Annotated in this window: 53 protein-coding genes, 1 tRNA gene and 1 riboswitch (2 of these 55 running past the window's edge); of the genes, 25 read left to right on the forward strand and 29 right to left on the reverse strand. The window is 70.2% G+C overall.

All coding sequences use genetic code 11. The features are described from left to right. A protein-coding gene (locus tag ABZ928_RS11875) for an MFS transporter (protein WP_361517200.1) crosses the window boundary here: on the forward strand, positions 1-199 show its 3' portion. It extends 1,034 nt beyond the left edge of the window; only the last 199 of its 1,233 coding nucleotides appear in the window; its start codon lies off the left edge, out of view; its stop codon occupies positions 197-199. Positions 200-267: 68 nt separating this feature from the next. On the opposite strand, the gene ABZ928_RS11880 is transcribed toward ABZ928_RS11875, so the two are convergent. Next, positions 268-1,131, reverse strand: coding sequence for a GNAT family N-acetyltransferase (locus tag ABZ928_RS11880; RefSeq protein WP_361517202.1), 864 nt, complete (start codon positions 1,129-1,131; stop codon positions 268-270). Positions 1,132-1,291: 160 nt separating this feature from the next. On the opposite strand from ABZ928_RS11880, the gene ABZ928_RS11885 reads away from it, so the two are divergent. Together ABZ928_RS11885 and ABZ928_RS11890 are read left to right on the forward strand one after the other, a co-directional pair. Continuing rightward, positions 1,292-1,924: an HAD-IB family phosphatase gene (locus tag ABZ928_RS11885; protein WP_361517657.1), complete on the forward strand. Its 633-nt coding sequence runs from the start codon at positions 1,292-1,294 to the stop codon at positions 1,922-1,924. 350 nt (positions 1,925-2,274) lie between these two features. Next, on the forward strand, positions 2,275-3,705 hold the full coding sequence (locus tag ABZ928_RS11890) for a globin domain-containing protein (protein ID WP_361517204.1): 1,431 nt from the start codon (positions 2,275-2,277) through the stop codon (positions 3,703-3,705). 32 nt (positions 3,706-3,737) lie between these two features. On the opposite strand, the gene ABZ928_RS11895 is transcribed toward ABZ928_RS11890, so the two are convergent. The 5 genes from ABZ928_RS11895 to ABZ928_RS11915 form a co-directional block, all read right to left on the reverse strand. Then, complete coding sequence (locus ABZ928_RS11895) at positions 3,738-4,220, reverse strand: NUDIX hydrolase (RefSeq protein WP_289921053.1); 483 nt, start codon at positions 4,218-4,220, stop codon at positions 3,738-3,740. An 88-nt stretch (positions 4,221-4,308) separates the two neighbouring features. Continuing rightward, positions 4,309-5,214, reverse strand: a complete 906-nt coding sequence (locus ABZ928_RS11900) for a LysR family transcriptional regulator (protein ID WP_361517206.1) — start codon at positions 5,212-5,214, stop codon at positions 4,309-4,311. Positions 5,215-5,442: 228 nt separating this feature from the next. Then, the gene (locus ABZ928_RS11905) at positions 5,443-6,582 is read right to left on the reverse strand and encodes a cystathionine gamma-lyase (RefSeq protein ID WP_361517208.1); all 1,140 of its coding nucleotides are present in this window, start codon (positions 6,580-6,582) and stop codon (positions 5,443-5,445) included. Beyond that, a complete protein-coding gene (locus ABZ928_RS11910; protein WP_361517210.1) occupies positions 6,579-7,121 on the reverse strand; it encodes a low molecular weight protein-tyrosine-phosphatase in 543 nt (180 codons plus the stop codon). Before ABZ928_RS11910 ends, ABZ928_RS11905 begins: the two co-directional genes overlap by 4 nt. 7 nt (positions 7,122-7,128) lie before the next feature. Then, a complete protein-coding gene (locus tag ABZ928_RS11915) occupies positions 7,129-7,506 on the reverse strand; it encodes a phage holin family protein (protein ID WP_361517212.1) in 378 nt (125 codons plus the stop codon). A gap of 60 nt (positions 7,507-7,566) precedes the next feature. Here ABZ928_RS11915 and ABZ928_RS11920 point away from each other — a divergent pair, with 60 nt between their 5' ends. From ABZ928_RS11920 to ABZ928_RS11935, 4 genes are all read left to right on the forward strand, one after another. Then, entirely contained in the window at positions 7,567-7,884 is a 318-nt protein-coding gene (locus ABZ928_RS11920; RefSeq protein WP_361517214.1) for a cupin domain-containing protein, read from the forward strand. Positions 7,885-8,065: 181 nt separating this feature from the next. Then, complete coding sequence (locus tag ABZ928_RS11925; RefSeq protein WP_190071059.1) at positions 8,066-8,278, forward strand: DUF5326 family protein; 213 nt, start codon at positions 8,066-8,068, stop codon at positions 8,276-8,278. Positions 8,279-8,840: 562 nt separating this feature from the next. After that, positions 8,841-9,575, forward strand: a complete 735-nt coding sequence (locus tag ABZ928_RS11930; RefSeq protein ID WP_361517659.1) for an IclR family transcriptional regulator C-terminal domain-containing protein — start codon at positions 8,841-8,843, stop codon at positions 9,573-9,575. A 99-nt stretch (positions 9,576-9,674) separates the two neighbouring features. Continuing rightward, positions 9,675-10,112, forward strand: a complete 438-nt coding sequence (locus tag ABZ928_RS11935; protein WP_361517216.1) for an SsgA family sporulation/cell division regulator — start codon at positions 9,675-9,677, stop codon at positions 10,110-10,112. A gap of 223 nt (positions 10,113-10,335) precedes the next feature. On the opposite strand, the gene ABZ928_RS11940 is transcribed toward ABZ928_RS11935, so the two are convergent. Further along, positions 10,336-12,060, reverse strand: a complete 1,725-nt coding sequence (locus ABZ928_RS11940) for a YibE/F family protein (RefSeq protein WP_361517217.1) — start codon at positions 12,058-12,060, stop codon at positions 10,336-10,338. 71 nt (positions 12,061-12,131) lie between these two features. Next, positions 12,132-12,321, forward strand: a riboswitch (TPP riboswitch). On the opposite strand from ABZ928_RS11940, the gene thiC reads away from it, so the two are divergent. Then, positions 12,314-14,119: a phosphomethylpyrimidine synthase ThiC gene (gene thiC / locus ABZ928_RS11945; protein ID WP_361517218.1), complete on the forward strand. Its 1,806-nt coding sequence runs from the start codon at positions 12,314-12,316 to the stop codon at positions 14,117-14,119. Its footprint overlaps the riboswitch before it by 8 nt. A gap of 53 nt (positions 14,120-14,172) precedes the next feature. Here the strand turns inward: thiC and ABZ928_RS11950 are convergent, their stop codons facing one another. Beyond that, positions 14,173-15,114, reverse strand: coding sequence for an NADP-dependent oxidoreductase (locus ABZ928_RS11950; RefSeq protein WP_361517220.1), 942 nt, complete (start codon positions 15,112-15,114; stop codon positions 14,173-14,175). A 131-nt stretch (positions 15,115-15,245) separates the two neighbouring features. Here ABZ928_RS11950 and ABZ928_RS11955 point away from each other — a divergent pair, with 131 nt between their 5' ends. Continuing rightward, on the forward strand, positions 15,246-15,662 hold the full coding sequence (locus tag ABZ928_RS11955; protein WP_361517222.1) for a helix-turn-helix domain-containing protein: 417 nt from the start codon (positions 15,246-15,248) through the stop codon (positions 15,660-15,662). Between the two features lie 173 nt (positions 15,663-15,835). Here ABZ928_RS11955 and ABZ928_RS11960 read toward each other — a convergent pair whose 3' ends face one another. From ABZ928_RS11960 to ABZ928_RS11970, 3 genes are all read right to left on the reverse strand, one after another. Beyond that, positions 15,836-16,702 carry a hypothetical protein gene (locus tag ABZ928_RS11960; RefSeq protein ID WP_361517224.1) on the reverse strand — a complete coding sequence of 289 codons (867 nt, stop codon included), beginning with the start codon at positions 16,700-16,702 and terminating at the stop codon, positions 15,836-15,838. A 193-nt stretch (positions 16,703-16,895) separates the two neighbouring features. Next, the gene (locus ABZ928_RS11965) at positions 16,896-17,972 is read right to left on the reverse strand and encodes a metallophosphoesterase (protein WP_361517226.1); all 1,077 of its coding nucleotides are present in this window, start codon (positions 17,970-17,972) and stop codon (positions 16,896-16,898) included. Positions 17,973-18,174: 202 nt separating this feature from the next. Then, positions 18,175-19,287: a LacI family DNA-binding transcriptional regulator gene (locus ABZ928_RS11970; protein ID WP_361517228.1), complete on the reverse strand. Its 1,113-nt coding sequence runs from the start codon at positions 19,285-19,287 to the stop codon at positions 18,175-18,177. A gap of 400 nt (positions 19,288-19,687) precedes the next feature. Between ABZ928_RS11970 and hisC the strand changes: the two genes are divergently transcribed. The 6 genes from hisC (at position 19,688) to ABZ928_RS12000 (ending at position 30,194) form a co-directional block, all read left to right on the forward strand. Then, positions 19,688-20,767, forward strand: a complete 1,080-nt coding sequence (gene hisC / locus ABZ928_RS11975; protein ID WP_361517230.1) for a histidinol-phosphate transaminase — start codon at positions 19,688-19,690, stop codon at positions 20,765-20,767. 361 nt (positions 20,768-21,128) lie between these two features. Next, complete coding sequence (locus tag ABZ928_RS11980; protein ID WP_361517232.1) at positions 21,129-22,643, forward strand: cytochrome ubiquinol oxidase subunit I; 1,515 nt, start codon at positions 21,129-21,131, stop codon at positions 22,641-22,643. An 18-nt stretch (positions 22,644-22,661) separates the two neighbouring features. After that, positions 22,662-23,669: a cytochrome d ubiquinol oxidase subunit II gene (cydB, locus tag ABZ928_RS11985; protein ID WP_361517234.1), complete on the forward strand. Its 1,008-nt coding sequence runs from the start codon at positions 22,662-22,664 to the stop codon at positions 23,667-23,669. Positions 23,670-23,681: 12 nt separating this feature from the next. Then, positions 23,682-27,185 carry a thiol reductant ABC exporter subunit CydD gene (gene cydD, locus ABZ928_RS11990; RefSeq protein ID WP_361517236.1) on the forward strand — a complete coding sequence of 1,168 codons (3,504 nt, stop codon included), beginning with the start codon at positions 23,682-23,684 and terminating at the stop codon, positions 27,183-27,185. Positions 27,186-27,295: 110 nt separating this feature from the next. Continuing rightward, positions 27,296-28,978 carry a GAF domain-containing protein gene (locus tag ABZ928_RS11995; protein ID WP_361517238.1) on the forward strand — a complete coding sequence of 561 codons (1,683 nt, stop codon included), beginning with the start codon at positions 27,296-27,298 and terminating at the stop codon, positions 28,976-28,978. 160 nt (positions 28,979-29,138) lie between these two features. Further along, complete coding sequence (locus ABZ928_RS12000) at positions 29,139-30,194, forward strand: M23 family metallopeptidase (RefSeq protein WP_361517240.1); 1,056 nt, start codon at positions 29,139-29,141, stop codon at positions 30,192-30,194. Here the strand turns inward: ABZ928_RS12000 and ABZ928_RS12005 are convergent. The 7 genes from ABZ928_RS12005 to ABZ928_RS12035 form a co-directional block, all read right to left on the reverse strand. Beyond that, positions 30,191-31,075, reverse strand: coding sequence for a Cof-type HAD-IIB family hydrolase (locus ABZ928_RS12005; protein ID WP_361517242.1), 885 nt, complete (start codon positions 31,073-31,075; stop codon positions 30,191-30,193). The genes ABZ928_RS12000 and ABZ928_RS12005 overlap by 4 nt on opposite strands. 76 nt (positions 31,076-31,151) lie before the next feature. Continuing rightward, positions 31,152-32,063, reverse strand: coding sequence for an LLM class flavin-dependent oxidoreductase (locus ABZ928_RS12010; protein ID WP_361517243.1), 912 nt, complete (start codon positions 32,061-32,063; stop codon positions 31,152-31,154). A gap of 51 nt (positions 32,064-32,114) precedes the next feature. After that, entirely contained in the window at positions 32,115-32,570 is a 456-nt protein-coding gene (locus tag ABZ928_RS12015) for a hypothetical protein (protein ID WP_361517246.1), read from the reverse strand. Between the two features lie 25 nt (positions 32,571-32,595). After that, positions 32,596-33,144, reverse strand: a complete 549-nt coding sequence (locus ABZ928_RS12020; protein WP_361517247.1) for an RNA 2'-phosphotransferase — start codon at positions 33,142-33,144, stop codon at positions 32,596-32,598. Between the two features lie 122 nt (positions 33,145-33,266). Next, positions 33,267-34,205 carry a MerR family transcriptional regulator gene (locus ABZ928_RS12025; protein ID WP_361517249.1) on the reverse strand — a complete coding sequence of 313 codons (939 nt, stop codon included), beginning with the start codon at positions 34,203-34,205 and terminating at the stop codon, positions 33,267-33,269. Between the two features lie 40 nt (positions 34,206-34,245). Continuing rightward, the gene (locus tag ABZ928_RS12030) at positions 34,246-36,000 is read right to left on the reverse strand and encodes an SDR family oxidoreductase (RefSeq protein WP_361517250.1); all 1,755 of its coding nucleotides are present in this window, start codon (positions 35,998-36,000) and stop codon (positions 34,246-34,248) included. A 5-nt stretch (positions 36,001-36,005) separates the two neighbouring features. Further along, the gene (locus tag ABZ928_RS12035; RefSeq protein ID WP_361517252.1) at positions 36,006-36,848 is read right to left on the reverse strand and encodes a M24 family metallopeptidase; all 843 of its coding nucleotides are present in this window, start codon (positions 36,846-36,848) and stop codon (positions 36,006-36,008) included. 241 nt (positions 36,849-37,089) lie between these two features. Here ABZ928_RS12035 and ABZ928_RS12040 point away from each other — a divergent pair, with 241 nt between their 5' ends. The 7 genes from ABZ928_RS12040 to ABZ928_RS12070 all read left to right on the forward strand — a co-directional run bounded on the left by ABZ928_RS12040 (position 37,090) and on the right by ABZ928_RS12070 (position 41,712). Further along, positions 37,090-38,067: an ABC transporter ATP-binding protein gene (locus ABZ928_RS12040; protein WP_361517660.1), complete on the forward strand. Its 978-nt coding sequence runs from the start codon at positions 37,090-37,092 to the stop codon at positions 38,065-38,067. Next, entirely contained in the window at positions 38,057-38,965 is a 909-nt protein-coding gene (locus ABZ928_RS12045; protein WP_361517254.1) for an ABC transporter permease, read from the forward strand. Before ABZ928_RS12040 ends, ABZ928_RS12045 begins: the two co-directional genes overlap by 11 nt. Continuing rightward, entirely contained in the window at positions 38,962-39,873 is a 912-nt protein-coding gene (locus tag ABZ928_RS12050) for an ABC transporter ATP-binding protein (RefSeq protein ID WP_361517255.1), read from the forward strand. The genes ABZ928_RS12045 and ABZ928_RS12050 overlap by 4 nt, the downstream gene beginning before the upstream one ends. Before the next feature lie 10 nt (positions 39,874-39,883). Continuing rightward, positions 39,884-40,603: an ABC transporter permease gene (locus ABZ928_RS12055; RefSeq protein WP_361517257.1), complete on the forward strand. Its 720-nt coding sequence runs from the start codon at positions 39,884-39,886 to the stop codon at positions 40,601-40,603. A gap of 80 nt (positions 40,604-40,683) precedes the next feature. After that, entirely contained in the window at positions 40,684-40,917 is a 234-nt protein-coding gene (locus tag ABZ928_RS12060; RefSeq protein WP_361517258.1) for a hypothetical protein, read from the forward strand. Between the two features lie 280 nt (positions 40,918-41,197). Then, positions 41,198-41,285, forward strand: a tRNA-Ser gene (locus ABZ928_RS12065). 34 nt (positions 41,286-41,319) lie between these two features. Further along, on the forward strand, positions 41,320-41,712 hold the full coding sequence (locus ABZ928_RS12070; protein WP_361517260.1) for a hypothetical protein: 393 nt from the start codon (positions 41,320-41,322) through the stop codon (positions 41,710-41,712). Positions 41,713-41,729: 17 nt separating this feature from the next. Here ABZ928_RS12070 and ABZ928_RS12075 read toward each other — a convergent pair whose 3' ends face one another. From ABZ928_RS12075 to ABZ928_RS12115, 9 genes are all read right to left on the reverse strand, one after another. Then, entirely contained in the window at positions 41,730-42,554 is an 825-nt protein-coding gene (locus ABZ928_RS12075) for an HAD family hydrolase (protein ID WP_361517262.1), read from the reverse strand. Beyond that, on the reverse strand, positions 42,551-43,828 hold the full coding sequence (gene serS, locus ABZ928_RS12080) for a serine--tRNA ligase (RefSeq protein WP_361517264.1): 1,278 nt from the start codon (positions 43,826-43,828) through the stop codon (positions 42,551-42,553). The genes ABZ928_RS12075 and serS overlap by 4 nt, the downstream gene beginning before the upstream one ends. 562 nt (positions 43,829-44,390) lie before the next feature. After that, positions 44,391-45,323, reverse strand: a complete 933-nt coding sequence (gene pheA, locus ABZ928_RS12085) for a prephenate dehydratase (RefSeq protein ID WP_361517266.1) — start codon at positions 45,321-45,323, stop codon at positions 44,391-44,393. Between the two features lie 131 nt (positions 45,324-45,454). Then, the gene (gene efeB, locus ABZ928_RS12090; protein WP_361517268.1) at positions 45,455-46,768 is read right to left on the reverse strand and encodes an iron uptake transporter deferrochelatase/peroxidase subunit; all 1,314 of its coding nucleotides are present in this window, start codon (positions 46,766-46,768) and stop codon (positions 45,455-45,457) included. Between the two features lie 6 nt (positions 46,769-46,774). Continuing rightward, positions 46,775-48,682 (reverse strand): copper resistance protein CopC, encoded by a 1,908-nt coding sequence (locus ABZ928_RS12095; protein ID WP_361517270.1) that lies wholly within the window; start codon positions 48,680-48,682, stop codon positions 46,775-46,777. A 13-nt stretch (positions 48,683-48,695) separates the two neighbouring features. Continuing rightward, complete coding sequence (locus ABZ928_RS12100; RefSeq protein WP_361517272.1) at positions 48,696-49,154, reverse strand: copper chaperone PCu(A)C; 459 nt, start codon at positions 49,152-49,154, stop codon at positions 48,696-48,698. Further along, entirely contained in the window at positions 49,151-49,804 is a 654-nt protein-coding gene (locus tag ABZ928_RS12105) for an SCO family protein (RefSeq protein ID WP_361517274.1), read from the reverse strand. Before ABZ928_RS12105 ends, ABZ928_RS12100 begins: the two co-directional genes overlap by 4 nt. 79 nt (positions 49,805-49,883) lie before the next feature. Then, positions 49,884-50,642, reverse strand: coding sequence for a YcnI family protein (locus ABZ928_RS12110; RefSeq protein ID WP_361517276.1), 759 nt, complete (start codon positions 50,640-50,642; stop codon positions 49,884-49,886). Positions 50,643-50,834: 192 nt separating this feature from the next. Further along, positions 50,835-51,686: a hypothetical protein gene (locus tag ABZ928_RS12115; protein WP_361517278.1), complete on the reverse strand. Its 852-nt coding sequence runs from the start codon at positions 51,684-51,686 to the stop codon at positions 50,835-50,837. A 232-nt stretch (positions 51,687-51,918) separates the two neighbouring features. On the opposite strand from ABZ928_RS12115, the gene ABZ928_RS12120 reads away from it, so the two are divergent. The 3 genes from ABZ928_RS12120 to ABZ928_RS12130 all read left to right on the forward strand — a co-directional run bounded on the left by ABZ928_RS12120 (position 51,919) and on the right by ABZ928_RS12130 (position 54,359). After that, positions 51,919-52,368 carry an ATP-binding protein gene (locus ABZ928_RS12120; protein WP_361517280.1) on the forward strand — a complete coding sequence of 150 codons (450 nt, stop codon included), beginning with the start codon at positions 51,919-51,921 and terminating at the stop codon, positions 52,366-52,368. Positions 52,369-52,453: 85 nt separating this feature from the next. After that, positions 52,454-53,779, forward strand: coding sequence for a cupin domain-containing protein (locus ABZ928_RS12125; RefSeq protein WP_361517282.1), 1,326 nt, complete (start codon positions 52,454-52,456; stop codon positions 53,777-53,779). A gap of 19 nt (positions 53,780-53,798) precedes the next feature. Then, complete coding sequence (locus ABZ928_RS12130) at positions 53,799-54,359, forward strand: GNAT family protein (protein ID WP_361517283.1); 561 nt, start codon at positions 53,799-53,801, stop codon at positions 54,357-54,359. Here the strand turns inward: ABZ928_RS12130 and ABZ928_RS12135 are convergent. Both ABZ928_RS12135 and ABZ928_RS12140 read right to left on the reverse strand, forming a co-directional pair. Next, positions 54,292-55,626, reverse strand: coding sequence for an MFS transporter (locus ABZ928_RS12135; RefSeq protein ID WP_361517285.1), 1,335 nt, complete (start codon positions 55,624-55,626; stop codon positions 54,292-54,294). The genes ABZ928_RS12130 and ABZ928_RS12135 overlap by 68 nt on opposite strands. Positions 55,627-55,645: 19 nt before the next feature. After that, positions 55,646-56,354, reverse strand: partial view of a TfuA-like protein gene (locus tag ABZ928_RS12140; protein WP_361517286.1) — the 3' portion only. It continues 65 nt past the right edge of the window; the window shows 709 of its 774 coding nt (coding positions 66-774); its start codon lies beyond the right edge, outside the window — the gene reads right to left on this strand; its stop codon occupies positions 55,646-55,648.

Here is a 56,354-nt window from a genome sequence, read left to right on the forward strand (position 1 = left end):
CGTCATCGGCGCCGGGTTCGGCTACACCGCCCCCAACTGGGTGGGCGCCGTACTGGCCGCGGCCGCCCTGGGGCTCGCTGTGGTCTCGACAGCCCTGGAACGCCGCCACAGCTCTCCCAGCGCCCTCGTCGCGGGAGCAGCGCCGGCCGAGCAGAAGGCCGACCACGAGGCTGAGCACAGGGCCGCTGTGAGTCACTGAGCTGCCGTGCGCCACTGAGCCGCCGCGCGGGACGACGCCGGGCCCGGAAAGGGCCCGGCGCAGTCGGTTCAGGCCGCCACCGTCACCGGGGCGAACCGCCGGCTCCAGTCCCCGGGGAGCTCCGAGATCCCGTACGTCATCACGTCGTTGAAGACGAGCGACTCAAGGCCGTGCTCCTTCAGCCACGTCCGCAGCTCCTCGTGCCGTACGTCGATGTCCGTGCGCAGCGCGCGATCGGTGCGGGCGGCGAGGGAGGCGACGAGCGCCTTCGCGGTCTCCGTGTCCCGGGCCACGAGCGGGCCCACGACGTGGGTGTCCATGTTGGGCCACGCGGCGGAGTACCCGATGATCCGGCCGTCCGCCTCGGCGACCCGCAGCTGGTCGGCGAAGGCGGGCAGGCGCGTGACGATGTGGGTGCGGTCGGCGCCGAAGACCTCCTCGTCGAGCCGGAGGATGGCGGTGAGGTCCTCGGCGGTGGCCGCACGTGTGGCGACGGAGGGCTCGTATCCGGCGGCCGTGAAATGGCCCCGTACCATTTCCGCCCGGCCGGTGACCTTGAAGCCGAGTTCCTCGTAGAGCGGTCGGCCGTACGGCGTCGCATGGAGGGCCAGCGGGGTGGTGCCCATCTCCGCGATCACGTGCCGCATCAGCCGGCGGCCGATGCCTTGGCGGGCGTGGCGTTCGGCGACCAGCACCATGCCGATGGCCGCCAGATCGGGGCGGTCCCGCGGCCCGTACGCGGTGACCACGCAGGCGGTGACGAGGCCGCCGTCCGGGTCGTCGATGCCGTATCCCCTCGCGGAGGTGAGGAGGAAGCCCCACTTGTGCTCCTCGCTTGGCCACCCCCGGTCCTCGGACAAGTCGGCGCAGGCGGTGAGATCGCGGAGCGTCAGTCGGCGGATGGGGAGATCGGCGAGGGAAGGTGTCGACACGCAGGTCAGGCTGTCTGACGGGTGCCCCCGGCGTCCACCCGTTTCCTGCGAGAGGTGCGAGGTTTTGGCCATATCGTGGCCGACCGCACAGTGCTTCGACAGGCGGCGCATGTTTCACGTGAAACATGCGCCCATGGCAGACAAGTTAGCCTCGGGCATCATGGCGCGACTTCATCTCTTCGACCTTGACGGCACGTTGCTGTACGGCACTTCCTCGCCTGTGGAGATATCCCGGCAATTGGGGCTGGAAGCCGAGGCCGTGGCGCTGGATCAGGCGATCTCGGCGGGGCTGATCGAGCCGCCCGAGTATGCGGCGCGGGTGCGTGAACTCTGGGCGGAGCTCACCGAGGCCCATGTGGCGGCCGCTTTCGAAGGCGCTCCATGGCTGGCCCGCATTCGCGAGGTCTGGAAGGAGATCCGGGCGAACGGGGACTACTGTGCCGTCGTCTCGCTCTCGCCCTCCTTCTTCGTCGAGCGACTCACCACCTGGGGTGCGCACGCGGCCCACGGATCGCGATTTCCCGCCGTGCCCTTCACCGAACCCGTGGACCCTGCCGGAGTGCTCAACGCCGCGGCGAAGGTCCTTGTCGCCGACCGGCTGTGCGAGGAGTTCGGGGTGACCCGGGCGGACTGTATTGCCTATGGAGACTCGTCCTCGGACAGGGACCTCTTCGGTGCGGTACCGGTCTCCGTCGCGGTCAATGCGGACAGCCATCTCGCCGGCCTCGCGACACATGCCTACACGGGCAGAGATCTGTGGGATGCCTATGAATTGGTGCGTGGCGCCCGGTAATTGAAGGAATTGTTGGTTCGCCCCCTCGCCCATTCATGGAGGCCGGAGGGGGGACTTGTGCGCGCGGTGGCGACCGGTAGGGTCGACTCCGGTTGGGCGGAGCAGCCTAACGGGACGGAGAGATCGAAGACCCGCATTTTCGGTTATGCGGCCGAGGTGTCCACGCGCGGTGGGATGCTGCGGTGAGAGCGCTGCGGCCAATGTCACACTCTCGCCTTACTTGTCCGTATGGAGCGCGAATACGGGTTGAATATGGCCGTATTGGCCGTGGCCATGAACGGGGAAAGCAAGCCGTCTGCGGGGGAAAGCAGGCACATTCCGACCGAGGAAGTGCGCAGACCGACCGAAAGATGTTCGAGGCGAGGCACACCATGGACGCTCCGACCACGGCGTCGGCCGACAACGGCACTACCGGCGGCGGGAGCGGCTGGTTCACGCCGCACACGCAGCCGACCACCCCGCCCGGCGGCGAGCAGGAGACCGCTGAGGGAACCCGCCTCGCGGGGCTGCGCCCGGTCGGCAGGACCACTCCGGATGCCGAGCCGGACCCCTCGGGACAGCCGGCCCCCGCCTGGTCCGGGACGCCGAACCCCGCCCCGGCGGAGCCCTCGTCCCCCGAACACCGGGTGCCCCCGCAGCGTGCGGCCCCTTCGCAGGCCCAGGAGGCCTCCCCGGACGCGATCCTCATCCGCCGGACCATGGCGGAGGTCGCCCCCGTGGCCGACAAGGTCACCTCGTACTTCTACGCGCTTCTCTTCGTGCGCCACCCGGACCTGCGGCCGATGTTTCCCGCCGCGATGGACACCCAGCGGGACCGGCTGCTCAAGGCGCTGCTCACCGCCGCCGAGCACGTCGACAACACCCCCGTCCTCGTCGACTATCTGCAGAACCTGGGCCGCGGTCACCGCAAGTACGGGACGCGCGCCGAGCACTACCCGGCCGTCGGGGAGTGCCTCATCGGGGCCCTGAGCAAGTACGCCGAGACGATCTGGACCCGGGAGCTGGAAGCGGCCTGGGTCCGCGCCTACACGACGATCTCGCAGGTGATGATCGACGCGGCCGCCTCGGACGAACTGCGCGCCCCGGCCTGGTGGTACGCGGAGGTCGTCTCGCACGACCTCAGGACCCCGGACGTCGCCATCGTCACCGTCCGCCCGGACCAGCCCTATCCCTTCCTGGCGGGCCAGTACACGAGCCTGGAGACCCCTTGGTGGCCGCGGATCTGGCGGCACTACTCCTTCGCCTCGGCGCCCCGCTCGGACGGCCTGCTGTCGTTCCATGTGAAGGCCGTCCCGGCGGGCTGGGTCTCCAACGCCCTGGTACACCGCGCCCGCCCCGGAGACATCCTCAGGCTCGGCCCGCCGGGCGGTTCGATGACCGTGGACCACACCACCGACAACGGCCTGCTCTGCCTGGGCGGCGGCACCGGCATCGCACCCATCAAGGCCCTGGTGGAGGACGTGGCCGAACACGGCGAACGGCGCCCGGTCGAGGTCTTCTACGGGGCCCGCACGGACCACGACCTGTACGACATCGACACGATGCTCAGACTCCAGCAGACCCACCCGTGGCTCTCGGTCCGCGCGGTCATAGACCAGCAGGCCCGCGTCCAGCTCCCCGACGCCATCCGCCGGTACGGCCCCTGGAACGAGTACGACGCCTTCGTCTCGGGCCCGCCCGGAATGATCCGCAGCGGTGTGCACGCCCTGCGGGACATAGGTATCCCCTCGGAGCGCATACGCCACGACTCGGTGGAGGAACTCGTCGTCGTCGGGCCCTGACCGCCGCCCAGGTCCGAAACCCAGGCGAGCCCTCAGCCCAGATCCGGCGCGTGCATCGCCCGTACGCCCTCGATGTTCCCGTCGAGATAGTGCCGCAGCGACAGCGGTACGAGGTGGACGGAAGCGATCCCGACGCGAGTGAACGGCACCCGCACGATCTCGTACTCGCCGATGGGTTCGTCGACCTCGGGGCCGTGCCGCAGCGAGGTGTCCATCGACTCCAGGTGGCAGACGAAGAAGTGCTGGACCTTCACCCCGGTCGCGCCGCCGTCCTCGCCGATGTGCTCGACGGTGTCGACGAAGCAGGGCACCACATCGGTGATCTTGGCGCCGAGTTCCTCGTACACCTCGCGGTGCAGGGCGTCGACGACGGTCGTGTCGGTCGGCTCGACCCCGCCACCGGGGGTGAGCCAGTAGGGATCCATGCCGGGCTTGGTGCGCTTGATCAGGATCAGGTCATCGCCGTCCAGAAGAACGGCACGGGCGGTGCGCTTGACCACGGGTCGGACGGTCATGGGGGAAATGTGGCCCGGTTGGTTCCACGTGAAACATCGCAAGCCGTCATCGGCCGAGCGCACTCGGTGATCGACGGAAAGTCGCAGGTCAGCACCAGTCCGAAGCCGTCCGCAGCAGCCATTCGTGGGCCCGCGCGATATGCGGCATCGCCAAGGTGCCGGTACGGACCACCAGGAAGTACGTCCGCAACGGCGGCACCGCCGGATGGTGAAGGGCGACGACCTCACCGCGTTCCAGGGCGGGCGCGGCCAGATAGCTGGGCAGTACCGCGAGCCCGGCGCCCGCCGCCGCGCAGGCCAGCACCGCGCGCAGGTCCGGAACGATGACCGTGCCCGGGGTGGCAGGGCGGGAGTCGAAGACGGAAGCCCAGTAGCGGGAGACGAACGGCAGTGACTCATGCACCTCGACCACCGGAAGGTTCTCCAGGGCGGGCGCTCCCTTGCGGCGCAGCGTCCCGGAGTTGATCTGCCGCGCCCAGTGCGGGGAGGCGACCAGGACGTGGACTTCGTCGCAGAGCGTCGTCGCCGTGAGGAGAGCACCGCGCGGACGGGCCGTACTGATGGCCAGATCGTGATGTCCGGCGGCCAGTCCTTCCAGGGTCTCCTCGGCGTTTCCGAAGGAGGCGCGCAGCGCGAAGCCCTGGCCGTCCTCGCCGGTCAGCTCGGTGAGCGCGGGCAGCGCCCGTTCCGCGGTGAACTCGGGGGGCCCGGCGAGGTGGAGGGTTCGTAAAGAGGAGTCCTCGTCGAGCCCGCTCTCGGTGATCTCCACCAGGGCGTCGAGATGCGGCGCGGCCTTGTGGGCGAGCTCGTCGCCGATGGTCGTGGGCGTCACCCCGCGGGCCTGCCGCAGGAACAGCGGGCGGCCCAACTGCCGCTCCAGCGTACGGATCTGCGAGGTCACGGCCGGCTGCGAGAGGCCCAGCAACGCGGCGGCGCGGGTGAAGGAGCCGGCCCGGTGCACGGTCACGAAGGTCCGCAACAAGGCCAGATCCATGCCACGCCCTCCCCTCCGGTGTCCTGCTCCGGCCCCCCGGCCGCGCCCAACTATAAATATGTCGATAGGTCGCTGTCGCTACTGTGATTGGACACTGACACAGAGTCAACTAGCCTTGGTCGCGCGGTTCTTCGCGCGCGGAACCGAGGACGGTCCGAGCCACGAGGGGGGAGGCTCGGACCGTCCGTTGTGCGTAGCCGGGCACCGACAGGGGCGTAGAAGAAGAGGTCAGTCCGCCGACTCGGCCAGCGCACGCAGCACATCGGCCACCAGGTCCTCAGGGTCCTCGGCGCCGACGGAGAAGCGGATGAAGCCGTCCGGCACCGCGTCCCCGCCCCAGCGCCCGCGCCGCTCGGCAGTGGAACGCACCCCGCCGAAGCTGGTCGCGTCGTCCACGAGCCGCAGCGCGTCGAGGAAACGGTCGGCACGCGCGCGCGTGGGCAGCGCGAAGGAGACCACGCACCCATAGCGCCGCATCTGCTGCGAGGCGACCTTGTACGAGGGATCCTCGGGCAGCCCCGGGTACCGCAGCCCCGTCACCTCCGGCCGGCCCCGCAGGGCCTCGGCGAGCACCAGCGCGGTCGCGTTCTGCCGGTCCACGCGCAGCTGGAGCGTGGCGATCGAACGGTGCGCGAGCCAGGCCTCCATGGGCCCCGCGATCGCTCCGACGATCTTGCGCCACCGCCGTACCGCGGTCATCGCCTCTCCGTCACGGCCGACGACGTACCCCAGGAGGACGTCTCCGTGCCCCGTGAGCTGCTTGGTGCCGCTGGCCACGGAGAAGTCGGCGCCGAGCTCCAGCGGGCGCTGTCCGAGCGGTGTGGCGAGGGTGTTGTCGACCGCGACGAGGGCACCACGCGCGTGTGCCGCCTCGACGAGCCGCCGGATGTCACACACGTCGAGTCCGGGGTTCGACGGCGTCTCGATCCACAGCAGCTTCGCGCCGTCCAGCACCTCCAGCTGGGCGTCGCCGCCGGTGGGCGCGGTCCGCACCTCGATGCCGTACGCCTCCAGCTGCGCACGGACCAGGGGCAGCACCTGGTAGCCGTCGCTGGGCAGGACGACCGTGTCCCCGGCGCGCAGCTGGGAGAAGAGCACCGCGGAGATGGCGGCCATGCCGGAGGGGAACACGAGCGTCTGGACGCCGTCCTCGCCGGGCGCCTCCAGCTCGCCGATGGCCTGCTCCAGAAGCGTCCAGGTCGGGTTCTCGTCACGGCCGTAGGTGTACGGGCCGCCCACCTCGCCCGGCAGATGGAAGTGGGCGGCGAACACCGGGCCGGGCAGGGTGGGCTCGTTCCTGACCGGCTCGGGCAGTCCGGCCCGTACCGCGCGCGTGCCGTCCCCGGTGTTCTCCGTCGTATCGCTCATGACACGCGTCCCTTCACGTCCTCGCGTACCGCGGCGAGGAGGCCCTCGCTCGCTGCCTCCACCATCTCAAGGCACTCCTCGAAGCCGTCCATGCCCCCGTAGTACGGGTCCGGTACGTCGAGGTCGTCCCCGGAGAATTCAGAAGGGGCGTGCGAAGCACTCGTTGAGGGGCGGTGGTCGGGCGACGGGCGGGCGTAGGAGCGCAGCAGCCGTACCTTCGCCGCGTCCTCCGGAGTCGGCGCGAGGCGGCGCAGGGCCTTGAGGTGGCCGTGGTCGAGGGCGACGACGAGGTCCAGGCGGGCGAACCACGACGACTGGAACCGACGGGCCGTGTGGGCGCCGTCGTAGCCGTGCTCCTCCAGGACCGACACCGTGCGCGGGTCGGCGCCGTCGCCCTCGTGCCAGCCGCCCGTGCCGGCGCTGTCGACCTCGACCGTGCCGCCGAGCCCGGCTTCCTCCACGCGCGCGCGGAAGACGGACTCGGCCATCGGCGAGCGGCAGATGTTGCCGGTGCAGACGAAGCAGACGCGGTACGTCATGAGGGGCTCAGTCCCCGTCGGGCAGGACGACGTTGAGCGCCCAGGACACGATCGAGATGATCAGACCGCCGACCACGGCGGTCCAGAAGCCCTCCACATGGAAGCTCAGGTCGAACTTGTCGGCCAGCCACGAGGTCAGCAGCAGCATCAGCGCGTTGACGACCAGCGTGAACAGACCGAGCGTCAGGATGAGCAGCGGGAGGCTGAAAAGCTTCACGATCGGCTTGACCAGGAAGTTCACCACGCCGAAGATCAGCGCGACCAGGATCAGGGTGCCGACCTTCTTGCCCGTGCTGTCACCGGTCAGGGTGATCTTGTCGAGCAGCCAGACGGCGACCGCCAGGGCGCCCGCGTTGGCGATCGTCTTGACTACGAAATTCTTCATGTGTCTGATCGTGGCAGAAGAGATCAGCCATGAGCAGTGGGACAAGAGCGGACGAGGGTGATGAAGGCATTCCGGCTGGATGAACTGGAGGCGGAGCGCGCCGCCAACGATGGCGCCTACCTGCAGTTTCTGCGGGAACGGAACATGTCCGTCGGCCTGTACGCGCTCGACGCGGGCGAGCATGATCCACAGAAGCCGCACAATCAGGACGAGGTCTACTTCGTTGTGAGCGGGCGCGCCGCGATCACCGTCGGCATGGAGACCACCCAGGTCGCGCGCGGCAGTGTGGTCTACGTACCGGCCGGTGTCGCCCACAAGTTCCACCACATCAGCGAGGACCTGCGGGTCATGGTGGTGTTCTCTCCGCCCGAGAGCTGAGCCGCGACCCCGGGATTCCCTAGGGGATCAGTCAGGGGAGGACAAGGGGTGCGAGGCCCCCGCAGGGGCCCCTTCCCGTCCTAGCATCGAGTGCAGGACATCAGAAGGATCCGGCATCACGAGCCCGGGTCTTCGACCGGACCCGGCACGAGCGACGGGCGGAGAGGTAAGGACGAGAGCAATGGGAGAGATCTTCGCGGGACTGCCCTGGTGGGTGAAGTGGATCGCGGTCCCGGTCATCGCCCTGGTCGTGTTCGGCGGGCTGATAGCCAGCGTCGTCGGCTTCGTCATCGGACTGCTCTTCAAGCTGCTGGTCTTCGTGGCCCTGGTCGGTGGACTGATCTACGTGGTGCGGAAGTTCATGTCGAGCTCCTCCTCGCGCAGCGACTGGTGAGGTGCCGCGCGGGACACCGGTGATCGGTAACACCGGTGATCGGTAACAGGAATCACCGGTTCCCTCGGGCGAGGGAAGTTTTCGGTACAGGCCGAGTGCGAGCGGTGGCGGACGGTTACAGTCCGGAATTCGACGCGGGGACGATCCCCCGTGAGCGGCGCACACCCCTCCCGTGTCCCCCCGCACGGGCGGCCCCCTCGCGCTTCGGGAGTGACCCTTGGCCACGGTTGACACCGCACCCGCAGAACGCCTCGCGGCCCCCGCCCCGGTCCGGGCCGCCGTCCCGTCACCGGAGCCCCGCCTCCGGCCGCCGGAGCAGCCCGCCTCCGGGAGCCGGCCCCGGCCGGGAGCACCCGCCGCACCGGGACGGGCCCCGACACCGACAGCACGACGGGCACCGACGCCCGTGCCCGCGCCAGGGCAGGCGCCGACACCCGCACCCGCCCCAGGACGGGCGCCGACACCCTCACCCGCACCCGCCCCAGGACGGGCCCCCGCACCGACATCGGCACCCGCTCCCACACCGGCCGCCTCCGCGGAGCCACCGCACTCCACGACCCTCATCGGCTCCGTCCAGCGCGCGATGCGCCTGCTGGAGTCCGTCGCCGAGCACGAACACGGCGCCCCCGCCAAGCAACTGGCCCGCGAGACCGGCCTCGCCCTGCCCACCGCCTACCACCTGCTGCGCACCCTGGTGCACGAGGGCTATCTGCGCCGGGACAAGGGCCTGTTCTTCCTCGGTGAGGCGGCCGAGCGGCTGAGCAGCAGCGGAGCGCAGCAGAAACGTCGCAGCACGATCGCCGGGACACTGGCCCAATGGCGCGACGCCCTCGGCGTGCCCGTGTACTACGCGATCTACCGCGACGGCGACGTCCAGGTCGTCTGCGTCTCCGACACCCCGGGCAACCCGGCGGTCGAGGAATGGGCCGACTTCCGCGAGACCGCCCACGCGCACGCCATCGGCCAGTGCCTGCTCTCCCAGCTGGACGAGGACGCCCGCCGCGACCACCTAGACCGCTACCCCGTGCAGGCCATCACCCCGTACACGGTGCGTGACCCTCACACCCTGCTGCGGCGCCTGGACCGGACGGGGCGCATGGAAGCGGTCTGCGAACGGCAGGAGTACGCGCTGGGCACGGTGTGCGCGGCGATCCCCATCACCGTGGGCACCACCGCCGCCACGATGGCCATCTCCCTGCCCGCCCACCAGGCCGACCGGCTGCCGGAGGCCACCCGTCAGCTGCAGAGCGAGGTCGGACGGCTGCTGGGGTCGCTCGCGATCTCTATCAGTATCTGAAAACTCACTCCTTGTGATCTCTCGTGTACTTTCAGCAAACTTCCACCACAGTCAAAGGGATCATTCCCGGCCAGTCGACGGCAGATGACGGGGTAGAAGATGGGCGAGTCCGTACAGGCAGAGGTCATGATGAGCTTTCTCGTCTCCGAGGAGCTCTCCTTCCGTATCCCCGTGGAGCTGCGCTACGAGACCGGTGATCCCTACGCCGTGCGGCTCACCTTCCACCTGCCCGGTGACGCGCCGGTGACCTGGGCGTTCGGTCGTGAGCTGCTGATCGACGGCGTGGGGCGGCCCTGCGGGGACGGCGATGTGCGGATCTCACCCGCCGAGGCCGACACTCTGGGCGAGGTTCTGATCCGTCTTCAGGTCGGCACCGACCAGGCGCTGTTCCGCTCCTCGACGGCGCCGCTCATCGCCTTCCTCGACCGCACCGACAAACTGGTGCCGCTGGGCCAGGAGGGCGCGCTCGCCGACTTCGACGCCCACCTCGACGAGGCGCTGGACCGGATCCTGGCGGAGGAACAGAGCGCGGGCTGAAGCGTTACGGCACCGAGGGGGGCGTAACGCTTCAGCGTGGGCGTGGGGGGCGTTGCAGGAACGCTTCTCCTGGGCGAGGGCCCGGGCGCCGCGAACGAGGGCGCCGGGCCTTGAGGCTTACGGCCTGAGGGCCGCCGTACGCCGTGCTGTGGCCGTACGCCGTGCTGTGGGCCTTACGCCCTGCTGTGGCCGTTCCGGTGGCCGTTCCTGTTGGCCGCAGGCGTCAGCGCTTGCGGCGGCGCCCCCGTCCGCCTCGTGCCGCGGCCGGCTGGCTGCCCGCCGACATGGACTGCACGCCGACCGGTGACGGCCGGTCACCCGCGGCCTGGGAGTCCGGACTTCCGGGCTTGTCGGCCGAGACCACCAGGGCCGCCAGCGCGGTCGTGACCGGCACGGACGCGACCAGGCCGATCGAGCCCACCAGCGTGCGCACGATCTCCTCGGCGACCAACTCGCTGTTGGCGACCGTGCCCACGCTGGACTGCGCGATCGAGAAGAGCAGCAGCAGCGGCAGCGCGGCGCCCGCGTAGGCGAGGACGAGCGTGTTGACGACGGACGCGATGTGGTCGCGGCCGATCCGGATGCCGGCGCGATACAGCCCCCGCCAGCCCATCGTCGGGTTGGCCTCGTGCAGCTCCCAGACCGCCGACGTCTGGGTGACCGTCACGTCGTCGAGGACACCGAGGGAGCCGATGATGACGCCGGCGAGCAGCAGACCGCTCATGTCGATCGACGGGTACAGGCCGTGGATCAGGCCGGTGTTGTCGTCGGTGTTGCCGGTGAGCGCGGCCCAGCCGATGAACAGTGAGCCGAGGACGCCGATCAGCAGCAGCGAGATCAGCGTGCCGAGGACGGCGACCGATGTTCTCGCCGACAGCCCATGGCACAGATACAGGGCGATCAGCATGATGGCGCTCGCCCCGACCACGGCCACGACCAGCGGATTCGAGCCCTGAAGGATCGCGGGCAGGATGAAGAAGTTGAGGATCAGGAAGCTGATGGCCAGCGCGACCAGCGCCATGACGCCCCGCAACCGCCCGACGACCACGACGGCGAGTGCGAAGATCCCGGCGAGCAGGGCCATGGGGAGCCTGCGGTTGACGTCGGTGACCGAGTACTGCAGGTCCTTCGGTGCGGAGGGCTCGTAGGCGACCACGACCTTCTCGCCCTCGTGCAACTGCCGGGACTGGTCCGGCTGCACGATCTCGGTGAACGTACGGCCCTTGTCCTTGCCGGTGTCGACGCGGATCGTCGCCTTCTTGCAGTCGCCGTCGGCCTGTTGCTGGGCGGAGGAGCCCTCGGCGGTGGAGGTGTCGCCGGTCGGGGTCTCGCCCGAGGCGTTCACCGACTTGCAGCTCACGCTCACGACCTTGGTGACCGTGGCCTGCTGGGTCTGCCGGTCGAAGCCGACGCCGGTGCGCTGATGGCCCGGCGCACCGCCGGGCCACAGCACGGCGAGCCCGACGATCACGGCGACGCCGAAGGGGATGAGGATCGCGGCGATGACCTTGCGCAGATGCTTGGAGACGGGGGCCGCCGGGCCGTGGCTGTGACTGTGGGAGTGACCGTGTCCACCGCCGCCGCTATCGCCCCTGCCGCCTGTGCCTCCACCGCCGCCGCCGGATTCTGACCCGTGTCCATGCCCGTGCCCGTGTTCCTGCCCGTGCCCGTGATCGTGACCATCACCGGCGTTGTGCCCATGGCCGTCACCAGAGCCGTGCCCCTGCTGGAACCGGCCGCCGGGCCCGGGCTCCTGCCCGAACCCACCACCGGCCCCGCCTCCGGCCTCACCACCGGCCCCGTACGCGGGCCATTCCCCGGAGTCGTAGGAGTCGTACCCGGACCCCTGGCCGCTGTCCGGTCTGGGGCCGTGGCCGGGCCCGTTTCCGGAGCCGGGCCTGCGCGGCGGCTCGGGCGGCGGGTACGGGGGCTGATGTCTCGTGGTCACCGACCGATCATCGCAAGAACGGCAGGGGCCCTCTGTTCACCGCGCCCGAATTGACGCTAGCGTGGGGGCACCTTTGTACACGCGGGAGCTCGGAGCACCGGGCTGAGAGGGCGCTGACCTCCGTCCCAGCGATGTTTCACGTGGAACGTCATCGGAAGCGAGTGACGTTCCCCACGAAACGTCGGCAGACGGAAACCGCTGCGTCGACCGCCGAACCTGTTACCGGGTAATGCCGGCGTAGGGAGTAGGTCTCATGACCATCAAGGACGCGCGCACGCCTGCCTCCAGCCAGGACGAACAGCCCATTGAGGGCGAAAAGTCCGCGGAGAGCGGGAAGTCCATCGGCTGGCACAAGGCGTACGTCGAGGGCTCGCGCCCCGATCTGCGGGTGCCGGTCCGCCAGGTGCACCTCACCAACGGGCAGTCGGTCACGCTGTACGACACATCGGGCCCGTACACCGATCCCTCGGTCGACACCGACGTCCGCCGGGGGCTGGCCCCGCTGCGGGAGAACTGGATCATCACCCGCGGTGACACCGAGGAGTACGCGGGCCGTCCCGTCCGTCCCGAGGACGACGGCATCAAGCACACCTCGCCGCGCGGCGGGAATCTGCGCAACCTCGACGCGGTTTTCCCGGGACGGCCCCGGCTGCCGCGTCGTGGCCGCACGGGGCAGGCGGTCACGCAACTCGCGTACGCGCGCCGGGGGGAGATCACGCCGGAGATGGAGTACGTGGCCATCCGGGAGAACGTCTCTCCCGAGGTCGTCCGGGAGGAGATCGCGGCCGGCCGCGCGGTGCTCCCGGCCAACGTCAACCACCCGGAGATCGAGCCGATGATCATCGGCAAGCGGTTCCTGGTGAAGGTCAACGCCAACATCGGCAACTCCGCGGTCACCTCCTCCATCGAGGAGGAGGTCGAGAAGATGACCTGGGCGACCCGCTGGGGAGCCGACACGGTCATGGACCTCTCCACCGGCCGCAACATCCACACCACCCGCGAGTGGGTGCTGCGCAACTCCCCCGTCCCCATCGGCACGGTGCCGCTCTACCAGGCCCTGGAGAAGGTCGACGGCAGGGCCGAGGAGCTGACCTGGGAGATCTACAAGGACACGGTCATCGAGCAGGCCGAGCAGGGCGTGGACTACATGACGGTCCACGCGGGCGTGCGTCTGCCGTACGTCCCGCTGACGGCGAACCGCAAGACGGGGATCGTCTCGCGCGGCGGCTCGATCATGGCGGCGTGGTGCCTGGCGCACCACAAGGAGAGCTTCCTCTACGAGAACTTCGAGGAGCTGTGCGAGATCCTCGCCGCGTACGACGTGACGTACTCGCTCGGCGACGGCCTTCGGCCCGGCTCGATCGCGGACGCCAACGACGAGGCGCAGTTCGCGGAGTTGAGGACGCTCGGGGAACTCAACACGATCGCCAAGCGTTTCAACGTACAGACCATGATCGAGGGCCCGGGGCATGTCCCGATGCACAAGATCAAGGAGAACATCGACCTTCAGCAGGAGATCTGCGAGGAGGCTCCGTTCTATACGCTCGGCCCGCTGACCACGGACGTCGCCCCGGCGTACGACCACATCACCTCGGGCATAGGCGCCGCGATGATCGCGTGGTGGGGCACTGCGATGCTCTGCTACGTCACGCCCAAGGAGCACTTGGGCCTGCCCAACCGTGACGACGTGAAGACCGGCGTCATCACCTACAAGATCGCGGCCCATGCGGCGGACCTCGCCAAGGGACACCCTGGCGCACAGGACTGGGACGACGCCCTGTCGGACGCCCGCTTCGAGTTCCGCTGGGAGGACCAGTTCAACCTGGCCCTCGACCCCGACACGGCCCGGGAGTTCCACGACGAGACGCTTCCGGCGGAGCCGGCGAAGACGGCCCACTTCTGCTCGATGTGCGGGCCGAAGTTCTGCTCGATGAAGATCTCTCAAGACATCCGCCGCCGACACGGCGGAACCCAGGACGAGATCGAAGAGGGCATGGCGCTCAAGTCGAAGGAGTTCGCGGCGAGCGGCAACAGGGTGTACCTGCCGATCGCGGACTGATCGGCGTGACGGGGTGGGGCCCGGCGTCTGTGTGGAACCCGGGCCCCTCCCCGTCAAGGCATGAGGACGATCTTGCCGTTGGTGCGCTTCTCCTCGATCGTGCGGTGGGCCGCGGCCGCTTCGGCGAGGGGGAAGGTGTGCTGGACCGTGATCTGGAGGCGGCCGGTTTCGATGCGGTCGGTGATCTGGTCGAGTACCGCTCCGGAGGGCTCGGCTGTGACCCAGACGTAGCGCAGGCCGCGGGCGGTGGCCTGTTGTTCGTCCGTGCCCGGGTCGATCGACGCGCCGATGAGGAGGCCGTCAGGGCGGAGGACGTCGAGGGAGCGGGGGCCGTAGGCGCCGCCGACCAGGTCCAGGACCACGTCCACGGGTGGCACGGCGGTCCGGAAGTCGGTGGTGGTGTAGTCGACCAGTTCGTCGGCGCCCAGCTCGCGCAGGAAGGCGTGGTTGGCCGCCCGCGCGGTGCCGATGACGTACGCGCCCAACTCCTTGGCCAGTTGGACCGCGACGTGCCCGACACCGCCCGCCGCCGCGTGGATCAGCACGCGGTCGCCGGGGCGGACCCGTGCCAGTACGGTCAGCGCCTGCCAGGCGGTGAACGCGACCAGGGGGACGGCCGCCGCGTGGGCGAGGTCGAGGTTCTTGGGCGCGAGGGCCAGCGCCTCGGCGGGTGCGGTGGTGAAGTCGGCGTACGCCCCGTGCCGGGTGACCGCCAGCATGCCGTACACCCGGTCGCCCGGCGCGAACCGGGTCACGCCCTCGCCGACCCGCTCGACGACGCCGGCGACGTCGTTGCCCGGGGTCCACGGCAGCGTGACCAGCTCCGGCACCCGGCCGGAACGGAGCACGGTGTCACCGGGGTTGACCCCGGCCCCGGCGACCCGCAGCAGGACCTCCCCGGGACCGGGCTGCGGCACATCGGTCTCGGTGTAGGTGAGCACCTCCGGACCGCCGAACGCGGACTGGACGACGGCATGCATACGGCGGGCGGACATCAGGACTCCTCGTCGGCAAGGCGGGCTGCCCGCTGTCCGAGAAGGAGGGGCGGCGGCGCTCGGTGTTCCCCATGCTCCGTCCGGGCAATACCCCGGCGGAAGAAGGCACTTGTCTGATATCGAGGTTCCTCGTGGATACCGGCTTTGACCTGAGAGAACACGGTGGCGTGGCGGCCTTCCTGCGGGACTGCCCCACCCGTGCCGTGCTGGACGTGATCGCCAGCAAGTGGACGATGCTGGTCCTGGTGGCGCTGGAGGACGGCCGGCCCATGCGCTTCGCCGAACTGCGGCGACGGCTGGACGGTGTGACGCAGAAGGTGCTGACCCAGACCCTGCGCACGCTGGAGCGCGAGGGCCTGCTGACCCGCACCGTGTATCCGACGGTGCCGCCGCGCGTGGACTACCAGTTGAGCAGGTTGGGGCAGGAGGTGGGCGGGCTCGTGCAGAGCATCACCGACTGGTCGCAGGCGAACAGCGCAGCCATCCAGGCGGCCCGTGAGGAGTTCGACGAGCGCGCCGACTGCGGGCCCCCTGACTCCGCCGCCTAGGACGGAAGGCCCGTTGTCAGTGGCGGACGCTACGGTTTTCCCAGTGATCCCGCCGCGTGGGCCTGTTCGGCCCGGGAAGCCATGCGGGCAGGCGTACTCGAGCCGTCCGCCGGGCATCGGCTTGCGCTCCCCCGAGGGCGGGTCTCCCCGCGGCGAGGGGCGCAAGCCGGGGGTTACTCCGGCTGGTGTTCCGGGCCTCCGAAGTCCGGGCTGGTGTAGTCCGGGCTCGTGAAGCTCGGCCGGGGGCCGGCGGAGCCGTCGTCCGGGCTGCTGAAGCCCGGGCGGCCGTAGCCGAGGTTCGGCATACGGCTGGTCGGCGCGGGCGGTGCCGTGCGGTGCAGGGCGGCGGCGGTGCCCGGGTCGGCCAGGGCGTCCTGGAGGAAGGGCAGGATGCCCCGCTCCAGGAGTGCCTCGCGCCAGGCTTCCCTGGCCCGGGCCACCTCGCCGCTCAGCTCGGCGTACGGCCCGGTGTCCAGCGAGGGCCGGTTGCGCAGTGCCGTGAGCAGCAGGCCGACCGCGGCGACCAGGATCGCGACCGCGGTCACCGCGCCGAACACCCAGCCGGTGGTCAGCAAGGTCTGGGCGAATGCCTGTTCGGGGTCGAGCATCTTCAGGATGTAACCCACGAGCAGGAAGATCGCCGCGGCGGTTCCGGCGAGGACGGGAGCCAGGACCGCGACGACGGCGACGGCGCCCGCGCCGGTGGTCTCGGCGACCTCTCCCATGGTGGCGGCGAGCCCCGCCGCGCCCGAGCCGGACTCCTCGGAGCCGGTCTCACGGACGGACGTCGGGGTGGACGGCGCCGGCTGGCGCAGTTCCTCGCGGACCTTCACGTAGTGCTGGTACTCGGTCGCCGCGGCCGCCGTGATGATCGCGGTGGCGTTGAGCGCCATGGTGCGCAGCTGTTCGGGATTGAGCCGCTGTCCCACAGCGGCCAGTTCCGGGCGGTGTGGGGCGGAGCGCAGCGCCTCATCGAGGATCCGCTCGTATTCCTGGCGGTCCTCGCTCAGCAGGTGCTGCGGAACGCTGTTCATGTGCATCCCCCGATGCTCCGTAGGGCTTGGGGCTCGCATGACTGTGAGCCGTCGGGCAGAAACGGAGGGGAGCCTGCTACGGATAAGCCGATGGTAGAGCGGCTACGGCACGCCGTGACAGGGGGTTTCCAGAAATTGGGCCCTGGCCTGCGCCGTCTTCGCTCAGTCCGTCATGGGGGATCGTCTGCCCTGTGAACGTTCAGATATCCAGGGGAAGTTGCTGGACCAGCAGCTTTCCGGCCATGGTCACCCCGCCGTCCATCGCGATGGCCAGGCCTTCGGCGTAGATGTGCGGTCCCTCGACCAGCGGACCGGAGTTGTCCTCGCCGTCCTCGGAGCCGACCTCGCCCAGCAGATACGGGATCGGGCTGTGACCGTGAACGATCCGGGTGCCGCCGTACGTATCGAGCAGGGAGCGCACATGGTCGGCGCCGCCCTCGTCGCGGAAGGAGAAGCGCTTGGTGAACTTGCGGAACAGATCCCACACCTCGTCCGCGTCGTTGCGCGTGAGCGTCTCGCGGACGGTGTCGTTGACCGCCTCGATCGAGTCGCCGTAGTCGAGGTAGGCGGTGGTGTCGGAGTGGACGAGCAGATGTCCGTCGACCTGCTCCATGGCGTCGAGCCGGGCCATCCACTGGAGGTGGTGGTCCTGGAGCCGGTCCATGTCGGTCTTCTGTCCGCCGTTGAGCAGCCAGGCGGCCTGGAAGGTGGCGGTGCCCGCGCCGGAGTTGACGGGGGTGTCGCCGAACCGCTTGGCGCCGAGCAGCAGCAGCTCGTGGTTGCCCATGAGGGCCTTGCAGTAGCCGCCCGCTGCGGCCGCCTCGGCGGACAGCCGCATCACGAGGTCGATGACGCCGATGCCGTCGGGGCCGCGGTCGGTGAAGTCGCCGAGGAACCACAGCCGGGCGGTGCCCGCGCACCAGTTGCCCGCGGAGTCGATGAGGCCCTGCTCCTGGAGGGCGGCCACCAGTTCGTCGAGATAGCCGTGCACATCACCCACGACGAACAGCGCGCCCGGCCCGTCGACGGAGACCGGCTGCGGGAGGGCCGCGGCATCGACGGTCACCTGAAGCGTGTCACCCCGGTTGACGACCGGAAGGTTCCGCTCCGTGGGGGTGTACCCCTCCGGGAAGTCCGCCTCGTGCGCCGGTACGACGTCGCCGGGATGCGTGCTGTGGCCGTACGGGCCGGTCTCATGGACGTACGCGGGCACCCGGAAGTCGCGCAACGTCGCCGTCCGCTCCGCCTCGGGTCCCTGACCGGCCCCCTGAGTCATCAGACCCCTCCACCATCACGCCGCATCTGCACCGCTTCGGACTGCCTGGTCGCAGCGGCCCGCGGTGTCGTGGGCCCATCATAGGAATGCGGATCGCGCCATGTGATGACCCAGGGGTGGTGAATCAGCGCAAGACTCCTGTTCACCGCGGCTTTCGCCCCGATTGGGCAGGGCTTCGGCCTTCTGCTGACGGGCCCCTGTGCTACTTCTCCTCGGGCGACCGGGGCGGGCTGACGGTGGTTCGCGGCGGACGGCGCTGGGACGAGGTGCGCACGATCAGCTCCGTCGGTATCACCTGCTCGACCGGTTGGTCCGATTCGACCCCCTCGATGGCGTCGATGAGCAACTGCACCACGGCCGTGCCGATGCGCCGGGGCTTCAGGGAGAGCGTGGTGATGGGCGGCTCGGTGCTGGCGTACACGGTGGACTCGCTGCAACAGACCAGAAGCAGGTCGTCCGGTACGCGCAGCCCGTAGCGGCGGGCGGCGGCGAGCAGGTCGGTGCCGTTGGGGTCGAAGAGCCCGTAGACCGCGTCGGGCCGGTCGGGGCGGGCCAGCAGCCGGTCGGCGGCGACGGCCCCCGCGCACGGATCGTGCGCCGGGTAGGCCTCGTACACCGGATCCTGGCCCACCCGCTCGCACCAGCGCAGGTATGCGGTGGTCGACAGATGGGTGTAGGTGTCCGTCGACGTCCCCGTCAGCAGGCCGATCCGGCGGGCGCCGGCGTCGGCCAGATGGTCGAGGATGCCGAGTACGGCGGCCTCGTGGTCGTTGTCGACCCACGCGGTGACCGGCAGCGAGCCGGCCGGGCGGCCGTCGGAGACCACCGGCAGCCCCTGGCGGACCAGTTCGCTGACGACCGGGTCCTGGTCGGACGGGTCGATCACCACGGTCCCGTCCAGGGCGACGTTCGACCACACGTCGTGGCGCGAGGTCGCCGGCAGGATGACCAGCGCGTAGCCCCGGGCCAGCGCGGCCGAGGTGGCGGCTCTGGCCATCTCGGCGAAGTACGCGAACTCGGTGAAGGTGAAAGGTTCATCCCCGTACGTCGTCACGGTCAGGCCGATCAGGCCCGACTTGCCGGTACGGAGGGTTCGGGCCGCGGCCGACGGGCGATAGCCCAGCCGGTCGGCGACCTCGCGGACATGGCGTCGGGTGGCGTCCGGGAGCCGGCCCTTGCCGTTGAGGGCATCCGAGACGGTCGTGATGGAGACTCCGGCGGCGGCGGCGACGTCTCTGATGCCCGCACGACCCGGCCGGCTGCCTCGACGTGAGGTTTCCGCGCGGCTCACCTGGTGCTTCCCTGCTGCTGTCATGGCGAGCCGATAGTAGGGCTCATGCGGTGGGGTAGGGCGGACGCATATGCACGCGTTGACAGGCACGTTTCTGCATGGTCATAACCCGTCAATACCCTTTGAATGAAAGGGAGTTGAACGATCCAATGGCACTAGCTGACTTGTCGGCACGCATGGGCCTGCCAAGTCCCCGATGTTTCGAAGAGGTCTCAACTCACCTTGACGAGGGATGCGCGCCACGGCGCGAGCCACCGGCGCATAGATATATCCGAGTGCGCCCTGCGATTCGTCTGCCTTCGTACGGTGATGCCCCTGATGCCAGTGGGGCTGATGGGGTTTGCGTCCCACCTGTACGCAGCGGCGCCGAATCCTCATAAGGTGAGGAGCATTCGATGCGGTGGTGGTCACGAGGAGGACTGCGGTGAGCGAGACGAGCCCCAAGCTGCGCGCCGAGCTGGAGGGTATCCCCACCTACAAGCCGGGCAAGCCCGCGGCGGCCGGCGGCCCGGTCGCCTACAAGCTGTCCTCCAACGAGAACCCCTATCCGCCGCTGCCGGGCGTGATGGAGAGCGTCACGGCCGCCGCCTCGTCGTTCAACCGCTACCCGGACATGGCCTGCACGGGCCTGATGAACGAGCTGTCGGACCGCTTCGGCGTCCCGCTGACCCATCTGGCCACCGGCACCGGCTCGGTCGGTGTCGCGCAGCAGCTGCTCCAGGCGACCTCCGGACCCGGTGACGAGGTCATCTACGCCTGGCGGTCCTTCGAGGCGTACCCGATCATCACGCAGATCAGCGGGGCGACCTCGGTGAAGGTGCCGCTGACGCCGGGCGATGTGCACGACCTGGACGCGATGGCCGACGCGATCACCGACCGGACGCGCCTGATCTTCGTGTGCAACCCCAACAACCCCACGGGCACGGTCGTGCGGCGGGCCGAGCTGGAGCGCTTCCTCGACCGGGTGCCGAGTGACGTACTCGTGGTGCTGGACGAGGCGTACCGGGAGTTCATCAGGGACAACGAGGTGCCGGACGGGGTGGAGCTGTACCGGGACCGGCCGAACGTCTGCGTCCTGCGGACCTTCTCCAAGGCGTACGGCCTCGCCGGGCTCCGGGTCGGCTTCGCCATCGCGCATGAGCCGGTGGCGGCGGCGCTGCGCAAGACCGCGGTGCCGTTCGGGGTGAGCCAGCTCGCGCAGGACGCGGCGATCGCCTCGCTGCGCGCCGAGGACGAACTGATCGGCCGGGTCGGCTCGTTGGTGTGTGAGCGCAACCGCGTGGTCGAGGGGCTGCGGGCTCAGGGCTGGACGGTGCCCGAGAGCCAGGCCAACTTCGTGTGGCTGCGGCTGGGGGAGCGCACGGCCGACTTCGCTGAGGCCTGCGAGCAGCACGGTGTGGTGGTCCGGCCGTTCCCCGGCGAGGGTGTGCGGGTGACGGTCGGGGAGACCGAGGCGAACGACATCTTCCTGAAGGTGGCGGAAGGGTTCCGCAAGGAGCTCTAAGCGGACCCGGTGAAGTCGGCTGCGGTACGGCAGCGCCGCTAAGGGGCGCGGGGAACTGCGCGACCAGCCACGACGGCGCCGCAGACGAACGCCGACACGTCGCCGCACATCCAGCGGAGCGCTTAGCTGATCGCCGCCAGGGGGTCGGTCGGGCCGGTCGGGCCGAAGAAGTGCCGACCGGCCCCCTGGAAACACCCCCAGGGCCCAAGAGGGACCCCCCTTCGAGTCTCGATAATCAGTGCGTCATAATTGCTTGTGAATGTGAACGCGTTCACAAGCGTGTCCCGGTTGCTCCAATGATGTGTGTGACATAAGGGGCAAACTGCCGCTGTACCACGGCGACCTAAGGAGACCTGACGACGTGGACCTGGCTCTTGCGCCGGAGACACTGGCGCGCTGGCAGTTCGGCATCACCACCGTCTACCACTTCCTCTTCGTCCCCCTGACGATCTCTCTGGCGGCTCTCACGGCCGGCTTGCAGACGGCTTGGGTGCGTACGGAGAAGGAGAAGTACCTCAGGGCCACGAAGTTCTGGGGCAAGCTCTTCCTGATCAACATCGCGATGGGTGTGGTCACCGGCATCGTGCAGGAGTTCCAGTTCGGCATGAACTGGTCCGACTACTCACGCTTCGTCGGCGACATCTTCGGCGCCCCGCTCGCCTTCGAGGCCCTCATCGCCTTCTTCTTCGAGTCCACCTTCATCGGCCTGTGGATCTTCGGCTGGGACAAACTGCCCAAGAAGATCCATCTGGCCTGCATCTGGATGGTCTCGATCGGCACGATCCTGTCGGCGTACTTCATCCTCGCGGCCAACTCGTGGATGCAGCACCCGGTCGGCTACAAGATCAACGAGGCGAAGGGCCGGGCCGAACTCACCGACTTCTGGCACGTCCTGACCCAGAACACCGCACTCGCGCAGGCCTTCCACACCCTGTCCGCGGCGTTCCTCACCGGTGGCGCCTTCATGGTCGGCATCTCCGCGTTCCACCTGATGCGCAAGAAGCACATCAGCGACATGAAGACCTCGCTGCGCCTCGGCCTGGTCACCGTCATCGTCGGCGGCCTGCTCACCGCGATCAGCGGCGACACCCTCGGCAAGATCATGTTCGAGCAGCAGCCGATGAAGATGGCCGCCGCCGAGGCCCTGTGGGACGGCCAGGAGTCGGCGCCCTTCTCGGTCTTCGCCTACGGCGATGTCGACGCCGGCCACAACAAGGTCGCCATAGAGATTCCGGGACTGCTGTCCTTCCTGGCCAACGACGACTTCAACTCGTACGTCCCGGGCATCAACGACGTCAACAAGTCCGAGCAGGAGAAGTTCGGACCGGGCGACTACCGGCCCAACATCCCCGTCGCCTACTGGGGCTTCCGCTGGATGATCGGCTTCGGCATGGCGTCCCTCGCCATCGGCGTGCTCGGACTCTGGCTGACCCGCAAGAAGTTCCTGCTGCCGCAGCATCTGCGGGTGGGCGACGACGAGGTGCCGCATCTCGTGCTGCTGCCCAAGGGCAAGAAGGCCCTCGGCCCTAAGCTCACCACGTGGTACTGGCGCATCGCCGTCCTCACCATGGGCTTCCCGCTGATCGCCAACTCCTGGGGCTGGATCTTCACCGAGATGGGCCGCCAGCCGTGGGTCGTCTACGGCGTCCTCCAGACGCGTGACGCGGTCTCCCCCGGTGTCTCCCAGGGCGAGGTCCTCACCTCGATGATCGTCTTCACCAGCCTGTACGCCATCCTCGCGGTCATCGAGGTCAAGCTGCTCGCGAAGTACGTCAAGGCCGGCCCGCCCGAGCTCACCGAGGCCGACCTCAACCCGCCCACGAAGATCGGCGGCGACACCCGTGACGCCGACAAGCCGATGGCTTTCTCGTACTAGGCCGAGGGGGATCGAGTCATGGAACTTCACGACGTCTGGTTCGTGCTCATCGCCGTCCTGTGGACCGGCTACTTCTTCCTGGAGGGCTTCGACTTCGGAGTCGGCATCCTCACCAAACTGCTGGCCCGCGACCGGACCGAGAAGCGGGTGCTGATCAACACCATCGGCCCCGTCTGGGACGGCAACGAGGTGTGGCTGCTCACAGCGGGCGGCGCGACCTTCGCCGCCTTCCCCGAGTGGTACGCCACCCTCTTCTCGGGCTTCTACCTGCCGCTGCTGCTCATCCTCGTCTGCCTCATCGTCCGCGGTGTCGCCTTCGAGTACCGGGCGAAGCGGCCCGAGGAGAACTGGCAGCGCAACTGGGAGACCGCGATCTTCTGGACCTCGCTGCTCCCGGCGTTCCTGTGGGGCGTGGCCTTCGGCAACATCGTGCACGGAGTGAAGATCGACAAGAACTTCGAGTACGTCGGCAATGTCTGGGACCTGCTCAACCCGTACGCGCTCCTCGGTGGAGTGGTGACGCTGACGTTGTTCACCTTCCACGGGGCGGTGTTCACGGCGCTCAAGACCGTCGGTGACATTCGGGAACGGGCGCGGAAGCTCGCGCTTCAGGTCGGGCTGGTGACGGCCGTGGCGGCGCTGATCTTCCTGCTGTGGACGCAGGTCGAGAGCGGCGACGGCAAGAGCCTGGTCGCCCTGCTGGTGGCGGTCGCCGCCCTGGTCGCCGCTCTGGTGGCCAATCAGGCCGGGCGTGAGGGCTGGTCGTTCGCGTTCTCGGGCGTCACCATCGCGGCCGCCGTGGCGATGCTCTTCCTGACGCTCTTCCCGAACGTCATGCCGTCCTCGCTCAATGAGGACTGGAGCCTCACCGTCACCAACGCCTCGTCGAGCCCGTACACCCTGAAGATCATGACCTGGTGTGCGGTCATCGCCACACCGATCGTGCTGCTCTACCAGGGCTGGACCTACTGGGTGTTCCGCAAGCGCATCGGCACCCAGCACATCGCCGCCGAAGCCGCGCACTGAGGTGTGTTTCACGTGAAACCAATCGATCCGCGTCTGCTCCGGTACGCCCGTGCCACCCGCCTCTTCATGGTGGCGGTCATCGGCCTGGGTGCTGCCGGGGCGGCGCTGGTCATCGCCCAGGCGATGCTCATCGCCGAAGTGGTGGTCGGCGCGTTCCAGCACGGGCTGTCTGTCTCCGAACTCCGCACTCCCCTGCTGCTGTTGGTGGCGGTCGCGGGCGGGCGGGCGCTGGTCTCCTGGCTCACCGAACTCGCCGCGCACCGGGCGAGTGCGGCCGTGAAGTCCGAGCTGCGGGGGCGGCTGTTGGAGCGGGCCGCCGCGCTCGGGCCCGGGTGGCTGAGCGGGCAGCGGACCGGGTCTCTGGTCGCGCTGGCCACACGAGGCATCGACGCCCTCGACGACTATTTCTCGCGCTATCTGCCGCAGCTGGGCCTCGCGGTGGTCGTACCGGTGGCGGTGCTGGCGCGGGTCGTCACCGAGGACTGGGTCTCGGCGGCCATCATCGTCGGCACCCTCCCCCTCATCCCCGTCTTCATGGTGCTGATCGGCTGGGCCACACAGTCCCGGATGGACCGTCAGTGGCAGCTGCTGTCCCGGCTGTCCGGACACTTCCTGGACGTCGTGGCGGGACTGCCGACCCTGAAGGTGTTCGGGCGGGCCAAGGCGCAGGCCGACTCCATCCGCCGCATCACCGGCGAGTACCGGCAGGCGACCATGCGGACCCTGCGGATCGCCTTCATCTCCTCCTTCGCCCTGGAGCTGCTCTCCACGCTGTCGGTGGCGCTGGTCGCCGTGACGATCGGCATGCGGCTCGTGCACGGCGAGATGGACCTGTACATCGGCCTGGTCATCCTCGTCCTGGCACCCGAGGCCTATCTGCCGCTGCGGCAGGTGGGAGCGCAGTACCACGCGGCCGCGGAGGGGCTGGCGGCCGCCGAGGAGATCTTCGAGGTGCTGGAGACACCGGTGCCGACGGCCGGGACGCGTGCCGTGTCGGCCGGCCCGCTGGCCTTCGAAGGCGTCACCGTCCGCTTCCCGGGCCGGGCCGGGGACGTCGTCTCCGAGGTGTCCTTCGCCGTGGAGCCCGGGGAGACGGTCGCGCTCGTCGGACCCAGCGGTGCGGGCAAGTCGACGCTGCTGGACGTCCTGCTGGGCTTCGTGCCGCCCGCCGAGGGCCGGGTGCTGGCCGGGGGAGTCGATCTCGCCGAGGCCGACCTGGAGCAGTGGCGGTCACGGATCGCGTGGGTACCGCAGCGGCCGCACCTGTTCGCCGGGACGATCACCGAGAACGTACGGCTGGCCCGGCCCGACGCGGACGACGACGCCGTACGACAGGCGCTCCGGGACGCGGGGGCGCTGGAGTTCGTCGACGCGCTGTCTCAGGGCGCCGACACGGTGCTCGGGGAGGACGGGGCCGGGCTGTCCGCGGGGCAGCGGCAACGGCTCGCGCTGGCCCGGGCGTTCCTCGCGGACCGGCCGGTCCTGCTGCTCGACGAGCCGACGGCCGCGCTCGACGGGGCCACCGAGGCGGAGGTCGTGGCGGCGGTACGGCGGCTGGCGGTGGGCAGGACGGTCCTGCTCGTCGTCCATCGGCCGGCGCTGCTGGCGGTGGCGGACCGGGTGGTACGGCTGGAGGAGCCCGCGCTCGCCGCACCCGTCGAGCCTGCCGCTGTCGCCGTCGTGGAACTCACGGCGGCTCAGGCCCGCCCCGTCGAACCGGACATGGCCGACACCGCACCGGCCATGACTCCGCCGCCGCACGAGACCCGCGGCGTCCTCGCCCGGGTCCGGGCCATGGCCGCCCCCCGGCGCCGCAGTCTCGCGCTCGCCCTGCTGCTCGGCAGCCTCGCCCTCGGCAGTGCCGTCGGCCTCATGGCCACCTCCGGATGGCTCATCTCGCGGGCCTCGCAGCAGCCGCCCGTGCTGTATCTGATGGTGGCCGTGACGGCGACACGCGCCTTCGGGATCGGGCGGGCCGTGTTCCGGTACGCGGAGCGGCTCGTGTCGCACGACGCCGTGCTGCGGATGCTCGCCGACACCCGGGTCGCCGTCTACCGGCGCCTTGAGCGACTGGCGCCCGCAGGGCTGCGGCAGACCCGCCGCGGTGATCTGCTGTCCCGGCTCGTCGCCGACGTGGACGCCTTGCAGGACTACTGGCTGCGCTGGCTGCTGCCCGCCGGTGCGGCGCTCACGGTGTCGGTCGCCTCCGTCGGCTTCACCGCCTGGCTGCTCCCCGAGGCTGGTGCCGTGCTCGCCGTCGGACTCCTCGCGGCCGGGACCGGGGTCCCGCTGGTCACCGGTGCGGTGGCCCGGCGGGCGGAGCGGCGGCTGGCTCCGGCGCGCGGGGTGCTGGCGACCCGGGTGACGGATCTGCTCACCGGGACCGCCGAACTGACTGTCGCCGGAGCCCTGTCCACCCGAACCGCCGAGGCACGGCAGGCCGACGGCGTCCTCGCGCGGATCGCCTCGCGCGCGGCCACGGCTACCGCACTCGGGGACGGGCTCACCGCGCTGGTCTCCGGTCTGACCGTCGCCGCCACCGCCCTCGCGGGCGCCCAGGGCGTCGCCGACGGGCGGCTGAGCGGCGTCGCCATGGCCGTCGTGGTCCTCACCCCGCTGGCCGCCTTCGAGGCCGTCCTCGGACTGCCCCTCGCCGTGCAGTACCGCCAGCGGGTGAGCAAGAGCGCCGAGCGGGTGTACGAGGTGCTGGACGCGCCCGAGCCCGTGACGGAACCGGAGCAGCCGCAGAAGGCGCCCGCCTCACCGTTCCCGGTCGCCGTGCGGGGCCTGTCCGCCCGGTACGCCGGGCAGGAACGGGACGCGCTCAGCGGGATCGACCTGACCCTCGTCGAAGGCCGCCGGATCGCCGTCGTAGGGCCCTCCGGATCCGGCAAGACGACCCTCGCGCAGGTGCTGCTGCGGTTCCTGGACGCCGAAGCCGGTACGTACACGCTGGCCGGCGTGGACGCGTACGCGCTCGACGGTGACGACGTACGGCGGTCCGTGGGGCTGTGCGCACAGGACGCGCACCTCTTCGACAGCTCGCTGCGCGAGAACCTGCTGCTCGCCAAGAAGGACGCCACGGAGGCCGAACTGCGCGACGCGCTGACGCGGGCCCGGCTGCTGGAGTGGGCCGACGGGCTGCCCGACGGGCTCGACACGCTGGTCGGCGAGCACGGCGCGCGGCTGTCCGGGGGCCAGCGGCAGCGGCTGGCGCTGGCTCGCGCGCTGCTCGCCGACTTCCCCGTCCTGGTGCTCGACGAGCCCGCCGAACACCTCGATCTGCCCACCGCGGACGCGCTCACCGCCGACCTGCTCACCGCCACCGAGGGACGCACGACACTGCTCATCACCCACCGGCTCGCCGGACTGGAGGCGGTGGACGAGGTGATCGTGCTGGACGAGGGGCGGATCGTGCAGCGGGGGACGTACGAGGAACTGGCCGCGGTGGCGGGGCCGCTGCGGGGGATGGTGGAACGGGAGGCGGAGTCGGAGGTGCTCGCGCTCACGGCGTGAACCTTCCGGCCCCGGCTTTCCGGTCCCGGCCTTCCGGCCCCCGGCCCTTGTGAGCCGTCGGCCAGGCATCTCGACTTTCTGTATCAAATGGGACTAATTACGCTCGGGTCATGTCCGACGAACCGTCCCCCGGTCCCCTGCCCCAGGCCCTGTCGGCCGAGCTGGCCGCGCGGGTGCCGCAGTTGCTGGAGGCGATGCGGTCCGTCGGCAGCGGACTGGAGCTGCACTCCACGCTGGACCGGATCTGCGAGACCGCGGCCGCGCTCGCGGACGCCCGCTACGCGGCCATCGGGGTGGTCGACGAGGACGGCCGGGGGCTCGCCGACTTCGTCTTCCACGGCGTCGACGAGGCGACCGCCCGGCGTATCGGACGGCTGCCGGACGGACACCGGGGGCTGCTCGGCGCGCTCATCCGGGACCCGGAGCCGGTCCGGCTCGCGGATCTCACCGCCGACCCGCGCTCCTGCGGCTTCCCCGAACACCATCCGTCGATGCGCGGCTTCCTCGGCCTGCCGATCCGGGTCCAGGGGGAGATCTTCGGGAACCTCTATCTGACGGAGAAGCGGGGCGGCGAGCCGTTCAACGACTACGACCTGAACATGGTCAGGGTGCTGGCCACGGAGGCCGGGATCGCCATCGGCAACGCCCGGCTGTACGAGGCCGCCAAGCAGCGAGAGCGGTGGATCGACGGATCGGTCGCCGTCACCACCGCCCTGCTCTCCGGCGGCGACGCCGACGACGCGCTCCAGGTCGTCGCCGAGCAGGCCCGACGGCTGTCGGGCTCGGCCGCGGGGATCGTGCTGCTGCCCGCCGACGAGGGCGGCCTGGAGATCGCCGCGGTGGCCGCGGACCAGCCGTCCGGCGTCCTGGGCACGATCGTCCCGCCGGAGAGCAAGGTCGTCGCCGAACTCCTCGACGGACAGGCCGTGTTCGTCGAGGACGCGGCCGCCGACCCGCGCATGATCACCGGCCTCGCGCGCGGCTACGGGCCGACCATGCTGCTGCCCCTGCACAGCGACGGCCGCGTCCTCGGCGCCCTCGTCACCCCCCGCGCGCGCGGCGAGCGGCCGTTCACGGAGACCGAACGCACCCTCGCCGTCCAGTTCGCCTCGCAGGCCGCGCTCGCCCTGATGATGGCCGACGCACAGCGCGACCGGGAACGGCTCGCGGTCTACGAGGACCGTGACCGTATCGCCCGCGACCTCCACGACCTCGTCATCCAGCGGCTGTTCGCCACCGGCATGATGCTGGAGAGCGCCCAGCGCAGATCGGTCGTGCCCGATGTGCGGGTGGGCGTCGGCAAGGCGGTCGACGAACTCGACGTCACCATCCAGGAGATCCGCACCGCGATCTTCGCCCTCCAGCAGGGTCCCGCCGAGGCCCCCTCCGGGCTGCGCACGCGCGTGCTGCGAGAGATCAACACCGCCGCCGTGCCGCTCGGCTTCAAGCCCTCCCACCGTTTCGTCGGCCCGGTCGACGCCCTCGTCGGCGACCTCACCGGCAAGAACCTCATCGCCGCCCTGCGCGAAGCCCTCTCCAACGCCTTCCGGCACGCCGGGGCCTCCCGGATCGACGTCGTCGTCGACGCCGACGCGATCCTCCCGGACGGCCGCAAGGGTGTCCGCCTGACCGTCGCGGACGACGGCGTCGGCATCCCCGAGGGCGGCCGGCGCAGCGGCCTGAAGAACCTCAAGCGGCGCGCCGAGTCCCTGGGCGGCGACAGCCGGCACGGGCCGGGCATCGGAGAGAACGGCGGCGGTACGACGGTGGTGTGGGAGGCGCCGCTCGAATGACGGGCCGGATCCTGTGCGGCGCGCGCTCGATGACAGGTCGTCACCCCCGATACCGGCGACGCCTGTTCGGTCATACGACTCCGCCGAACGGACCCGTGATTCCCCCAGCTGTACGAGTTGAACATGCCCCCGTCCCCCACCCGGGGACACGATCGCTGACATGCGACCGTCCCGCCGCCACCCACTGCTCGTCCCGGCGCTGCTGTGCGCGCTCGCCGTGCTCGCGGCCCGCCCGACCGACGCCGTGGAGCGCAGGCGCGACGGCGGCAACCCCGGGATCAGCGCACAGGTGGCGCGGCTGTACGAGGACGCGGCCGTGGCGACCCAGCAGTACGAGAAGGGGCGGCAGGAGGCGGAGGTGCAGCGGGCGAGGGCGCAGCGGTTCGAGGCGCTGCTCGACCGGGAACGGCGGGACATCGCCGTCATGCACGACGACCTGGGCCGCATCGCGCGCGCCCAGTACCGCGACGGCGGCGATCTCCCGCTCACCGCACAGCTCATCCTCGCGGGCAGTCCGGAGGAGCTGATGCGCGGTCAGCAGGTGTTCTCCCAGGCGAATCTGGCCGTGAACAACGCCATCGAGAAGAGCCGCCGGGCCGAGGCGAGACTGGCGAAGGACGAGGCCGAAGCCGCCGCCGCCTGGCAGTCGCTGGAGCAGCGGAACGTCGAACTCGCCGGTCTGAAGAAGGACATCGAGCAGAAGCTCGAAGAAGCGCGCTGGCAGTTGCAAGGGCAGGCGGACGCTTCGGTCGCTGCCGGTGCTTGCCGTGGCGCCGTCCGACTGGACCAGCCGCCGACTCCGGTCGCGGGCGCGTGGGTGACGCCCGTGGAGACGTACGAACTGTCCGCCGGCTTCGGCAGCGGCGGCTCGCGATGGGCGAACCGGCACACCGGGCAGGACTTCGCGGTGCCGATCGGCACACCGGTGCGGTCCGTCGGCGCCGGGCGGGTGGAGAAGGTGTCCTGCGGCGGTGCCTTCGGCATCGAGATCGTGATCGAGCACGCGGGCGGCTACTACACGCAGTACGCCCATCTCGCCGCCGTCACCGTCGACCAGGGCGACCGGGTGGCACCGGGGCAGTGGATCGGGCAGTCGGGCACCACCGGCAACTCCACCGGACCACACCTGCACTTCGAGGTGAGGGTCACGCCGGAACTCGGCTCGTCACTGGACCCGGTGCCCTGGCTGGCCGCACGCGGCGTCCCGCTCGGTTAGCGCCGCGCGAGCATCTGCTCGATGACGACCGCCACCCCGTCCTCGTTGTTCGCGACCGTCCGGCCCGAAGCCGCCGCGATCACATCGGGGTGCGCGTTGCCCATCGCGTACGACTGGCCCGCCCAGGTCAGCATCTCGACGTCGTTCGGCATGTCCCCGAACGCCACGACCTCCTCGTGCGAGATACCGCGCTCGGCACAGCACAGGGCGAGCGTGCTGGCCTTGGAGACGCCGGGGCCGCTGATCTCCAGCAGGGCGCTGGGGCTGGAGCGGGTGACGTTGGCGATGTCGCCGATGGCGAGCCGGGCCAGGGTGAGGAAGGCGTCCGGGTCGATCGTCGGGTGGAAGGCGAGGATCTTCAGGACCGGCTCGTCCGCGCCGGGCCCGCCCGCCGCGAGCAGCTTCTCGGCGGGCTGGAGCTCGTCCGGGATCTCCATGTGCAGCTTCGGATAATCCGGCTCCTGGTGGAAGCCGTACGTCTGCTCCACCGCGTACACCGTGCCCGGCGCCGCGTCCCGCAGCAGCCGTACGGCGTCCAGGGCGTTGTCCCGCGCCAGCTCGCGCACCTTCACGAACCGGTGGGCGCCGGGGCCGCCGTGCAGGTCGACCACGGCGGCGCCGTTGCCGCAGATCGCCAGGCCGTGGCCGTGGACGTGGTCGCTGACCACGTCCATCCAGCGGGCGGGGCGGCCGGTGACGAAGAAGACCTCGATGCCCGCCTCCTCGGCGGCGGCGAGGGCCGCGACCGTGCGCGGGGAGACGGACTTGTCGTCCCGCAGCAGAGTGCCGTCGAGGTCGGTGGCAATCAGGCGTGGCGGGACTATGGCGGCCGGGGTCTCGGGCTGTCGAGTCGCTGAGGTCACCCGGCCATTCTCCCGCATATGCCCGCACGGCCGTGCGAGAGCCCGCACATATGAGTAGTAACCGCCCCCACCGGCACGGTCACGCTCCGTCGCCTCACCGCAGCTGCGCCGGGGCCTCCATGGCGATCTGCTCGAAGACCTTCTCGTCCGCGGCGAAGTCCGAGCCGGCGATCGGCCAGTGGACGACGATCTCCGTGAAGCCCAACTCCCGGTGCCTGCCCGCGAAGTCGACGAACGCGTCGAGCGACTCCAGCGGCCGGCCGCGGTCCGGGGTGAAACCGGTGAGGAGAATCTTGTCGAGACCGGTCACGTCACGGCCGATCTCCGCACACGCGTCGGCGAGCTTCTCGACCTGCCCGCGAATGGCTTGAATCGACTGTTCAGGAGTGCCGTTCTCGTACAGCTTGGGGTCCCCGGTGGTCACCCACGCCTGCCCGTACCGTGCCGCGAGCCTCAGCCCGCGCGGACCGGTGGCGGCCACCGCGAACGGCAGCCGGGGCCGCTGCACACAGCCCGGGATGTTGCGCGCCTCGTGCGCCGAGTAGAAGTCCCCCTCATAGGAGACGCCCTTCGCACTGTCCTCCGACAGCAGCCGGTCCAGCAGATGCACGAACTCCCCGAACCGGTCGGCGCGCTCGCGCGGCGTCCACGGATCCTGGCCGAGGGTCGTCGCATCGAAGCCGGTACCGCCCGCGCCGATGCCCAGGGTGATCCGGCCGCCGGAGACATCGTCGAGCGAGATCAGGTCCTTCGCGAGAGTCACCGGGTGCCGGAAGTTCGGCGAGGTCACCAGAGTCCCCAGCCGGATCCGCTCGGTGACAGCCGCGGCGGCGGTCAGCGTCGGCACGGCACCGAACCACGGGCCGTCCCGGAAACTGCGCCAGGACAGATGGTCGTAGGTGTACGCGGTGTGGAAGCCGAGCTCCTCCGCGCGCTGCCATGCTTCGCGACTCCCCTCGTGCCAGCGGCGGTACGGGAGGATCACGGTGCTCAGACGCAGACTCATGGTTCGAGCGTATGCGGCCGAACGTGTTTCACGTGAAACAGTCACCGACGGTCACCGCGCACGGCCACTGAGCCACGGACTGAGCCCGACCAGGATGAACTCCTTGTGCACCCGGTCGCCCGGCAGCGGGACCATCAGATAGCTGCCCGGCGGGAAGCGCCGCACCTTGACCCAGGCGTGCCCTTCGTAGAGGGCGCGAAGGAAGGCGGGCACGTCGTCACGGGCGACGTCGGGGCACTCGACGCCGTCGACGCTGATCAGCGCGTCATCGTCCGGGAACAGCCGTACGTCCACCCGAGGCCGCCCACCGAGCTCGACATACGCCTCGTGGGGCAGGGAGCCGTCCGGGTCCGCGGTGACGCCGACGCCCGCGGCGGTACGGCGGGAGGTCTGATCGGCGCCGATGTCATGGGTCACCTCGATCTCCAGTCCATACTCGGCGGCGAGTGCGCGGAGCGCCGTGACGGCGGCTTCGGTGGTGGGCAGATGGTTTCCCTGGTGGTCCATACCACTGATCATGCCGAAGGTCAGTTCAGTGCGACTCGGGGAAACGCAGGTATTCCGGCGGCACCGCCTTCGTCAGCCACACCCCGTTCGCGCTGACGTGGAAGACATGGCCGTCCCGGTGCATCGCGCCCGTGTCCACGGAGAGCACCACAGGGCGGCCGCGACGGGCGCCCACCCGGGTCGCTGTCTCGCGGTCGGGTGAGAGATGCACGTCGTGGCGGTTCATCGGCCGCAGGCCCTCGGCGCGGATCGCGTCCAGGTAGCGGTCCACGGTCCCGTGGTAGAGGTACGGCGGCGGGGTCGCCGGGGGCAGTCCGAGATCCACCTCGATGCTGTGGCCCTGGCTGGCGCGGATCCGGGTACCGTCGATCGCGAAACGCTTCTTGTCGTTGGCGGCGACCACATGGTCCAGTTCCTCACGGGTGAACCGGAAGTTGTGCGCGGCGGCCGCGGCGATCAGTACGTCGATCTCGACCCAGCCCGCCTCGTCGAGCGTCAGCCCGATCCGTTCCGGTTGGTGGCGCAGGTGCTTCGAGAGGTACTTCGACACCTTCACGGTGCGTCTTTCGTCCATCCGCTCAGGATGACGGGAGAGACGGGGATCACGCATTTTGTTTTGGGTTGGATGTTTGATCCACAACCAACTTGACTTATCCACAGGTCACTTGGCGATTCTGTGGACAACTCCTCGTCATGTCAGCCCCTTTCGTCAAGATCGACTGGGGGCACCCCTCTTGACGTGAGCGCGTCCAACTCCCTTGCCCGTACCTCCCGTTCAGCCGCCAGCGCGATGAACTCCGCCGCCCGCTCCACCCCAACCAGCCCCTCCACGGCCCGCATCGTCTCCTCGGGCAGCGCCACGGAGCGGGCCGCGGGAGGCTCCGGCGGGCCCTCGCCCGTGCCGAGGTGCTGCCGCAGATGACGTACCGCCAACAGCCGCATCGCACGGGCGAGTTCCGCGTCCACCGTCTGCTGTGCGAGCGGGCGCAGGCGCCGTACGAGCGAGGCCGCCTCGGCCGCGTCGGCGTCGGTCGGGCGGTGCGGTCCGTCGAGGTAGCGGGCGAAGACGTGCTCGGTGGTGAACTCCAGGAAACGGGCGGCGATGTGCTCGACCTGCCCTCTCAACTCCCGCAGGTGGCCCGATATCGCGGACAGCGGCACCCCGGCCGCGTGCAACTCGACGGCCACGGCGAGCTCTTGGGGGCTCGGCACGAGGAAGGAGTCCGCGTCGCCGGGCACCGGCTCCAGTACCCCGAGCTCCACGGCGTCGGCGACCGCCGCGTCGTCGGGCGTGCCGCCGAAGCGCTCCTCCAGTTCGGCGCGCGAGATCCGGACCGCCTCCTCGTCGCTCCACGGACCGTCGACCTCGGCGACCAGGCCGAGCACCCCGCCGAGGCCGCGGCCCGCGTCCCAGGCCGCCAGGAGCTCCTTGATGGAGGCCAGGGTGTAGCCGCGGTCGAGCAGGTCGGCGATCTGACGCAGGCGGACGAGATGGGCGTCGGAGTAGAGGTTGGCGCGGCCGCGGCGCTCCGGACGGGGGAGGAGGCCGCGGTCCTGGTAGGCGCGGATGGTGCGCACGGTGGCGCCGCTGAGGTGGGCGAGGTCCTCGATCCGGAGCGTCGGTATGTCACTCATGCAACCGTCCATACAACCGTCCTTGAACAGGCGCCCGTGGTTACAGCGGTGGTTCCATGCGCGCGATCGCCCGCAGCGCGCCCGGCGCGAACCGGGACAGCAGACGTGCGCCGCGTGCCTCGGGGGTCACCGGTACCACCGCCTCGTTGCGGGCGACGGCCCGCAGGATCGCGTCGGCGACCTTCTCCGGAGGGTAGTTGCGCAGCCCGTACAGCCGCGCGGACCGCTTCTGGCGCCGTTTCTCCTCCTCCGCGTCGACTCCGGCGAAGCGCGCGGTCGAGGTGATGTTGGTGTTGACGAAGCCGGGGCAGATCGCGCTGACCCCGATGCCCTGTCCGGCGAGTTCGGCGCGCAGGCACTCGCTGAGCATCAGCACCGCCGCCTTGGAGGTGCTGTAGGCGGGCAGTGCCCTGGAGGGCTGGTACGCCGCCGCCGACGCGGTGTTGACGATGTGGCCGCCCTGTCCGCGCTCGGCCATCTGCCTGCCGAAGAGCCGGCAGCCGTGGATGACGCCCCACAGGTTGACGTCGAGGACCTTCTTCCAGTCCTCGGGGGTGGTGTCGAGGAAGGAGCCGCCCAGACCGATCCCGGCGTTGTTGACCAGGACGTCGACCACGCCGTATTCGGCGGCGACCTTGGCGGCGAGCTTCTCCATGGCCTGCTCGTCGGAGACGTCGACCGTCTCCGCCCAGGCCTCGGGGGAACCGATCAGCCGGGACATCTCGGCGGTACGGGCCGCGCTCTCCGTGTCCCGGTCGACGGCGATCACGCGCGCGCCGGCCTCGGCGAAGGCGTACGCCGTGGCCCGTCCGATGCCGCTGCCCGCGCCGGTGACCAGCACGAGCTGCCCGCCGAAGCGGTCGGAGTACTTGCCGGTCGCCGGTGTCTCCACCCGGCCTCCCTCGATGGATGTCACGAACTCGCCGATCCAGGCCGCCAGTTGGTCGGGGCGGGACCGCGGTATCCAGTGCCGGGCCTGGAGGGTGCGCCGGGTCAACCGGGGGACCCACTGGTCCAGTTCGTCGTAGAGGCGCTCCGACAGGAACGCGTCGCCCAGGGGCGTGATGAGCTGCACGGGTGCGTGCGCGTGCGCGTCCTGGCGCGGGCGGCGCAGTCTCGCGCGGACGTTGTCCCGGTACAGCCACGCCCCGTGCGCCGCGTCGGCCGGCAGTGAGGAGGTCGGGTAGCCGTCGCCGGGGACCCGCTCGAAGCGTTCCAGGAGGCGGGGCCAGGTCTTGCCGAGGGGGCCGCGCCAGGCCAGTTCGGGCAGCACGGGTGTGTGCAGCGCGTACACGTACCAGGACTTGGCGCCCTGGCCGAGGAGCTGGCCGACCCGGCGCGGGGTGGGCCGCTTGATCCGGCTGTTGATCCAGTGCCCGAAGTGGTCCAGGGACGGCCCGGACATCGAGGTGAAGGAGGCGATCCGGCCCTCGGTGCGCTGGACGGTGGTGAACTCCCAGGCCTGCACCGAGCCCCAGTCGTGCCCCACGAGGTGCACCGGCCGGTCCGGGCTGACCGCGTCGACGACGGCCAGGAAGTCGTCCGTCAGCTTCTCCAGCGTGAACCCGCCCCGCAGCGGCCGCGGGGCGGTCGAACGGCCGTGGCCGCGGACGTCGTACAGCACGACATGGAAGCGGTCGGACAGGCGTGACGCGACCTGTGACCACACCTCCTTGCTGTCGGGGTAGCCGTGCACCAGGACGACCGTCGGCCACGACGGGTCCCCCAGCTCGGCGACACACAGTTCGACGCCGCCGGTCCGCACCCGGCGCTCGCGCGCACCCTCGAGCGTCACGCCGCTCACTCCCCCTCCGCCCAGCGCCGCACGTGCGGCAGATCGTCGTCCAGCCAGAACGCGCTCTGCTCGGGGTCCTTGGAGTCGGTGACGACGAGGATCTCCTCGAACTTCGCGCCCGTGCCCCGGAATCCGAGGTGCGGTTCCACCGCCCACAGGCCCGGGCGCGGCGGATGGTCGGAGAAGCGGTACGGCGACCACAGGGGCGACCAGCCCTCGCGGTGACCGTGCAGCGCGTCGGCCGCCAGGCCCTTGAGGGACTGGGTGCCGAAGCCGAAGACCTTCGGTGACCAGCGGCTCTCCTTGACCCGGTCCACCTTGTGGGCGATCACGCCGAAGGGGTACGCGCGGTGCCGGTTGGCGTAGCCCTGGCGGACCATGAGGCGGTCCACGTCCTCGTAGATCGCGCGCAGCGGACGCCGCTCGCGCACTTCGCGCAGGATCAGTTCGCGGTGTGCCCGGAGGTCGTCCATCAGCTTGTCCTGCACGGGGTTCGCGCCCAGCGAGCCGGAGTAGCCGATGTCCGCGGTGAAGCCCTCGAAGACCGGGGCCATGTCGAGGATGAACGGCATCCCCGGCTCCAGCCGGCGGTTCGTGGGGAAGAACTGGAGCGGGACGCGGAAGTTCACGAACGCCGTGCGGTCCCCGAACCAGGCGAAGGGGAGATGGAACCAGTCCCGCACCCCGCGCTCGCGCAGCCACGCGCGCTGCATCCGCGCCGCCTCACGCTCGGTCACCCCGGGTTCCAGGCGGGCCGCGACGGCTTCGGCGCATTCGTACGCCAGCCGCTGGACCTTTCTGAATCCCCGCAGTTCGGCGGCCCGTTCGTCTGTCACTGCCGTCGTCATGCCACCCCGCCCCACCCAGTCCACGTCGACTGCGCTACGTGTCCGTAACTTGACATCAACGAATGTGACAGTTGTTAGAGGCAGCGTCAATAGCGGGGTCGCGGCCTGTGGAAAACACCGCTCCCCGTAGCTCTCAGGCATGGCATCCCCTACGGGCCCGTACATCTGGAGTCTGACCCGAAGACAGCTCTGCGGTGTGACGACCGCAGTGGCGCGGGTCACTACTGTCGACGACGTGACTGTGATCGCGACCGAAAGCCTGAGCAAGCGGTTCCCCCGGGTGACCGCGCTTGACCGGCTGACCATGGACATCGGGCCCGGGGTGACCGGACTCGTCGGAGCCAATGGAGCCGGCAAGTCCACCATGATCAAGATCCTGCTGGGTCTGTCCCCCGCCACCGAGGGCCGCGCCGAAGTACTCGGACTCGACGTCGCCACCAAGGGCGGCGCCATCCGCGAGCGCGTCGGCTACATGCCGGAGCACGACTGTCTGCCGCCCGACGTCTCGGCCACCGAGTTCGTCGTCCACATGGCGCGCATGTCAGGGCTGCCGCCCGCCGCCGCCCGCGAACGCACCGCGGACACCCTGCGGCACGTGGGCCTGTACGAGGAGCGCTACCGCCCCATCGGCGGCTACTCCACCGGCATGAAGCAGCGCGTGAAGCTGGCCCAGGCCCTGGTCCACGACCCGCAGCTGGTCTTCCTGGACGAGCCGACCAACGGCCTCGACCCGGTCGGCCGCGACGACATGCTCGGCCTCATCCGCCGTATCCACACCGACTTCGGCATCTCGGTCCTGGTCACCTCCCATCTGCTGGGCGAACTGGAACGCACCTGCGACCACGTCGTCGTCATCGACGGCGGCAAGCTCCTGCGCTCCAGCTCCACCACCGACTTCACCCAGACCACGACCACTCTCGCGATCGAGGTCACCGACACCGACGAACACCCCGACGGCACCCGCGCGGTGCGCGAGGCGCTCCACGCGCGCGGGGTGGAGGTCCTCGACGCGAACAGCGCCCTGCCCGGCGCCGGCCACATCCTGCTGCTGACCGCGCAGGGCGAGGAGACCTACGACGTCGTCCGGGACGCCGTCGCCGACCTCGGCCTCGGCCTGGTGCGCATGGAGCAGCGCCGCCACCACATCTCGGAGGTCTTCAAGGACGACCAGGAGACCGAGGAAGCACAGCGGAAGGAGACCGTCGGCCATGGCAATTGAGCACCCGGTCACCGGCCCCTCGGGCGACCAGACCCGCATCCACAACATCGGCTACCGCACCTACGACGGCCCCCGCCTCGGCCGCTCCTACGCGGCCCGCTCGCTCTACTCGCAGTCCCTGCGCGGCGCCTACGGCCTCGGCCGCTCGGTCAAGTCCAAGGTGCTGCCGATGCTGCTGTTCGTGGTGATGTGCGTGCCCGCGGCCATCATGGTCGCCGTCGCGGTCGCCACCAAGGCCGGCGACCTGCCCGTCGACTACACCCGCTACGCGATCATCATGCAGTCCGTGATCTGCCTGTACGTCGCCTCGCAGGCACCCCAGTCCGTCTCGCGCGACCTGCGCTTCAAGACCGTGCCGCTGTACTTCTCCCGGCCGATCGAGACCGCCGACTACGTCCGCGCGAAGTACGCGGCGCTGGCCTCGGCGATGTTCATCCTGACCGCGGCCCCGCTGCTCGTGCTCTACGTGGGCGCGCTGCTGGCCAAGCTCGACTTCGCCGACCAGACCAAGGGATTCGCGCAGGGACTCGTCTCCGTGGCACTGCTCTCGCTGCTGTTCGCCGGCATCGGCCTGGTCATCGCGGCCGTGACCCCGCGCCGCGGCTTCGGCATCGCCGCCGTGATCGCCGTCTTCACCATCTCCTACGGCGCCGTCACCACCCTCCAGGCCATCGCCGACGCCCAGGGCAGCACCTCCGCCATCCCGTGGATGGGCCTCTTCTCGCCGGTCACCCTCATTGACGGCGTGCAGTCCGCCTTCCTCGGCGCGGTCCCGGCCCTGCCGGGCGAGCACGGGCCCTCCACCGGCCAGGGCGTGGTGTACATCCTCGTCGTCCTCGGCCTGATGGCCGCCAGCTACGGCCTCCTGATGCGCCGCTACAAGAAGGTGGGCCTGTGACCACGCTCAGCATCGACCACGTCTCCCGCTGGTTCGGCAACGTGGTCGCCGTCAACGACGTCACCATGACCATCGGGCCGGGCGTCACCGGCCTCCTCGGCCCCAACGGCGCCGGAAAGTCCACCCTGATCAACATGATGGGCGGCTTCCTCGCCCCCTCCACCGGCACCGTCACCCTCGACGGCGAGCAGGTGTGGCGCAACGAGGCCATCTACCAGCACATCGGCATCGTCCCCGAGCGCGAGGCGATGTACGACTTCCTCACCGGCCGCGAATTCGTCGTCGCCAACGCCGAACTGCACGGCCTGGGCGCCAAGGCCGCCCAGAAGGCGCTGGCCACGGTCGAGATGGAGTACGCGCAGGACCGCAAGATCCAGACGTACTCCAAGGGCATGCGCCAGCGCGTGAAGATGGCGAGCGCCCTCGTCCACGACCCGTCGCTGCTCCTGCTCGACGAGCCCTTCAACGGCATGGACCCGCGCCAGCGCATGCAGCTCATGGACCTGCTGCGGCGCATGGGCGACGAGGGCCGCACGGTCCTGTTCTCGTCCCACATCCTCGAAGAGGTCGAGCAACTCGCCTGGCACATCGAGGTCGTGGTCGCCGGACGGCACGCGGCCAGCGGTGACTTCCGCAAGATCCGCCGTCTGATGACCGACCGCCCGCACCGCTACCTGGTCCGCTCCAGCGACGACCGCGCCCTCGCGGCCGCGCTGATCGCCGACCCGTCGACGTCCGGCATCGAAGTCGACCTCCAGGAAGGCGCGTTGCGCGTCCAGGCCGTCGACTTCGCCCGCTTCACCACGCTGCTGCCCAAGGTCGCCCGCGACCACGGCATCCGGCTGCTCACGGTCTCGCCGTCCGACGAGTCCCTCGAGTCCGTGTTCTCGTATCTGGTCGCGGCGTAGGAGGCCGAAGATGTACGACCCCACAGTCGCCCGGCTCACCTATCGAGCCCTGCTCGGCCGCCGCCGGGCCCTCATCCTGGGCGCCCTGCCCCTGCTGCTGATCGCGATCTCCGTGATCGTGCGCGCCCTGGTCGGCGCGGACGACCAGACGGCCGCCGACCTGCTGGGCGGACTCGCGCTCGCCACGATGGTGCCGATCATCGGCGTCATCGCCGGCACGGGCGCGATCGGCCCGGAGATCGACGACGGCTCGGTGGTGTACCTGCTGTCCAAGCCGATCAAGCGCCCCACGATCATCTTCACCAAGCTGATCGTGGCCATCGCCGTCACGATGGTGTTCTCAGCGCTCCCGACCCTCATCGCGGGCTTCATCCTCAACGGCAACGGCCAGCAGATCGCCGTCGCCTACACGGTGGCGGCCCTGGTCTCGTCCATCGCCTACGCCGCGCTGTTCCTGCTGCTCGGCACGGTCTCCCGGCACGCGGTGGTCTTCGGCCTCGTCTACGCCCTGGTCTGGGAGGCGCTGTTCGGCTCCCTGGTCTCCGGAGCCCGCACGCTCAGCGTCCAGCAGTGGTCGCTGGCCGTGGCCCACAAGGTCGCCGGCGGGGACATGGTCACCTCCGACGTCGGACTGCCCACGGCGACGGTCCTGCTCGTCGTGGTGACCGTCCTCGCGACTTGGTACGCGGGACAGAAGCTGCGGACGCTGACGCTGGCGGGCGAGGAGTAGACGCCGGGCTTATTGACAGGGACTTCACCTCTGCCCAGGCACACTGGGCCATTGGGGATGCACTGCTAGGAGGAACGGGGATGGCGGACGCGCACCACGACGGACGGGCACGCTCCGGGGACGACACCTGGGACGACCTCGTCCTGGACGAGGACTTCATACGCTCCGCGGAGACCTCAGAGCCGTCCGCCCGGGCCCGTATGCTCGCCGCCCGCTGGCGCGGCGAGAAGCCCGAACCGCAGCCGTGGCGCTCCGACGAGCCGCCGGCGGGCTGGTTCTTCAGCAAGGCGCGCCGCAGATGGTGGAAGCGCTAGGGAAACCACGGCAGCAGGCGAACACCCGGCCGATTTATTCGGTGGCGCCCAACTCGGCGTACAGGCACGATGGTTGTGTCCACGCCGGACACCGACTCCGGCGCCACGTTCTGGGAGAGGAGCCGGGCGATGTCGATGCACGACAGTACGTCCAGCTCCCGTCAGGGCAGTCCGCAGCGGGTTCCGGTGTAGTTACGCCACCGTCGAACCCGCTCAGCGGGAACTGCCCGGGGCGGCCGCTTCGAGCACGCGATGTCGCTCTCGCGTGGGCCGCCCACCCGGAGGATTGGCCGAGAGGCAAGGCACCGGTTTGCTAAACCGCGGTCGGGTCCCAAAGACCCGCGCACGTTCGATCCGTGCATCCTCCGCAAGACGCGATTAGGTTCAGGCGACATGGCGAACATGGCGCAGCCCCTTTACTACATCGACCGCTCCGACCTCCGCGAGGGAAAGATCGCGCAGGTCAGGGCCGGGATGCGAGACCTGGCCGAGTTCGTCGAGGCCCGTGAACCGCAGCTGATCGCCTACCACTTCTACATCGACGAATCCGAGTCCACGATGACGACCGTGGCGGTCCACCCCGACTCGGCGTCGCTGGAACTGCACATGGAACTCGGCGGCCCGAAGTTCCGGGAGTTCCGTGAGCTCATCCGCATGAACTCCATCGACGTCTACGGCCAAGCGAGCCCGGCGGCCGTGCGGCAACTCCGGCAGAAGGCCGAGATGCTCGGCGGCGGCACGGTCACCTTCCACACCGAGCAGGCGGGCTTCAGCCGACCGGCAGGCGTGAGCTGACCCCCCGCCCCAGCGCTTCAGCCGAGCAACCGCTCCAGCACCACCGCGATCCCGTCCTCCTCGTTCGAGGACGTCACCTCGTCCGCCACAGCCTTCAGCTCCTCATGCGCGTTGGCCATGGCCACACCCCGAGCAGCCCACCCGAACATCGGCACATCGTTCGGCATGTCACCGAAGGCAAGGGTGTCCGCGGCCTTCAGCCCCAGCCGCCGCGCCGCCAGCGACAGCCCCGTCGCCTTCGACAGCCCCAGCGGCAGCAGCTCCACGATGCCCGCACCGGCCATCGCGACGTTCACGAACCCGCCCGCGGCCTGCCGGGCGGCCTCCGCCAGCTCGTCGTCCGACAGCTGAGGATGCTGTATGTAGATCTTGTTCAGCGGGGCGGACCACAGGTCGGCCGCGTCCGTGAACGGCGTCGCGGGGAGGTCACCGGTGAGCGCGTACCCCTGGCCCACCAGCACCTCGCCGTCCAGACCGTCGCGGCTCGCCGCGAGATACAGCGGACCGACCTCCGCCTCGATCTTCGCGAGCGCGACCCCCGCCAGCTGCCGGTCCAGGGTCACGGACGTCAGCAGACGGTGCTCCCCGGCGTCGTACACCTGCGCGCCCTGCCCGCAGACCGCGAGGCCCTCGTAGCCGAGGTCGTCGAGGATGTGCCGCGTCCACGGCACCGCGCGGCCGGTGACCACGATGTGCGCGGCACCGGCCCCGGTCGCCGCCGCGAGGGCGTCACGGGTGCGCTGCGAGACCGACTCGTCGGAGCGCAGGAGCGTCCCGTCGAGATCGGTCGCGATCAGCCGGTACGGAAATCCCCCGCCCGAGGTCGAAGACGCGTCGCTCACTTGGAGACCGGCTCCAGGACCTCACGCCCGCCCAGGTACGGACGCAGCACCGGCGGCACATACACGGAGCCGTCGGCCTGCTGGTGGTTCTCCAGGAGCGCCACGATCGTGCGCGGGACGGCGCACAGCGTGCCGTTGAGCGTCGCGAGCGGCGTGACCTTCTTGCCGTCCCGCTGGCGCACCGACAGACGCCGGGCCTGGAAGCTGTCGCAGTTGGACGCCGAGGTCAGCTCGCGGTACTTGCCCTGGGTCGGGATCCACGCCTCGCAGTCGAACTTGCGGGAGGCGGAGGCACCCAGGTCGCCCGAGGCCACGTCGATGACCTGGAAGGGCAGCTCCAGGCCGGACAGCCACTGCTTCTCCCACTCCAGGAGACGCTTGTGCTCGTTCTCGGCGTCCTCAGGAGCGACGTACGAGAACATCTCGACCTTGTCGAACTGGTGCACGCGGAAGATGCCGCGCGTGTCCTTGCCGTACGTGCCGGCCTCGCGGCGGAAGCACGGCGAGAAGCCGGCGTAGCGCAGCGGCAGCTTGTCGGCGTCGAGGATCTCGTCCATGTGGTACGCGGCGAGCGGGACCTCGGAGGTGCCGACGAGGTAGTAGTCGTCCTTCTCCAGGTGGTACACGTTCTCCGCGGCCTGGCCGAGGAAGCCGGTGCCCTCCATGGCGCGCGGGCGGACCAGCGCGGGGGTGAGCATCGGGATGAAGCCGGCCTCGGTGGCCTGCGCGATCGCCGCGTTGACGAGCGCGAGCTCCAGGAGCGCGCCGACGCCGGTGAGGTAGTAGAAGCGCGAGCCGGACACCTTCGCGCCGCGCTCGACGTCGATGGCGCCCAGCGCCTCGCCGAGCTCCAGGTGGTCCTTGGGCTCGAAGCCCTCGGCGGCGAAGTCGCGGATGGTGCCGTGCGTCTCCAGGACGACGAAGTCCTCCTCGCCGCCGACGGGCACGTCGGGGTGGACGAGGTTGCCGAGCTGGAGGGCGAGGCGCTTGGTCTCCTCGTCGGCCTCGTGCTGCTCGGCGTCGGCCGCCTTGACGTCGGCGGCCAGCTGGCCCGCCTTCTTCAGCAGCTCGGCCTTCTCGTCGCCGGAGGCCTTGGGGATGAGCTTGCCGAGGTTCTTCTGCTCGGAACGCAGCTCGTCGAAGCGGACGCCGGACGACCTGCGCCGCTCGTCGGCAGACAGGAGGGCGTCGACGAGCGCGACGTCCTCTCCACGGGCGCGCTGCGAGGCGCGCACTCGGTCGGGGTCCTCACGGAGCAGGCGAAGGTCAATCACGCGGCCAAGGCTACCGGTGCCGCATGTGAGCCCACGACTCGCTATTCCGAACCACGCCTTACATACCGTTATGGGGGAATTGCCCTATGTGTTCGCCCGTGTCAATAAAAGGCGTCCCACTCCCTGGAACGGGGCACGAGGTTAACGGCGGGTTGACTCGATTCCCTTGCGGGGAACGGGACTTGGAGGCGCTCTGTCCACAGCGATCCACACCCCCCGAAAAGTTATCCACAGGGTGTGCGAAAGATCTGTGGATGTCGGAAGTGATCATTCCGAATAGGCTTCGACGGGCCGAGAATTCCCGATCCAAACCCTCCTCACGCCCACTTTCGGGTGGAAATGGGTCGCTCCAAAGGATTGATCAATGGAAACGGGTGGACGAAGGGTGACCTGTGAGGCTGTGGACGAAGTTGGGCGCTGTAGGCCGATTTGTCGACTAGGTAGCCTTTCCTTGTCGACTTGTCCCCAGGTCGAGACGGGGGGCTGTGGATAACATCTGTGGACAAAGGAAATATGCAGGTAGGACCGGCCCGAAACCCGCCGTCCTTCTATTCGAAACCTGCTAGAAACGTCCATCCTGACACCGCGCCACCCAGTCCGCCGCCGCCACGAACTCGTCGTCCGACGTCCCGCGCAGCGGCGGGTGGATGTCGGCGGTCGTCACGTCCGCACGCGGGTACGAGCCGAGGTACCGGACGTCCAGGCAGATCCGCTTGAGCCCCATCAGCGCCTCGGCGACCCGGCGGTCGGAGATATGGCCCTCGGCGTCGATGCAGAAGCAGTAGTTGCCGATGCCGGCGCCGGTGGGCCGGGACTGCAGCACGGTGAGGTTGATGCCGCGGGTGGCGAACTCGCCCAGGAGGTCGCGCAGGCCGCCGGGGTGGTCGTCGCGCTGCCAGAGCACGACGGAGGTCTTGTCGGCGCCGGTCGGGGCGGCGGGCCGGGCGGGGCGGCCGACCAGTACGAACCGGGTCTGGGCGTTCTCCGCGTCGTGGATCCCGGTCTCCAGGGCTTCCAGGCCGTACCGGGCGGCCGCGAACTCGCCCGCGAAGGCGGCGTCGTACTGGCCTTCCTGGACCAGGCGCGCGGCGTCGGCGTTGGAGGCGGCGGACTCCCAGTGGGCGTCGGGGAGGTTCTTCTTCAGCCAGTTGCGGACCTGCGGCTGGGCGGCCGGGTGGGCGGAGACGGTCTTGATCTCGGACAGCTTGGTGCCGGGCCGGACGAGCAGCGCGAAGGTGATCGACAGCAGTACCTCGCGGTAGATCATCAGCGGGGCACCGGCGACCAGTTCGTCGAGGGTGGTGGTGATCCCGCCCTCGACGGAGTTCTCGATCGGCACGAACGCGGCCTCGGCCTCACCCGCGCGCACCGCGTCCAGCGCGGACTGCACGGAGACGTACGGGATCAGCTCCCGGGTGGCCGTCTCCGGGAGGGTGCGCAGGGCGACTTCGGTGAAGGTGCCTTCAGGACCGAGATACGCATAGCTCGCTGGCATGACCTCACCCTAATGGGCCTTGCGAAACCGGGTGCACTCGTCTCACGACTGCCCCTCCGCGGAGTGAACCGGCGTGACCGGAAGCGGTCCCGGGCGTTGGCGTGCCCCATCGGTCAACCGCCGGCGCCCGTTCACCCTTCCAGCAGCCCCTGCCCCACGTACTCCCCCTCCGCCGCCCCGCCCGGCACCGCGAACAGTCCGCTCGACTCATGGCGGATGTACTGGGACAGGGCGTCGCCGCGGTCGAGCTTGCGCTGGACGGTGACGAAGCCGCGCAGTGGGTCGGCCTGCCAGCACACGAAGAGCAGCCCGGCGTCGGGCGCCCCGTCGCTGTCGATGCCGTCGTGGTAGGAGAAGGGGCGCCGCAGTATCGCCGCCCCGCCGTTCTGGTCGGGCCGGCTGATGCGCGCGTGGGCGTTGATCGGGACGACCAGGTCGCCCTTGGCGTCCGTCTTCTCCAGGTCCATGGCGGTCGTCTCGGTGCCCCCGGACAGCGGCGCCCCGTCGGCCTTGCGGCGGCCGATGACGTTCTCCTGCTCGGAGACCGAGAGGCCCTCCCAGTCGTCGAGGAGCATGCGGATACGGCGTACGACGGCGTAGGAGCCGTTCGCCATCCAGGACGGGTCCTTGGAGCCGGACGAGGGCACGAAGATCCGCTGGTCGAAGTCGGACTCGCTCGGCTTGGGGTTGCGGGTGCCGTCCATCTGGCCCATGAGGTTCCGGGCGGTCATGGGGTGGGCGGTGGCGCCCGGCGACCGGTTGAAGCCGTTCATCTGCCAGCGGACGCGCGCTGCGCTCCCCGCGTCCTTCTGGATGGCGCGCAGGGCGTGGAAGGCGACCAGGGCGTCGTCGGCGCCGATCTGCACCCACAGGTCGCCGTTGCTGCGGGCCTTGTCGAGCTGGTCGGAGGAGAAGTCGGGCAGCGGGTCCAGGGAGACCGGGCGCTGCTTCTCCAGCCCGGTCCGGGCGAAGAAGCTGTGCCCGAAGCCGAAGGTGATGGTGAGGCCCGACGGCCCCGCGTCCCGGGCCACATCCGTGTCCTGGGACGCCGTCGCCTCGCCCGCCATCAGTCGCCGTGCCGTCTCCGACCAGCGGCGCAGCAGGGCTGCCGCGCCCTTGCGGCCTGCGCCCGCTGTCAGGTCGAAGGCGATGAGGTGGCCGCGGGCCTGGAGGCCCTGGAGGATGCCGGGCTGATGTTTCCCGTGAAACATCGCCTTCTCGGTGCCGAGGGAGGTGAGTGGCGTGGCCTCGGCGGGCCGGGCGGCGTACCCCACGGCTCCGCCGGCCGCGCCGAGGACGAGTCCGGTGGCACCGGCGGTCCCGAGCAGCCGGCGTCGTGAGACGCCCTCGTTGAGAGAGGCGTTCTTAAGGGCGGCGTTTTCCGAAGCGCCGTCATTAAGTGCCTTCTCGGGAGTGCGGGCCTCCGGAATGGACTGGTCAGCCATGGTGGTTCAGCCGATCTGCGCGTTCTTTGAAACGGTGGTCTGGTCGATGTCGGAGGTCCGTACGGTCACCGCGATCTTCCAGTCGCCCGCCATGGGGAGCTGGATGCCGGCGGCCGACCAGTGACCGGTGGTGATGTGGTCGGGGACGACGGGCAGTGGCCCGATGCCCTTGGCTTCGAGGGTGAAGGAGACCTTCACCTCGGGTACGTCGAAGGCCCGCCCATTGGGCCGTTCCACGTAGACGTGCATCTCGTTGGCGCCCACGCGCGCGGGGTCGAGGTCGATCCGTACGAGGCCCTTGCCGTCCTCGCCGCCGGTGTCGAACGACATGTCGAGGGTGAGGGCGGCCCCCGAGGACGACGTATCGGAGGAGGAGGACGACGAGGACGACGACGTAGCGGCCTTGGCGGCTTCTTCGGTCCGTCCGGGTTCGGTCTGGGTCAGCACGGTCGTCACGGCGAGGAGCACGACGGCGACGCCCGTCTCGGCGAGCACGGAGCGGCGCAGCCCGAAGCGGTCGGGGTCGGCGTCCCGCTGCCGCTTCTGCCGCGCGGTGTCCACGGCGGCCCGCTGCCGGGCGAGTTGGGCGGCGCGCTTGGCGTCTCCGGCCGTGGCACTGGCGGTGACGTGCTCCTTCTCCCGCTCTTCCGCCCGCTCTTCCTCGGCCGCCGGAGCCTCGGCGGTCGCCGTCGCGTCTCCGATCCGCGTCGTCCACCGCCGTGAGATCCACGCGATCCCGACGAGCAGCACGACGAGTCCGATCTTGACGAACAGCAGCTGTCCGTACGTCGTGTCGGTGAAGGCGGACCAGGAGCCGAGTTGCCGCCAGGACTGGTAGACGCCGGTGGCGACGAGGGCGAGGACGCTGCCGAAGGCGAGCCGGGAGAAGCGCTGTACGGCCGCTCGTTCGATGGGGGTGTCCGACCGGTACAGGGCGACGAGCAGCGCCGCGAGTCCGCCGAGCCAGGCGGCGACGGCGAGCAGGTGGACCACATCGACCGGCATGGCGATCGCGGTCTGGAGCCCGGTCGAGGCGTGTTCGGCCATGGCCCAGCTCGCTGCGATCCCGGCGGCGACGACGGTGCCGCCGATGGCGAGCCCGAAGGTGAGGTCCCGTTTCTCGTCGTCCTCGCGTTTGTCGTAGGCGCCGAAGAGGACGGCGATGAAGAGCGCGGCGGCGGCGAGCAGCAGCAGCCGGGAGACGAGGGAGGCGCCGGTCTTGGTCTGGAGGACCTGTCCGAGCAGGCTGAGGTCGAAGACGTCGGCGAGCTTGCCGGTGCTGGTGTAGGAGCCGCGCAGGAGCAGCAGGAGGAGGGTGGCGGCGGTGAGCGCGAGCCAGCCGGAGACCACGAGCCGCTGGACAGGGCGTACGCCGGAGCCGCGCTGCCAGCAGGCGAGGACGAAGGCGGCGCCGCCGACCAGGACGATGAATCCGGCGTAGGAGACGTACCGTCCGAAGCCGTAGAGCCAGCCGACGACTCCGCCGCCGGCGGTCTGTCCGGAGACGGAGACGGTTGTCTTGGAGGGGGCGCCGACGGAGAAGGTGTAGGCGCCGGCGACGGGGTGGCTGTCCTCGGAGACGACCTGGTAGGTGACGGTGTAGGTGCCGTCGGGCAGGCCGCTGTGGAGTTGGACGGAGTACGTCGATCCGCTCACGTCGGAGGGTTTGCCGGTGTCGACGCGCTTGCCCTTGGGGTCGAGGACCCGCAGGGAGTCGTCGGACATCGCGACCTTCTCGGAGAAGGTGAGCGAGACCTGGGTGGGGGCCTTGTCGACCACCACCCCCTGCTGGGGGTCGCTGCCGGTCAGTGCGGCGTGCGCGGAGGCCGGTGCGGCTCCGGCGAGGAGCAGTGCGGTGGCGGCGATGAGCAGCAGCACCAGGTTCCGGACGCGGGGGGTGATGGTCTGTGTCACGGTGGTCCCTCCCTCAGTGCCCGGTCTTCGGGTTGTACGTGGCGGACTTCACCGGCATCTCGACGGTGACGGGGTCGGATTTCGCGAAGTGCAGTTTCACGGAGACCGTCTCGCCCTGTTCGGGTTTGCGCTTCAGGTTCTCGAACATCAGGTGGTTGCCGCCGCTTTTGAACACGAGTTGACCGTGGGCGGGCACGTCGAGGGTCTTGACCTCCTGCATGGCGGCGTCGACGGTCTCGTGTGCGGTGACTTGGCCGATGCCGCTGGTGACGGAGGTCAGTTCGTCGTTCGCGTCGCCTTTGTTGGTGATCGTGAGGTAGCCGGCGGCCATGGAGTCGGAGACCGGCTGGGGCATGTAGGCGGCGCTGACGGACAGTTCGGCCTGGTCGGAGCCGGAGCCGGAGTCCGAGCAGCCGGTCAGTGCGAGGGCGCCGGCCAGGGCGACGGGGGCGAGTCGCCGTACGGGTGTCACGGGTTCTCCCCCTTGATGATCTTGGGGAGGTCCTTGGTGTAGTCGTCGACGGTGGCGTCCTCGCCGTAGAGGAGGTATCCGCCGTCGGTCTTCGGGGAGAACGCGACGACCTGGGTGCCGTGGGTGGAGACGATCTTGCCGTTCTTGTCCTTGTGCGGCGGTTCGATGGTGATGCCGAGGGTGCGGGCGCCGGCCTGGATGGTGGCGAAGTCGCCGGTGAGGCCGACGACCTGGGGGTCGATGCCCTTGAGCCACTTGCCGAGGGCGGCGGGGGTGTCGCGGTCGGGGTCGGTGGTGACGAACACGATCCGCAGTTCGTCCTGCTGCGCCTTGGTGAGCTGCTTCTTGGCGACGGCGATGTTGCTCATCGTCAGCGGGCAGACGTCGGGGCAGTTGGTGTAGCCGAAGTAGATCAGTGTCGGCCGGCCCTTGGTCTGCTCGCGCAGGTCGTACTTCTTGCCGCTGGTGTCGGTGAGGACGAGGTCCGGCTTCTCGAACGGCTGGTCGAGAACGGTGGCGGCCTTGTCGGAGCCGGCCTCCTCGGAGACCACGGAGACGGGAGTGCTGCTGTCGTCACCGCTGCCGCAGGCGGTCAGGGTCAGGGAGGCGGCGGCGAGCAGGGCGGCCGCGGCGAACGTCTTCTTGCGCATAGGAAAATGTCCCAGATGTGAGGGCTGCCGGGTGGGCCGGGGTCGTGCGGCCCCGGCCCACCCGGCGGACGGTCTTGGCTCAGGCCTCGGTGCCGGTGGTGCGTCGGCGCCCCGCGAGCACGCCGTACGCCACTCCGAGCGCGCCCACGACGATGCCGACGACGGCGAGCACGCGCGCGGTGGTGTCGCTGCTGTCGGCGGGGGCCGCGGTGTCGGCGGCGGCGTTCTCGGTCTCGGCCGAGGCGTCCTCCGCGGTCTCCGAGGTCTCCTCGGTCGCCGAGGAGCCGTGGTGGCCTTCCGCGGAGGCCTCGGACAGCGTGAGCACGGGGGCCGGGTTCTCGGGCTCCTCCTGGCCATCCTGCTGGATCTCGATCCAGCGGACGACCTCCTTGTTGGAGTACGTCTGGATGGCCTTGAAGACCAGTTCGTCGGCGTCCTCGGGGAGGGCGCCGATGGCGATCGGGAACTTCTGGAAGTAGCCGGCCTCGACGCCCTTGCCGGTGGCGGTCCAGGTGACCTTGGAGACGGCCTCGGAGATCTTCTGGCCGTGCAGCTCGATCGGCTTGGCCAGCTTGGTCTTGGTGACCTCGGAGGTCCATCCGGCGACCGGCTCCGGCATCGCCGAGGCGAGCGGGTGGTCGGTCGGGAAGCTGATCTCCAGCTTGGTGGTCGAGGCGGTGTCCCGCTCGTTGGGGACCCTGAAGTCGACGACCGCGTAACCGCCCTTGGCGGCGGTGCCCTCGGGCTGCACGCTGACATGCGCGAACGCGGGGGAGGACAGGACGACGACGGCGGAGGCGGCGACGGCGCCGACCGCGGCGAGACGAGAAGCCTTCATGAAAGGGAGCACTCCACTTCGTTGTGATTCCGGAGTTGAAGAGGGGTACGCGCGCGCGGAGGTGCCGGACCGGTCGAAACACGGATCACCGAAAACGGATCACTGGGAAAACGGATCACCGGGAAACACGGGCACGCGCGTGTGGCCGCACGACGGCGGCGCCCCGACTCAGGAGGGAGTGCGCGCGTCGTGTCAGGCGGCGAGGGTGAGTGCGCCGGCGGCGGGCGGCCCGCGCCGGATCACCGCGTGCCGCAGCGCGGTCGTACGGGGCTCGGGCGGCGCGAGCCGATCGGTGCGCGCCGGTCGCGGGCCGGCCTCGGGCGCACCCGGCAGCCCGGCACGCAGGGCGCGCACCAGCGCGAGCGCCCCGCGCAGGGACCGTACGAGCGCCCCTTCCCTGACTCCGTGCGCCGACAGTTCGGCCAGCCGCAGCAGCGCCAGGTCGCCGTGGCGCAGCAGCCAGCCGGCGGCGAGGGCTGCGAGGACGTGGCCGAGCACCATCGACAGGGACGGCAGCAGCGAGGAGAGCGAAGAGAAGGAGGAGAACGAGGAGAGCGAGGAGGCGGAGGCGTCGGTGGACGTGGACATCGAGTCCATCGACTGATGCGTGTGCGTGCCCTTGTAGAGGCGTGCCTCGGTGAGGATCCGTACCGCCTGGGCGGGGCTGATCGCCGCCGTGGTGGTCCCGCACAGCAGCCGCGCGGCCTGTTCCACGAGAGAGGCGTCCGACGGCATCGAGGACATCGAGGAGGATGCCGCGGTCTGGGCCGCCGCGCTGTGCTGCCCCAGCCCGAACACGGTGTGCAGCACGGTCTGTCCGGCCGTCAGCAGCGCCGCGATCCCCGCGAGCGAGCGGACCCGCCCGGCGAGCGGTGCCGCGACCGCGAGGACCCCGAGGAATCCCGCGCCCAGGGTCCACAGCGGGACGGTGGCGCAGGCGGCCATGGTGTGCCCGGCCGCGGCCAGCACGACGCAGACCGCGGCGAACACCGCGGCCCGCAGGACCCGGAGACCGGCTCCGGCGCGCTGATGGGGGGCAGACATGGCGGGCTCATCATCGCACTGGCCTTACGGCGGCCATACGGCAGGTCCACAAGATGACGTACGGGTCCTACGACCGGAAGATCACCCTCTGATACGAACTGCCCCCACATACCCCATGCACCGCCCGATACGCATCCCCCATATGGGCGGCGTCACGTCAACTGTGTGCTTACACACGGGCACGGGCGGCAATAGGTAACGGTATGTCGAGCCGCGGCCTGGAGGCTGGAGCATGAGCATCTGGTGGTCACTCCACTTGCGGCGCGAGGCTGCCAGCGTTCCGCTCGCGCGGCGCCTGCTGCTCGGCACGATGGAGACCGCGGGCGTCGACCCGGATGTCTCCTACGACCTCTCCGTCGCCCTCAGCGAGGCCTGCGCCAACGCCGTCGAGCACGGCGGGGACGCCGATCGCGGCGGCTCCTCGGAGGCGTACCGTGTCACCGCCTATCTGGACGGCGAGAAGTGCCGGATCGAGGTCGCCGACTCCGGCCCCGGCTTCGGCCGCCCCGACCGGGCACCCCGGCGCGCTCCCAGCGAGGCCGAGCACGGGCGCGGACTCTGTCTGATCCAGGAACTCGCCGACCACGTCCACATCGGCAACAAGCCGGGCAGGGGCGGCGCGGTGGTGAGCTTCGACAAGATCCTGAAGTGGAAGAAGGACGCTCCGCTGATGGCTGTGTGAGTGACGGCCGTGCGGGCGCTCGAACCGTGCTGGAAGCCCGGTACATTTCCCGGCCTTTTCCCGCCCGGCCGAAATACGATCAGGTATGCCTTCCCGTGTCCGGATCGTCAATACCGCGTCGCTGCGCCAGGAATCCGCCGACCTCGTTCATCTGCCCGTGGAAGCGGCCGCTCTGCCCTTCGACCGGGAGACGCTGCGGCGGTGCACCGGTGACGAGAAGGAATTCGTCGCGGACATCTGGGGAAAACGGGCACACATCACGTCCGGGGGAATTCCGGACGAGGATCTGATCGGCGTCGAGGACGTCGACCGACTGCTCTCCGACATTCCGCTGCTGCGGGCGGAGATGATACGGCTCGTGCGGGACGGGGAGATTCTGCCGCGCACCTCGTATCTCCGGTCCGTACGGGATGTCTATCCGCGGCCGGCCGACCTGGAGATGACGGAGAACGAGCATCTGCTGGAGCTGCTGACCCGGGGCGCGGCGAGCGCGGCGGAGGTGACGGCCGCGGTGCGCGGCGGGGCCACGCTGATCCTGGAGAACGCCCACTGGTACCACCCGCCGCTGACCGCGTTCTGCCGCGCGCTGGAGCTCGCCCTCGGCCACCGCTGCCGGGCGAACGTCTATCTCTCGCCCGTCTCCGCACAGGGCTTCGACCTGCACACCGACCGCACCGACGTCTTCGTGCTCCAGGCGTTCGGGGAGAAGCACTGGCATCTGGAGGCGACGCCCTGGCAGCGTGCGCACGGTCTGGATCCCGAGGTCACCGACCCGGTGCTGCGGCCCGGGGACGTCCTGTACATCCCGCGCGGCACCCCGCACCGGGCGTACACCAAGAGCGCCCGGTCGGGGCACGTCACGATCAGCGTCACCCCGAACGCCTGGCGGGACGTGCTGCGGGCCTCGCTCACCCGGCTCGTCGAGCAGAGCCTGCCCGCCGAGCTCCTCGACGCCGAACTCCCGGTCGGCTGGCTGCACGACCCCGCAGCCACGGCCGGGCCCGCCGAGCGGTTCACCCAGGCCGTCGGGGCCGCGGTCGCCGGGCAGGAACCGGACGGCATCCGTACCGCGCACCTCCTCGACTTCCTGACCGGCCTGACCGACCGGATCCCCGGCGCGTACACGACGGACCAGGCACTCGGCGTCCTCGGCGTGACCGACACGACCCGGCTGCGCCGGCGGCGGACGGTGCCCTGCGCGCTGTTCACGGAGCGGTCGCGGGAACGGCTCTACGTCGTCCTGGGGCGCCGCACGCTCGTCCTGCCCGGCCGGTACACCGACGTGGTGTGCCATCTCGCCGCCCTCGACGCGTTCCGTCCGGAGGACTTTTCCTCCTTCGGCCTCGATGCGATGGAACGCCGTGAACTGTGCCAGGCTCTTGTCGACACCCATCTGCTGGTGTCGGACTGAGCCGGGATAAAGTGCCCGGATGGACATCGGAAGCGAAGAAATCACGGACGGTGTGATACTCCGGATCGCCGACCCGGCGGATGCCCCGGAACTCTGTGCGGCATATGTCGAGAACCGGAAATATCTCGAACCCTGGGAACCGCGCCGCGCGGAATCGTTCTTCACCGTGGACGGTCAGAAAAAGCGCCTCCAGGAACAGCGGCAGCTCTTCGCGGAAGGCCGTATTGTGCCCTGGATTTTCGAGTCCGACGGGCGGATCGTCGGCACGATCACCCTCACCGGAATCGTCCTGGGCCCTTTCTGCAGCTCCTATCTCGGTTACTGGGTCGCCGAGGACCAGCGGGGCCGGGGCCTGGCGACCGCCGCCGTGGAGCGGGTCTGCCGGGTGGCGCGGGAGACGGTGGGGCTGCACCGGATCGAGGCCACCACCCTGGTCGAGAACACCGGCTCCCAGCGGGTCCTGGAGAAGTGCGGCTTCGAGGCGATCGGCCTGGCGCCGAACTACCTCCACATCAACGGGCGGTGGCGGGATCACCGGATGTTCCAGCGGGTGCTGCACGAGGCCGATCCGGCGCTGTGACCTCGGCCGCGGCCGCCGAGGCCGAGGCCGAGGCCGAGGCAGAGGCGGTGGAGGGTGGCGCGGCGGCGCGTACCGCGAGGGTGTGCGCGCCGGCCCCGGCGGCCAGGAACAGCACGGCCAGCGCCGTCCAGCCCGCCGCCCCCGCGGCCACCACACCGCCCGCGACCAGCGTCGGCCCGACCATGCCCTCGGCGGTCGGGCCCAGGCTGTAGGCGGCGGCGTAACTGCCCCGCTCGGCCTCGGGGGACAGCGCGAACTGGAGCCCCCAGCCGCCCGACGCGTGCCAGATCTCGCCCAGGGTGTGCAGCACCACCGAGGCCAGCATCAGCGCCACGGCGGCGGCCGGCGGCACCCAGGAGGCCAGGGTCAGCGTGCCGCACATCAGGGCCAGGGCCACCCCGGCCCGCCGCATGTGCCGGCCCGCCCCGGGCACCGTCTCGGCGCCCCTGCTCATGGGCACCTGGAGCGAGATCGCGATCACCGTGTTGACGGCGATGAGCAGCGGGGCGATCGCCTCCGGCGCCTCGGTCGCCCGGGTCACCCACAACGGCATGCCGATGACCAGCACGGACAGATTGAGTTGAAGAGATCCGTTGCAGCAGGTCAGCAGCAGGAAACGGGCGTTGCGGAACGGCGCGAGCGGAGCGCGCGGCCCGCCTCGCCGCCCCTTGCCGCCGACCTCGCGCACCGACACCATCAGGGCGGCGGCGATCAGGAAGGACAGCGCGTCGCCCAGCAGCAGCGACCGGTAGGCCAGATCCCGGCCGGTGCCCACCGCGACCGCCGCCAGCAGCGCGCCCACCAGGAACCCGGTGTTCTTCACGACCTGGACCCGTGCCATCACGCCGACCCGCTCGGCGTCACCGAACGCGGAACCGACGTATGTCTGAAGGGCGGGCATACCGGCGTGCTCGGCGAGTCCCAGCACCACCAGCACGGTGAGGAACTGCCAGAAGGAGTCGACGAAGGCCAGCGCGGAACACCACAGCGCGCGCCACAGGTGCAGCGCGATCAGTGCGCGCCGGGCCCCGATCCGGTCCACCAGGGCGCCGTTGGGGACGGTCGCCGCGAGGGCCACCAGGCCCATGACCGACAGGCCGACGCCGATCTGACCGCCCGACAGACCGGCCACCCGCGCGTAGAAGAGGGTGGCACCGGCGAGGAACAGTCCGCCGCCGGTGGCGTCGATGGCCACGGTCGTCAGCAGCCGCCGTTCGGTGGGGCCGGTGGGGCGGATCCTGAGCCGTGCGGCGACTGATCCCGGCATGCTCGAACACCGTTCCTTTCTACAGACAGGTCTCGTGCGCCTCGGAGACGCAGGTCGGGCAGAACAGGGCGCCCTCCAGGAGTTCCTGACAGGCAGGACAGCGCCGTACGGGATGGATGCGGTCGCCGATCCAGTCGTTCGCCAGGACCGAGCGGAGTGTGGTGTCGGCGTCGCGGACCTTCGGGTGCAGGGACGTCTCCCGGCCCAGCCGCAGCACCGCGGAGACCAGTGGCTCGGACACGCCCAGCTCACGCCAGGCCGCCCGGCAGGCCGGCCAGGACCGCTCCGTCCAGTGGACGTCCTCGGCGGCCCGGGACATCGCCGTACGCAGCGCGGGAGCGAGGACGCCCGAGGCCACCGCGGCGGCCAGGACGGCCCGCAGATGGACGACGGACACCGTCAGTTCGGCGAACCCGGCGTCCGCGTCCAGGGTCGTGGCGACATCGGCGTCCGAGGTGAGCGCGCCCAGCCGGTAGAGCGTGAAGACATCGCCGACGCCGATCGCGCCGAGCGGCCACAGGTCGGCGGCGCGCAGCGCGCCCATGCTGGAGGCGCCCACCAGCGTCCAGCCGGCGTCGAGGAGTTCACGGCACTCCGTGGGTGTCACGGCCAGCGATCCGCCGAACAGCCCGTCGATGATGACCACGGTGCCCGGTCTGCGGTCGAGCAGCGGGGTGAGGTCGCCCCGGCGCACCGGCGGCCGCAGTTCGACCGCGGCCGGCAGGGCC

Origin of the sequence: Streptomyces sp. NPDC046909, assembly GCF_040644695.1 — a bacterium.
Classification (GTDB): Bacteria; Actinomycetota; Actinomycetes; order Streptomycetales; family Streptomycetaceae; genus Streptomyces.

Bases quoted from the DNA above. Each gene is read 5' to 3' on its own strand.
- ABZ928_RS12120 (WP_361517280.1), top strand. From the start codon at position 51,919: ATGAGCATCTGGTGGTCACTCCACTTGCGGCGCGAGGCTGCCAGCGTT.
- ABZ928_RS12105 (WP_361517274.1), bottom strand. From the start codon at position 49,804: ATGCGCAAGAAGACGTTCGCCGCGGCCGCCCTGCTCGCCGCCGCCTCC.
- pheA (WP_361517266.1), bottom strand. From the start codon at position 45,323: ATGCCAGCGAGCTATGCGTATCTCGGTCCTGAAGGCACCTTCACCGAA.
- ABZ928_RS12070 (WP_361517260.1), top strand. From the start codon at position 41,320: ATGGCGCAGCCCCTTTACTACATCGACCGCTCCGACCTCCGCGAGGGA.
- ABZ928_RS12110 (WP_361517276.1), bottom strand. From the start codon at position 50,642: ATGAAGGCTTCTCGTCTCGCCGCGGTCGGCGCCGTCGCCGCCTCCGCC.
- ABZ928_RS11905 (WP_361517208.1), bottom strand. From the start codon at position 6,582: ATGAGCGATACGACGGAGAACACCGGGGACGGCACGCGCGCGGTACGG.
- ABZ928_RS12060 (WP_361517258.1), top strand. From the start codon at position 40,684: ATGGCGGACGCGCACCACGACGGACGGGCACGCTCCGGGGACGACACC.
- ABZ928_RS12125 (WP_361517282.1), top strand. From the start codon at position 52,454: ATGCCTTCCCGTGTCCGGATCGTCAATACCGCGTCGCTGCGCCAGGAA.
- ABZ928_RS11995 (WP_361517238.1), top strand. From the start codon at position 27,296: ATGTCCGACGAACCGTCCCCCGGTCCCCTGCCCCAGGCCCTGTCGGCC.
- ABZ928_RS11915 (WP_361517212.1), bottom strand. From the start codon at position 7,506: ATGAAGAATTTCGTAGTCAAGACGATCGCCAACGCGGGCGCCCTGGCG.
- ABZ928_RS11935 (WP_361517216.1), top strand. From the start codon at position 9,675: ATGGGCGAGTCCGTACAGGCAGAGGTCATGATGAGCTTTCTCGTCTCC.
- ABZ928_RS12130 (WP_361517283.1), top strand. From the start codon at position 53,799: ATGGACATCGGAAGCGAAGAAATCACGGACGGTGTGATACTCCGGATC.
- ABZ928_RS11925 (WP_190071059.1), top strand. From the start codon at position 8,066: ATGGGAGAGATCTTCGCGGGACTGCCCTGGTGGGTGAAGTGGATCGCG.
- ABZ928_RS12005 (WP_361517242.1), bottom strand. From the start codon at position 31,075: ATGCGGGAGAATGGCCGGGTGACCTCAGCGACTCGACAGCCCGAGACC.
- ABZ928_RS11920 (WP_361517214.1), top strand. From the start codon at position 7,567: ATGAAGGCATTCCGGCTGGATGAACTGGAGGCGGAGCGCGCCGCCAAC.
- ABZ928_RS11910 (WP_361517210.1), bottom strand. From the start codon at position 7,121: ATGACGTACCGCGTCTGCTTCGTCTGCACCGGCAACATCTGCCGCTCG.
- ABZ928_RS11900 (WP_361517206.1), bottom strand. From the start codon at position 5,214: ATGGATCTGGCCTTGTTGCGGACCTTCGTGACCGTGCACCGGGCCGGC.
- ABZ928_RS12055 (WP_361517257.1), top strand. From the start codon at position 39,884: ATGTACGACCCCACAGTCGCCCGGCTCACCTATCGAGCCCTGCTCGGC.
- cydB (WP_361517234.1), top strand. From the start codon at position 22,662: ATGGAACTTCACGACGTCTGGTTCGTGCTCATCGCCGTCCTGTGGACC.
- ABZ928_RS11960 (WP_361517224.1), bottom strand. From the start codon at position 16,702: ATGCACATGAACAGCGTTCCGCAGCACCTGCTGAGCGAGGACCGCCAG.
- ABZ928_RS11970 (WP_361517228.1), bottom strand. From the start codon at position 19,287: ATGACAGCAGCAGGGAAGCACCAGGTGAGCCGCGCGGAAACCTCACGT.
- ABZ928_RS12000 (WP_361517240.1), top strand. From the start codon at position 29,139: ATGCGACCGTCCCGCCGCCACCCACTGCTCGTCCCGGCGCTGCTGTGC.
- ABZ928_RS12045 (WP_361517254.1), top strand. From the start codon at position 38,057: ATGGCAATTGAGCACCCGGTCACCGGCCCCTCGGGCGACCAGACCCGC.
- ABZ928_RS12010 (WP_361517243.1), bottom strand. From the start codon at position 32,063: ATGAGTCTGCGTCTGAGCACCGTGATCCTCCCGTACCGCCGCTGGCAC.
- ABZ928_RS11885 (WP_361517657.1), top strand. From the start codon at position 1,292: ATGGCGCGACTTCATCTCTTCGACCTTGACGGCACGTTGCTGTACGGC.
- ABZ928_RS11950 (WP_361517220.1), bottom strand. From the start codon at position 15,114: ATGTCCGCCCGCCGTATGCATGCCGTCGTCCAGTCCGCGTTCGGCGGT.
- ABZ928_RS12025 (WP_361517249.1), bottom strand. From the start codon at position 34,205: ATGAGTGACATACCGACGCTCCGGATCGAGGACCTCGCCCACCTCAGC.
- efeB (WP_361517268.1), bottom strand. From the start codon at position 46,768: ATGGCTGACCAGTCCATTCCGGAGGCCCGCACTCCCGAGAAGGCACTT.
- ABZ928_RS12135 (WP_361517285.1), bottom strand. From the start codon at position 55,626: ATGCCGGGATCAGTCGCCGCACGGCTCAGGATCCGCCCCACCGGCCCC.
- ABZ928_RS12115 (WP_361517278.1), bottom strand. From the start codon at position 51,686: ATGTCTGCCCCCCATCAGCGCGCCGGAGCCGGTCTCCGGGTCCTGCGG.
- ABZ928_RS12035 (WP_361517252.1), bottom strand. From the start codon at position 36,848: ATGACGACGGCAGTGACAGACGAACGGGCCGCCGAACTGCGGGGATTC.
- ABZ928_RS11965 (WP_361517226.1), bottom strand. From the start codon at position 17,972: ATGACTCAGGGGGCCGGTCAGGGACCCGAGGCGGAGCGGACGGCGACG.
- ABZ928_RS11890 (WP_361517204.1), top strand. From the start codon at position 2,275: ATGTTCGAGGCGAGGCACACCATGGACGCTCCGACCACGGCGTCGGCC.
- thiC (WP_361517218.1), top strand. From the start codon at position 12,314: ATGACCATCAAGGACGCGCGCACGCCTGCCTCCAGCCAGGACGAACAG.
- ABZ928_RS12015 (WP_361517246.1), bottom strand. From the start codon at position 32,570: ATGGACCACCAGGGAAACCATCTGCCCACCACCGAAGCCGCCGTCACG.
- ABZ928_RS12020 (WP_361517247.1), bottom strand. From the start codon at position 33,144: ATGGACGAAAGACGCACCGTGAAGGTGTCGAAGTACCTCTCGAAGCAC.
- ABZ928_RS11895 (WP_289921053.1), bottom strand. From the start codon at position 4,220: ATGACCGTCCGACCCGTGGTCAAGCGCACCGCCCGTGCCGTTCTTCTG.